A 57671-nucleotide genomic window follows, 5' to 3' on the forward strand; every position below is an offset into this window, starting at 1 on the left:
CCCGCGGGCCGGTTCGCCCGGGCCGGTCCCGATCGCACGGCATCAGTTGCTGGGGGGACCTGCCCATCCAGGTTCCCGCCCCGCTCGAGCTGTGTCATGCCATCACCGGCATTCGGCGGTGCAGGTCCTGCGACCTTCGCCGGTCTGTGCCCGCAGGTGCTGCACCATCGAATGCTCCAGGGTGTCTGTGGCCGCAGGTGCTGCACCATCGAATGCTGCAGGGTGCCTGTGCCCGCAGGTGCTGCACCATCGAATGCTGCAGGGTGTCTGTGCCCGCAGGAGCTGCACCATCGATGTGGATGTTGAATGATGGCGGAGCACCGATGGTCCCTGCCACTGCACGGTTGACCTGACTACGCTGAAATTCGCGCCGGAAGATGCCATTCATCAAATAATCTTACTGATCGTGCATATGATTTCATGATTCGAGATCGAAGTATTCTGTGGGTCAGGGTGGCTTATATAGTGGAAATCGCCGCGCAGACAGGCCCGCAACCACCGTTGGGGGATGTTGTGCATTTGCACTACAGGAATACAGCCCGTGTGTATTTGCCACCAGTGCCGCCGGGACGGGCATGCAACCCGCCGGAGCACAACCGGCATGCACCAACCAATACAGTTGCGCGGGAGATTGCCACCCGCAGACCGAGGGCCACCGCCGTCCCCATCCACCGTTCGACCAGGGGAAGGACTTCACCGTCATGACTCAGACTTCACCGCTCGCCCAGTCACCCTTCACGCGCTTTGCGCAGCTGCCCGCGCAGCAGGGGCTGTACCGGCCCGAGTCCGAAAAAGACGCCTGCGGCCTGGCCATCGTCGCCACCTTGCGCGGCGAGCCCCGGCGTGACATTGTGCAAAGCGCCCTCGTGGCACTGCGCAACCTGGAGCACCGCGGCGCAGTGGGCGCGGACGAAGGCACCGGCGACGGCGCCGGCATCCTCACACAGGTCCCCGATGCGTTTTTCCGCGCCGTGGTGGACTTTCCACTGCCCGCAGCCGGCAGCTACGCCGTCGGAACGGCCTTCCTCCCCACCGAGCCCAAGGACTTGGCAGCGACACGTGCCGGGCTGGAGGCGCTGGCCGAACGAGAAGGGCTGGATGTCCTGGGCTGGCGCGAGGTGCCCATTGTGGCCGACCTGGTGGGGGCCAGCGCCCGGGCCTGCATGCCGCACTTCAGCCAGCTCTTTCTGGCGATCCGGCCCGGCAGCGAGGACGCGTCGAGAAAAGAAGTGAATGCGCTGGACGCAAAGGCCTTCCGCCTCCGCAAGCGCGCGCAGCACAAGTTCGGCGTGTACTTCCCCTCGCTGTCCTCCAAGACCCTTGTCTACAAGGGCATGCTGACCACCGCCCAGCTTGAACCGTTCTACCCCGACCTTTCGGATGCGCGCTTTGCCACCAAGCTGGCAGTGGTGCACTCGCGCTTCTCCACCAACACCTTCCCGTCATGGCCGCTGGCGCAGCCGTTCCGCACCATCGCCCACAACGGGGAAATCAACACGGTCAAGGGCAACCGCAACTGGATGCGGGCCCGCCAATCCACCATGTCCCACTCCCTGCTGGGCGACGCCCCTGAGGAACTGTTCCCGATCTGCACACCGGGGGCCTCCGACTCGGCATCCTTTGACGAAGTCGCGGAACTGCTGTGGCTGTCCGGCCGCCCCATCACCGAGGCCGTCATGATGATGATCCCGGAGGCGTGGGAAAACCACACCACCATGGACCCGGACCGCAGGGCCTTTTACGAATACCACTCCCTGATGATGGAGCCGTGGGACGGCCCGGCGGCCGTGTCCTTCACCGACGGCACCCTGGTCGGAGCCACCCTGGACCGCAACGGCCTGCGCCCCTGCCGCTACTGGGTGACAGCGGACGGGCTGGTGGTCTTTGCCTCCGAAGTGGGCGTGCTGGACATCCCAGCGGAAAAGATCGTGGAAAAAGGCAGGGTGGCGCCGGGAAAGATGTTTGTTGTCGACACCGAGGCCGGCCGCCTGGTCCGCGACGACGAGGTCAAGGCGCAGGCCGCCGCCAGCAGGCCCTGGGCCGACTGGGCCCGGGAAAACACCATCCGCCTCGCGGACCTGCCCGAGCGCGAGCACGTGGTCCACACCAGCGCCTCCGTCATCCACCGCCAGCGCACCTTCGGCTACACCACCGAGGAACTGAAAATCCTGCTCGGCCCCATGGCCCGCACCGGCGGCGAACCCCTGGGCGCCATGGGCACCGACACGCCCGTCGCCGTGCTCTCCAAGCGCCCCCGCCTGCTCTTTGACTACTTTGTCCAGTCCTTTGCCCAGGTGACCAACCCGCCGCTGGACGCCATCCGCGAAGAACTGGTCACCTCGCTGAACACCGCCATCGGCCCGCAGGGCAACCTGCTCTCCCGCGCCAAGGTGGCCATGCCGCAGGTGGCCCTGACCTTCCCCGTCATCAACAATGACGAGCTCGCCAAGATCGCCAACATCGAAACCCCCCTGGCAGCCGACGGCACCGGCGGGGAGCGCATCGCCATGAAGGTGCGGGGCCTGTATAAGTTCGACGGCGGCGAGGCGGCCCTGCGCTCCCGGCTGACCGAAATCTGTGAGCAGGTTTCGGGGGCCATCAACAGGGGCGTGCAATATGTGGTGCTCTCGGACCGCGACTCCTCCGCTGCCTGGGCCCCGATCCCGTCCCTGCTGCTGCTCAGTGCCGTCCACCACCACCTGCTGCGCAGTGCCAACCGCACCAAGATCTCCCTGGTGGTGGAAGCCGGAGACGTCCGCGAGGTCCACCACGTTGCCGTCCTGATCGGCTTCGGCGCCGCGGCCGTCAACCCCTACCTCGCCATGGAATCCGTGGAGGAGCTGGTCCGCAGCGGCGACGTCGTGGGGGTCACCCCCGAACAATCCGTACACAACCTCATCAAGGGCCTGGGCAAGGGCGTCCTGAAGATCATGTCCAAGATGGGCATCTCCACCGTGGCCTCGTACTGCGGCGCCCAGACCTTCGAAGCGCTGGGACTGTCCCAGGAACTGGTCAACGACTACTTCACGGGCACCGTCTCCCAACTGGGAGGCGTGGGCCTGGACGTCATTGCCGCCGAGGTCACGGCCCGCCACACCCTGGCCTACCCCGTCGACGGCGTGGACGTGCCCCACCGCCCGCTGCTGGGCGGCGGCGAATACCAGTGGCGCCGCGACGGCGAACCGCACCTGTTCAACCCGGACACCGTGTTCCGACTGCAGCATGCCACCCGGGAACGCCGCTACGACATCTTCAAGAAATACACGCAGGGCATTGACGAGCAGGCCGGCAAGCTCATGACCTTCCGCGGGCTGCTGAAGTTCCGCGACGGCCAGCGGCCACCGGTGCCGCTGGAGGAAGTGGAAGCAGTCAGCAGCATCGTCAAGCGCTTTTCCACCGGCGCCATGAGCTACGGCTCCATTTCCCAGGAAGCCCACGAGAACCTGGCCATTGCCATGAACCGGCTGGGCGCCAAGTCCAACACGGGCGAGGGCGGGGAGGACGTGGCCCGGCTGCTGGACCCGGAGCGCTGCTCCGCCATCAAGCAGGTGGCCTCCGGCCGCTTCGGCGTCACCAGCCTCTACCTGGCCAGCGCACAGGACATCCAGATCAAGATGGCCCAGGGCGCCAAGCCCGGCGAGGGCGGGCAGCTCATGGCCAAAAAGGTCTACCCCTGGATCGCGGCCACCCGCCATTCGACGCCCGGCGTCGGGCTGATTTCCCCGCCGCCGCACCATGACATCTACTCCATCGAGGACCTGGCCCAGCTGATCTACGACTGCAAGCGCGCCAACCCGGCCGCCCGGGTCCACGTCAAGCTCGTCTCCGAGATGGGGATCGGCACGGTCGCGAGCGGCGTGACCAAGGCCAAGGCCGACGTCGTGCTGGTTTCCGGGCACGACGGCGGCACCGGCGCCAGCCCGCTGAACTCGCTCAAGCATGCCGGCATGCCGTGGGAACTGGGCCTCGCCGAGACCCAGCAGACGCTGCGCCTGAACGGGCTCCGCGACCGCGTGGTGGTGCAGGTGGACGGCCAGCTGAAAACCGGGCGCGACGTGGTGGTGGCTGCCCTGCTGGGTGCCGAGGAGTACGGCTTCGCCACGGCCCCGCTGGTGGTTTCCGGCTGCGTCATGATGCGTGTGTGCCACCTGGACACCTGCCCCGTTGGCGTGGCCACGCAAAACCCGGAGCTGCGCCAGCGTTTCAGCGGCAAGCCGGAGTTTGTGGTCAACTTCTTTGAGTTCCTGGCCGAGGAGGTCAGGGAAATCCTGGCCGGGCTCGGGTTCCGCACGCTGGAGGAGGCCATCGGCCACGCGGACCTGCTGGACACGCGGGAAGCCGTGGACCACTGGAAAACGGCGGGCCTGGACCTTTCGCCCATCATGTCCGACGCCGGAGTGCCGGCAGGGACGCCGGTGCGCAACCTCACCACGCAAAACCATGAGCTGGACAAGCACTTCGACCAACAGCTGCTCACCATGGCGGCCGAGGCACTCAGCGACCGCACGCCCGTCAAGATCAGCGTGCCGGTGGTCAACACCGACCGTTCCGTGGGCACGCTGCTGGGCTACCACGTCACGAAGGCGTTTGGCGTGAACGTGCTCGGGCCGGACACCATTGACGTCACCCTGACCGGCCAGGCCGGCCAGTCGCTGGGCGCGTTCATGCCGGCCGGCATCACACTGCGCCTCTTCGGCGACGCCAACGACTACGTGGGCAAGGGCCTCTCCGGCGGGCGCATCACCGCCCAGCCGGACCGCGCCAGCTCCCTCGTGGCAGCCGATAACGTGATTGCCGGCAATGTGATCGGTTACGGGGCCACCAGCGGGGAAATGTTCCTCCGCGGCCAGGTGGGCGAACGCTTCCTGGTCAGAAATTCCGGGGCCACCGCGGTCGTGGAAGGCATCGGCGACCACGGCTGCGAGTACATGACCGGCGGCCAGGCCCTCGTCATCGGGCCCACGGGACGCAACTTTGGCGCCGGCATGTCCGGCGGCACCGCCTATGTGCTGGACCTGGCCCGCAGCAACGTCAACACCACTGCCCTCGATTCGGGGGAGCTGTCCCTCATCCCGCTCGACGCCGAGGATGCAGACATTGTCCACGCGCTTTTGGCCCGGCACGTCGAGGAGACGGGCTCGGAGGTGGCCGCCGCGCTGCTGGCCGACTTCCCGGGCACGGTTGGGCGCCTGACAAAGGTCCTCCCGCGGGACTATGCAGCAGTTTTGGAAACCCGCTTGGCAGCAGCCGAGCTGGGCGAGGACCCCGACGGCGACGCCGTCTGGCACAAAATCTTGGAGGTAACCGGTGGCTGATCCCCGCGGTTTTTTGAAGAACCGGGAACGCATCACCCAGGCCAGGCGTCCCGTGCCGGTCCGCATCATGGACTGGAAGGAAGTGTACGAGAACCAGGACCACGAGGTGCTCAAGGGACAGGCCGGGCGGTGCATGGACTGCGGCGTGCCGTTCTGCCACCAGGGCTGCCCCCTGGGAAACCTGATCCCGGAGTGGAATGACCTCACCTGGCGGGACAAGGGGGAGGAGGCAATCGAACGGCTGCATTCCACCAACAACTTCCCGGAATTCACCGGACGGCTGTGCCCGGCCCCGTGCGAGACCGCGTGCGTGCTGGGGATCAACCAGCCGGCTGTCACCATCAAGCAGGTGGAAGTTTCCATCATTGACGAGGCCTTCGCCCAGGACTGGGTGCACCCGCTCCCGCCGGCCAGGCTCACCGGCAAGACTGTCGCCGTCGTCGGTTCCGGCCCGGCCGGCATGGCCGCCGCCCAGCAGCTGACCCGCACCGGCCACACGGTGGCCGTGTACGAACGTGACGACAGGATCGGCGGGCTGCTGCGCTACGGCATCCCCGATTTCAAGCTGGAAAAGGACAAGCTCGACAGGCGCCTGGAACAGATGAAGGCGGAGGGCACCCGCTTCCGCACCGGGGTGGAAGTGGGCAAGGACATCGGCTGGGACGAGCTGCGCCGCCGGTACGACGCCGTCGTGGTGTGCACCGGTGCCACGGTGCCGCGGGACCTGCCCATCCCCGGCCGCCAGCTGGGCGGCGTCCACTTTGCCATGGAATACCTGGTGCAGTCCAACAAGGTGGTGGCCGGTGACACGGTGGCCGGCCAGATTGACGCCCGCGGCAAGCACGTGGTGATACTTGGCGGCGGCGACACCGGGGCGGACTGCCTCGGCACCGCCCACCGCCAGCAGGCTGCGTCCGTGACCACGCTCGCGATAGGCAAGCAGCCCCCCGTGGAACGCACCTCTGCCCAGCCGTGGCCCATGTTCCCGAACCTGTTCGAAGTGGCCAGCGCGCACGAAGAAGGCGGGGACCGCACCTACCTTGCCTCCACCGTGGAATTCCTCGGCGAGAACGGCCGGCTCACCGGGCTCAAGATAGCCGAAACCGAGTACGTGGACGGTCGCCGTGTGCCCAAGGTGGGCACGGAACGAATCATCCCTGCGGACCTGGTGTTCCTCTCGCTTGGTTTCACGGGCCCCGAAACGGCAGAGCTCACGCACCAGCTGCCGGTGGCGCTCAGCGCCCGGTCCACGGTGGAACGCGACGGCTACTACATGACCGCCAAGCCGGGCGTTTTCGCCGCCGGGGATGCCGGACGCGGGCAGTCGCTAATAGTCTGGGCCATCGCCGAAGGCCGTGCCTGCGCGGCTGCGGTGGACAAATTCCTCATGGGCGAGACATTCCTGCCCGCCCCCGTCTCACCCAGTGACTCCGCTATCAGTGTCTAGGGCCGACCCGCTAGGCTGGACGCAGGACACTAGATTTCCACTGTCAAACACACCACTTAGGTAGGTAAATTGAGACGCGCAAAAATTGTGGCGACTTTTGGGCCGGCAATCGCCAGCTTTGAGAACACACTTGCGGTACTGGATGCAGGGGTCAACGTGGCCCGCATGAACATGAGCCACGGCGACTACGCCGTGCACCAAATCACTTACGACAACGTCCGCAAGGCTTCCGAGCAGCTGGGCAAGACCGTGGCCATCATGGCCGACCTCCAGGGTCCGAAGATCCGCCTGGGCCGCTTCGAAAACGGCACCGGTTACGAACTGGCCGTGGGCGACGTCTTCACCATCACCACCGAGGACGTGCCCGGCACCAAGGACATCTGCTCCACCACGCTCAAGTCCCTGACGGAAGACGTCAAGCCCGGCGACATCCTGCTGATCGATGACGGCAAGGTCTCCGTCCGCGCCACCGCCGTTGACGCCGTCAAGGTGGTCACAGAGGTGACGGTGCCCGGGAAGGTTTCCAACAACAAGGGCATCAACCTGCCCGGCGTGGCCGTGAACGTCCCCGCCCTGAGCGAAAAAGATGAGGCGGACCTCCGCTGGGCCCTGGCCTGCGGCGTGGACCTGGTGGCCCTCTCCTTCGTGCGAGACGCGGCCGACATCACGCGCGTGCACGAGATCATGGACGAGGAAGGCCGCCGCGTGCCGGTCATCGCCAAGATCGAGAAGCCGCAGGCCGTTGACAACCTTGAGGCCATAGTTGATGCGTTTGACGCCATCATGGTGGCCCGCGGTGACCTGGGCGTGGAACTTCCCCTTGAGGACGTCCCGCTGGTGCAGAAGCGGTGCGTGGAAATTGCCCGCCGCTGGGCCAAGCCCGTCATTGTGGCCACCCAGGTGCTTGAATCCATGATCGAGAACCCGCGCCCCACCCGTGCCGAGGCCTCCGACTGCGCCAACGCCGTCCTGGACGGTGCGGACGCCGTCATGCTGTCCGGCGAAACCAGCGTTGGCGCATTCCCGATCGAAACTGTCAAGGTCATGGCCCGCATCATTGAGGCGGCCGAAAAGGACGGGCTCAAGCGCATCCCGCCGCTGGGCACCAACCCGAAGACCCGCGGCGGCGTCATCACGGCCGCTGCCGTGCAGATCGCCACGCAGCTTGACGCGAAGTACATTGCCACGTTCACGCAGTCCGGCGACTCCGCACGCCGCCTGTCCCGCCTGCGTCCGGCACACCCGATCTTCGGGTTCACGCCCGTGGAGCAGGTCCGCAACCAGCTGGCGCTGACCTGGGGCGTGGAGCCCGTGCTGGTGCCCACCGTGCCGCACACCGACGCCATGACGGCCCAGGTGGACCGCAAGCTGCTGGAAAAGGGACTGGTGGAGGACGGCGACCTCGTCGTCATCGCCGCCGGTTCCCCTCCCGGACAGTCCGGCACCACCAACCTCGTCAAGGTCCACCGTGTCGGGGACGTCGCCGACCTGGGCCTGGCCGAGTCCGGCGCCAACAACAACCGGGAAAAAGTTGGCCCCTGGCCCACCAAGTAAGCTGAGCCAGCCATCCCCAAAGCACGACGGCGGCACCCATGGCGGGTGCCGCCGTCGCGCTTTAACCGGTGGTCGAGCAGCGAGCCCTGCGAGCGCGTCGAGACCCCGTCCGGCGGCCGAAGTTATCCACAGGCACCCCAAAATTCCGGACTTTGATCTGCCGTGATGGGCTACTGTTTCCACCATCCCCGGAAGCGGAGTGCCGGGGATCCTTAGTGGAAACTCAGGCCGGGGGCGATGGACATGCGGGTCGGAAAATTGATCGTGGGAGCGTGCCTGGCTTGTGCCGGGTTGCTGGCAGCGCTGGCGCCGGCGGCCGTTGCCGTCCCGGGTGAGCAGGGGGCCGCGGTAGAGGTGGTGGAGCCGGGCCCGGCCCCCGTAGCCTTGAAGGCGGGGCCCGACGGGAAGAGTTTTTGGGAGCTGACGGTGAAGGGCGGGGGAGCCTACATCGCTTCCTGGGAGCGCTCAACCGGGATCTGGGCTACACCTGAAGAAGCCGGGGCAGCGTTGACTGGGATGTACGACTGCCGGAACAAGGCGGTCATGAAGTTCGTCGACCAATTCCCCACTTACCAGGCGTTCAACGCTTCCCCGGGAGTCAAGGATGAGGCCGGCAAGGTGTCGTTCGTGGATCCCGCCACGGTCAAGGCGATGGAGAAGTGCCTGAAGGATTCGTCCATCAGCTCGGACCAGGTCAAATACGTGAAGGAGAAGACAACGGCGGGAAAGGCGACCGGAACGGTGGCCATCCAGATTCCGGCCGCGCTGACAGGGCCCGGCACCCACGAGCTGTTTATCGCTAAATACGCCCTGCTGGCCAGCGGCAACCCTGCTTGTCCGAGTAAAACCTGGGCGCCCGGTCCGGACACGATGGGTGGGGCGGTGGGTGGCATGTGCAACCCCTCGCTCCAGGACATCAAAAAATTCACTGTGACGATCCCGCGCGAGGCTTCGGCAACTGTGCTGGGCGGCCCGGTTGCCGCGGCGGGCACGTGGTTCGAACCCAGCGCCTACAGCAACGCGCGGCCGCTGGACGTGGGTGCAACATCAGGAACTGTCGGCGCAACTGTGGCAGGCCTGTGGCCGGCGGCCGTTCCGGCGCTGGTGCTGGGCGTGGGCCTGGCCCTGCTGCTGGCCGTTCCGACTGCCCTGCTGTCAGCCGTGGCCGGCAGGCGGACGGGCCGCCTGGCGGGCGCAGTCCGCATCGTGGTGCCCGTGGCGGGGCCGCCTGTTGGCGGAGTGTCACGGCGCCGTTGGTGGAGCACCCGCACGCTGGGCATGGTGCACGGCCCGCTCGCGTTCCTGGTCCTCGTTGCCTGTTCGGCACTGGCCGCCGTCGGGCAACCCGGATTCGGCTGGAATGGTGGATCCGCGCGCCTGGCGTTGTCCTTCCTGGCGGCGTTCCTGCTGCTGAACTATGGATCCATGGTTTTCCGGTGGGCCATTGCTCGCCGCCACCGCCGCGGCAGTTTCCCCAGGGTCGCCGCCCGGCCCATCTACGTGGTGGTGCTGCTGGCCTCCCTGGCCGCGGCACGGGTTGTTGGCCTCGAACCTGCCCTCGTCTTTGGCGCAGTCCTCGCCATCGACTACAGCCTCAACACGGAGGAAGCAGGTCCCCGCAGGCCGGCGCTGGCTGCAATTGCGGGCAACCTCTTCTTGGCCGTGATGGGCTTCGCCGCCTGGGCCGGTTACAGCTTCCTTGCCGCCAACCACGTTGAAACATTCATCCGGTGGGGCGAGATCCAGCCGGACAGGGTGGCTGCCGTCAACGATGCAGCCGGGATGGTGACGGTCGCAGCGGGGGAGTTCCTGGCCGTCATCGCCACCGTGGCCATTGCGGCCCTGCCCGTCACGTTGTTGCCGTTCGCTCCTTTTGAGGGGGCGCTACTGTGGGCATGGCGCCGGGGTGCCTGGCTACTCACGTACGCAGTTGCCGCTGCCGTCTTCAGTTTCGTGCTGGTGCCGTGGCCCGGATCCGTGGGAGCCATGGAAGGTCCCATTAATGCATGGCTTGGGCTGCATGCCGGCTACGCCGTCCTGGCCGGAGTGTTGTGGGCCATGATGGTGCTCCCGGTCCGGGGAAGGGGCGTGCCGTCCCCTGACCCCAGCTAAAGCGCGACGCCGGCACCCAAGGCGGGCGCCGGCGTCGTTGGTTAACGCTGGTCGAGCCTGGGCCCACGGCCGCGAGGGTCCCGCTGCGAGCTTGCGAGCAGTGGGAGCGGCTGGGGAGCGAGACCGGCTCAGTTGACCTGGTTGATGATGGTTTCAGCCACCTCGCGCATGCTGAGGCGGCGGTCCATGGAGGTTTTTTGGATCCAGCGGAAGGCCTCGGGTTCGGTCAGGCCCATTTTGGTGGTGAGGAGGCTCTTGGCGCGCTCCACAAGCTTGCGGGTGGCGAATTGCTCCTGGAGGTCGGTGACTTCGTTCTCCAATGCCTTGATTTCCTCGTGGCGTGAGAGGGCGATCTCAAGTGCCGGGATGAGGTCGGCGGGGGTGAACGGCTTGACCACGTAGGCCATGGCGCCGGCGTCGCGCGCGCGCTCCACCAATTCCTTTTGGCTAAAGGCAGTCAGGAGGACCACGGGGGCGATGCGGGCCTTGACAATCTGCTCGGCGGCGGTGATGCCGTCCATGACGGGCATCTTGACGTCCATGAGGACCAGGTCCGGCTTGAGTTCCTTGGCGAGTTCCACAGCCTTTTCACCGTTGTCGGCTTCGCCAACCACGTCATAGCCTTCGCCGCGCAGGATCTCCATGATGTCGAGACGGATCAGGGTCTCGTCCTCCGCGACGATGACGCGGCGGGCGGGGGTGGTGCTGGTGGATTCCGAATTTTCGGACACTAAGGGCTCCTTGGAAGCTGGTGGCAGTGATTGTCGCCGCAGGGCGGAAAATCGACGCGCATGGGTGGCACTGGTTCTACAAAACAGCCTATCTGCATGTAGAGTGGATCCGCGCACTTGTTCGGAAGTGATTCACGAACGGGCGCGTGATCTTTGTAACGGAGCCCACGTGGGCCCCTGCAGAGGCCCAAGTGGCGGAATGGCAGACGCGCTGCACTCAAAATGCAGTATCGAGAGGTGTGTGGGTTCGAGTCCCACCTTGGGCACATTTGTTCGAAGAATGACCTCCTGGAAACAGGGGGTCATTTTTCTTATCCGGACCTGTTGTTCGAGCTGGTCGAGACACTTTGTCGGGGCCCGGCCATGTCCTTGTTCGATCCAACTAGGCAGCGCACTTGGTCTCCGACGCAGATTTAGTTGATCGTCCCCGGCAGCTCCCTTTCTGAATGTTGCGAGGAGTTCGTCTCCGTCACTGTATCCATGGTCCGTCGGGGCAATTGCCACCGAACTTGGGGGTGCCTTTCTTCTCAGTAGACGGAAGCCCACCCAACACCGGTGTACGACAGATGCCAAGGTCGAGGCCTTTTGCACCAACCACCAGGACACGCCGTGGGCCATGGCGGTCCCTGTGGGCTGCTGCGTAAATTTCGGCCACGATCAAGTCGACGTCCGTCTCGTCGGCATAGCTGGCGTAGATGTCTGCGGTGGGACGGTTGCCAATGCCCTGCCGGATCAGTGCTGCTCAGCCAAGCAACTTGATGTAGCCATTTGTGCCGCGTGCCACCAGCCGTCTGGTGAGCTCATGGAGGAGAGTCGGGATTTCGGCGCCGGTGAGCTCGCCGGCGCTCATGCGGTAGCCAGGCTGCGTTCGCGGATGAAGACGTTCATTGCCGCAAGCTCGTGAGGTGTTTCAGACTTTGTGAGTTCCTTCATGGGTTCGCGGACGGTCCGGTAGGACTCGGCCGGCATCCACGCCTCGTTGAGGGGTTGGATGCGTTTGGTCCAATCTGGGGCGGGTTGGTTGAGGCGGTGTGCGGTGTAGTTGGTGATTCCGGCCAGGGCTGCGGACCATTGGGGGTCATTGAGTTGCGGGCTGCGTTGGATTAACGGCCTGCCGGCTTTCAGGGATGCGCTGGCGTAGTCGGCGAGCATCTTGGTGGCGAATTCAAAGTCCCTCTTCGCGAGAAGGTCTGTGAAGGTGGCTGCGTAGTCGCGCCGTTCCGGGTCGTGGTCCATGCCGACGGGGATGGGGGTTGTCGTGACTAGCGATAGGCCGAGCGCTGCGAACACCGCCAAAGTCTTGCCGAGTTCAGCGCGCTCGTGGCCCGATTCGAGGTCGATGAGGAATTTCCGCGAAACAGCGGCGGCGTCAGCCAAGGCTTGTTGAGTAAGGCCCTGGCCTATTCGTTGGCGGCGGATCAATGCACCGGCCGCGGCCGGTGTGTCTATGGTGTTCTCAAATGTCATGGCCAAATCCCTTCCCTCATCCATTGTGTCACCGAGCGGTGACATCCGCATCTCCATGTCTGAAGACGTAGAGAATAGTGGTTCCATTGCGGACTGTTCCCGCCGGGAACACATGTCCCTCGGGACGGGCCCGGACTGCGTCGTACTGGGCCGTACTTCCGCAGAAACTCGTGGCTTCCCAGTGTTTGCAAGGGTTGAAGTCTGGTTCGAGTCCCACCTTGGGCACATTAAACCCCCTGAACTCAGGGGGTTTTCGTGTTTAAGCGTTGACACGATGTTGACACCCGTTGACCGGTTGCTCCCCTGAGAGGCAATGTTGGGGCGCATCCTGAAAGCCCGACATCGAAGTTGCTGTTGGCTTGAGACGGCCCCGTGCTGACGAATTCGGGGAGAACTTCTCCTCCACCCCGATCATCGTGTGCCGGAGCCTCAACGCCGGTTAGCTCCATGTCGGGGCTCACCAGCGCCACTAGCCTCGGAAGTACTGGACGCCCCCAGCGTGGCCGTTTCTTGATCTGGCATGAGCAGGACCCTTCAACCATGTCCCCTTGAAACGAAATCCCGCGGAAAGTGCCTTTCGTTTCAACAATGCCTACGTTCAAGCAGCGGCCGCCCTGCTTTCAGCAATGCGCTGGCGTAGCCGCTTCGTGGTCGATGGGGAATTTCCGTGAAACCTTGGCCGCATCAGCCAAAGTTTGTCGGCTCCGATCTGCGTCCAACTGGACTGAAATCGGCTTGTTTCCGCGGGCGAGCAGCACATGTAGGCGGCCTCCCCGGATTGCGGGCGTACCCTGAGTCCAAAACGTTGACTGAAATCAGGATGGTGTGGCGAACTCAGGATCCGGTGACTCGGTGGTGGACCGGGTGGTCCGCCTCATTGCCGCATTCCCGGAGGGGGCTGGCAGCCTCCAGCTGTCGGAGCTGGCCCGCCGGGCGGGGCTGCCACTCACCACTGCGCATCGCCTGGTCCAGCAACTCGCCGGGCACGGTCTGGTGGAGGCACTGCGCGCCAGCTCGGCGAGCTCCACTCAGTGGTTTCCTCCCGGCACGCACGGGCATACCTTGCCGAGTCTTACACGGGATGGCCGGGCGAGCCATAAGGGCCCTCAACCAAGGGTCCCGAATCACCTTCTGGCGGCCCGGCCATGCTGGTGGACCCAACGACTGTCGTGGTCAACGTACTGGGCAATTGCGTTCCCACATTAGTCGTGGGCACATGAGAAAACCGCTTCCCCGCGTTTCGCCGGACTGGTCCGATCCACGCCAGATCGAATGGTTGACAGCGCCATTGAGGGCGAGCCTGCCGAACACGATACCGGTGCGTGGATCGGTCATCGCACCGTTGATGGAATTGGATGGTAGGCCGGGGAACTGGATGTGGGATGCATTGCCTCATCTGGCGGCGAGTGATCGATGGTTTTAGGGAAATTCAGCCCATGACCCGTTCACCGACGGCGTACCGCCGACAGGACTATGGCAGGCGTCACTTTCGTTGTAGTGGAATATGGCGCAGGGCATTAGTGGCAAGCGGCGCCACCCACAACCAGCCACGTCCGCCCCGGGAGGTGTGCGGTGAAAGAAAATTCGGAGATGTCCCAGCCCGGGCTTGAAACTGAGGATGTCATGGACTCATATTCCCGGTCCGTCATTGCGGTTGCCGAGGCGGTGGCGCCCCACGTGGTCGCCGTCGAGGTGTCAGGCACAGGCCGCAACGGCCGCACGCGCACGGGTGCGGGCTCCGCCGTCGTCTTTACCGAGGATGGCTACATGCTCACGAATGCCCACGTGGTGGCCGGCGCCAGCAGCGGGTGGGCAGCCTTCGCCGACGGCACGGGAACCGACATTGAAATCAGGGGAGCGGACGTACTTTCCGACCTGGCCGTGATCCGCGGCCTGTCCCACATGCATGCACCGGCCCGCCTCGGCGACGCAGAGGGGCTGCGGGTGGGCCAGCTGGTCATTGCCGTGGGCAACCCGCTGGGCCTGGCCGGTTCGGTGACGGCCGGCGTGGTCAGTGGCCTGGGACGGTCCATGCCCACGGCCCTCGGACGGAACCGGCGGGTGATTGAGGACGTCATCCAAACCGATGCGGCACTGAACCCCGGCAATTCGGGCGGGGCGCTGGCCGACGCCCAGGGGCGGGTGGTTGGCATTAATACCGCTGTCGCAGGTGCAGGGCTGGGCCTGGCTGTTCCAATCAACGCCACCACCCGCAGGATCATCTCGGCCCTCATGACGGACGGGAGGGTCCGCCGCGCCTACGTGGGCCTGGTCAGCTCGCCGGTCCGGCTCAACGAAACTCTGGCCGTCCGGACGGGGCAGCAGGAGGGCCTGCGCGTGGTGGATGTCATGGCCGGCTCCCCGGCGGACCGGGCAGGGCTGAAGTCCGGGGACCTGGTGCTCACCGTTGCCCAGCGCCCCGTTTCAAGTGCGCAGAGCCTGCAAAAGCAGTTGTTTGCCGAGGCCATCGGTGCGCCGCTGGCAGTGACGGTGCTGCGAAACGGGGCCATGGTGGATGTGATTGCGGTCCCGGTGGAGACGACCGAGTAGGCCTTGGTATTGAACGGCCATCGACGGAGGAAGCTGCCTGGCAGCCCCGCTACTTCCCGGCGGCCACGTCCGCGGAGATGAGGGCCGCCGTGCGCAGCAGTTGTTCGCGGACGGTGGCCAAGAAGCCGGGCGGATCAGCCTTTGCGTTTACCGCCTGGGCCTGCAGGGAGACATTGACGGCGGCCACGACGGTCCCGCCGGCGTCATGCACCGGTGCCGCCATCGACATCAGGCCGAGCTCCAGCTCCTGGTCCAGGAGGCACCACCCCTGAATTCGCACAGCCTGGAGAGCCTCGCGGATTCCGGCTTCGGTCCCGACAGCCGTGGGGGTCAGGGGCACCACGGCGTGGGAGGCGAAATATGCGTTGAGCGCGGCCGGCGGCAGCCCCGCCAGCAGCACCCTTCCCATGGACGTGGCGTAGGCCGGAAAACGGGTGCCCACAGTGATTCCCACGCTCATGATGCGCCGGGTGGCAACGCGGGCCACATAGCTGATGTCGCCGCCGTCGAGCACGGCCGCGGAGGTGGATTCACCCAGCTGGGTGGACAGCGCCTGCAGGTGCGGCTGGGCCAGCTGCGGAAGGGACAGCGCGGACAGGTAGGCGTACCCCAGCTGCAGCACGGACGGGGTCAGGGAAAACTGCCTCTCATCGGTGCGGACGTAGCCCAACTCCACCAATGTGTGCAGGAAGCGCCGGGCGGTGGCCCGGGTCAGCTGCGTTCTTTGGGCGACCTCGGAAAGCGTCATGGCCGGGTGGTCGGCGTCGAACGCCCGGATCACTGCCAGCCCGCGGGCCAGGGACTGCACATACTGGTCGCTGGCCACGGGCGGGGCGGTCTGCGCTTCGGTCATTTCCTTATCCTAGCGCCGCCGTCAGGGGCACCGGGACGCGGTCCTGAAGCTCAGCCAGCGTGGTGCCGAACGTTTCCCTGACCTGCACGCCGTCCGCCCCCAGGAGGAAAACAGCCTCATTGGTGTAAATCCTTGTCACGCAGCCCACGCCCGTGACCGGGTAGCTGCAGGCCTGGACCAGCTTGGCGGAGCCGTCCTTGGCGAACAGGCTCATCATGACGTAAACCTCCTTGGCCCCGGTGGCCAGGTCCATGGCACCCCCGACGGCGGGAATCGCGTCGGGTGCGCCGGTGTGCCAATTGGCCAGGTCGCCGCCTGCTGACACCTGGAACGCCCCGAGCACGCACACGTCCAAGTGGCCCCCGCGCATCATGGCGAAGGAATCGGCGTGGTGAAAGTAGGATGCCCCGGGCAGTTCGGTGACCGGAATCTTGCCGGCATTGATCAGGTCCTGGTCGATGTCGTCGCCGTGGGCCTCGGGCCCCATGCCAAGCATGCCGTTTTCGGTGTGCAGCGTGACGGCCTGCTCCGGGCGGAGGTAGTTGGAGACGAGGGTGGGCTGGCCGATTCCGAGGTTGACGAAGGAGCCGGCCTTGATGTCGGAGGCGACCAGGGCGGCCAGTTCCTCGCGTCCCAGCCGGGTGGCGCTGTGCGCAACGTCTGCTGCCTGGGTGTTCATGGCCTTGCCTCTTCCCTTTCCGGCGCCGCAGCGGGTATCCGGACGATCGTGTTGACGTAAATGCCGGGCGTGACGACGATTTCCGGGTCGAGCCCGCCGGTGTCGACAATATTGCTTACCTGGACGATGCTGGCCTTGGCCGCGGCAGCCATGATGGGACCAAAGTTCCTGGCGGTCTTGCGGTAGATGAGGTTCCCCGCCCGGTCGGCCGTCAGCGCCTTGATGAGGGCGAAATCGGCGTGGATGGGGGTCTCGTACACGTGGCCCCGGCCGTCGATCACCCGGGTTTCCTTGCCTTCGGCCAGCATGGTGCCAAAGCCGGTGGGCGTGAAGAACCCGCCTATCCCCGCCCCGGCGGCCCTGATCCGTTCGGCCAGGTTGCCCTGCGGGACCAGCTCCAACTCGATCTCTCCGGCCCTGTAGGCGGCGTCAAAGTGCCAGGAGTCGGGCTGCCGCGGGAAGGAGCAGATGATCCGGCGGACCCTGCGTTCCTTGATCAGCAGTGCCAGGCCCGCGTCGCCCTGGCCGGCGTTGTTGTTCACCACGGTCAGGCCGGTGGCGCCGCCGTCGAGCAGGGCATCGATGAGTTCCATGGGCTGGCCGGCATTGCCGAAACCGCCGATCAGCACGGTTGAATTGTCCCCGATGCCGGCCACGGACTCGGCCGCGGAGTTTGCAATTATGGGCATTGGCTTCCCCTAGTTCTTCGCCGCGTTGATGGGTGCGCTGACGTTCTCCAGCACAATGGCCAGGCCCTGGCCAACGCCGATGCAGATCGCGGCCACACCCCAACGTTCCCCCGAAGCCTGCAGGCTCCGGGCCAGTGTGCCCAGTAGGCGCGCGCCGGACGCGCCCAGCGGGTGGCCCATGGCGATGGCTCCGCCGTGACGGTTCACGAGCTCCGGGTCAATGCCCCAGGCATCGATGCAGGCCAGCGACTGTGCGGCAAAGGCCTCATTAAGTTCGACGGCGCCCACCTGCTCCCAGCCGATTCCCGCCTTTGCGAGGGCCCGGTTTGCGGCCTCGACGGGCCCATAGCCAAAGAATTGCGGGTCCACGCCGCTGGCGCCGCGCCCGGCGATCCGGGCGATCGGGTCCAGCCCCAGGATCCCGGCGGCCGCCTCCGAGCCCAGCCAGGCTGCGGAGGCGCCGTCGGACAGGGGAGAGGAGGTGGCCGCCGTGACCGTGCCGCCCAGCTCCTCTTTCCGGAAGACCGTCTTCAGCCCGGCCAGTTTCGCAGCGGTGGAGCCGGGGCGGATGCCCTCGTCCCGCAGCAGCTCCGTGCCCGGGACCGCGGTGGTGAGGTTGTCGTAGAAGCCTTCGTCCCAGGCTGCAGCCGCCAGGTTGTGGGAGCGGGCGGCAAATTCATCCTGGCGTTCGCGGGTGATGCCGTACTTTTCGCCCAGTTGCTCGGTGGCCTCGCCCAGGGACACCGTCCATTCCCCGGGCATGTCCGGGTTGACCAGCCGCCAGCCCAGGGTGGTGGAGGACAGGGACAGGTCACCGGCCGGGAAGGGGCGCTCTGTCTTGGGCAGCACCCACGGCGCCCGGCTCATCGACTCGGCGCCGCCCACCAGCACCAGCTCGGCGTCGCCGACGTTGATTTGGCGGGAGGCGATCATGGCCGCGTCCAGGGAGGAACCGCACAGGCGGTTGACTGTGGTGCCCGGAATGGAGGTGGGCAGCTCGGCCAGGAGGGTGGCCATCCGTGCCACGTTCCTGTTTTCTTCCCCGGCGCCGTTCGCGTTGCCAAACACCACCTCGTCAATCCTGGTTACGTCCAGCCGGGGCGCGCGGGCCACGGATTCCCTGACCACGTGTGCGGCCAGGTCATCCGGGCGGACCGCGGCCAGGGCGGATCCAAACTTGCCGAAGGGTGTGCGGACAGCGTCGTAAAGGTACGCGTGGTTCATGGCAGTTCGTCTTTCTGGGTGGCTGCTTCGGCTGGCTCGTTGTCGAGGCCGGCAAAGACTTCCTGGGCGGTCTTGAAGGCCGTGTTGGCGGAGGGGACCCCGCAGTAGATGGCGGTTTGGAGCAGGATTTCCTTGATCTCGTCCCGGGACAGTCCGTTGCGCAGCGCCGCCCGGAGGTGCATGGCCAGTTCTTCCCAGTGGCCGTGGGCCACCATGGAGGTAATGGTCACCGCGGAGCGCATCTGCCGGCTGAGGCCCGGCCGGGTCCAGATGCCGCCCCATGCGATGCGGGTGATCATGTCCTGGAAGTCGGCGGTGAAGCCGTCCATGGCTGCGCCGGCCTGGTCAACATGGGCGTCCCCGAGTACTTCGCGGCGGACTGCCAGCCCGGCGCGGTACACCTCCGCCGTGGTGGCCTCCGGTGTGACTGCGCCTTGGGGCGGCACGTCTTCGGATCCGGCGCTGCCGGGCTGGGGTGCTGTTGTGGCGGTCATGGCTGGTTCCCTTCGATCAGGCTGCGGAGCAGCCGGGCCACCTCGCCGGGCGCTTCGGCCGGGGCCAGGTGGGAAACATGCGGGAGGGTCACGGAAAGCGCCCCGTTTGGTGAGGGAGCGTTGGGGGTGGCGTTGACGGCGTCCACCATGGCCTGCGCCATCTCCGGCGGCGCCACGGTGTCCTCCTCTCCGGCCACGGCCTGGAACGGCACCCTGATCCGGCCCAGTTCGCCGCGGACGTCAAAGCCGGCCAGAGCGCCGCAACAGTGGGCGTAGCTGAAGCGGTCGGCGTCCCGCAGGGAATGGAGCAGCCGGCTGGCCAGGACGGGGTCGCGGTCCATGGACCCCTTGGCAAACCAGCGCTGGGCCGAGCCTTGGATCATGACGGGCGTGCCCTGGGTGCGGACGGTATTGGCCCTCTCGGCCCACGCTTCGGGTGAGCCGAGCTTGGGCCCGGAGCACTGCACGGACAGGCCCAGGAGCCGCGTTCCGTGGTCAATTCCGAGCTGCAAACCCACTGCCCCGCCCAGGGAGACGCCGGCGTAGTGGAATTGTGCGCCCGGGGCGATCGAATCAACCAGTGTGATGACGGCTTCCGCGAGCCCGGCGACGGTGAAGGGCGACTCCGAGGCGGGGGACACCCCGTGCCCCGGCAGGTCCCAGGCAACCACGTCCACAGGGGTGCCGCCGTCGTCCTGGCCGCCTGTCCCGCCGCCTGTGCCGCCGCCCAGGAGGGCCCCCACGTGCTCCCACAGCACGGAGGAAGTGCCCAGTGAACAGCCCACCACCAGCAGCGGGTGCTGCCCGAGGGGCCGCTGCGGGGACAGCAGCACCGCCTTGACGGCGGGCACGCGGGTGTCCACGACCATTTCCCTTGCCTCACTCATGGCTGGTTCCTTCCGGCGCCCACTGGGGGTGGGCGGCAAATATTCGTGTGACAATTGCACGGCTTTCACCCAGGTAGCCGGCAGGATCCAGCAAGGCGTCCAGCCCGGCATCGGACAGTGCGTGCCGCGGCACGGCGTCCCGCAGGAGCCGGGCGAATTCCGCCCCCTGGTCCCCGGCGGGTGCTGCCAGGGCCCGGTCCACCGCGGCCTGGAACAGTTCCCTGCCGCCGGCGCTGCCGCCCCCGTCGCTGAGCAGGGGCACCACGGCGGCACTGACTGCCTCGCTCAAGAGCAGCGCGCCGCTGAGTCCCAGGTTGCGGCGCATGGCGGCCGGAAAAACCTGCAGGCCGCAGGCCACTTCGCGCAGGGCGGCCAGGGCGCCGCCAGCCAGTTGTAGGAGGGACAGCAGTGCGGCCCACTCACTGTGCCAGGCGCCGCCAGGGCGTTCGTCGACGGACAGGGCGGCCGCTAGGTGCAGTTGTGCCGCATGGTGGGGGGCTGCCAGGGCCGCACTGCGCACCAGCACGGACAGGACGGGGTTTTGCTTCTGCGGCATGGCCGAGGAAACGCCGCGGCCCGCGGCCCGGGGCTCGGCCAGCTCGCCAAATTCCGGACGGCTGAGCAGCAGCACATCGTTGGCGACCTTCCCCGCCGCGTCACACAGGGAGGCAAGGGCGTCACCCAGGGCTGTCACGGCGGCCCGGTTGGTGTGCCACGGCGCCGGCGCCGCAGCCAGGCCCAGCTCACGGGCCCAGGAATCGGCCAGCGTGAAAGGATCCGTGCCCGCGCTGGCGGCCAGGACGGAGCCGGCAGCCAGCGTCCCGGACGCCCCGCCGAACTGCACCGGGAACTCGATGGCGTCCAGTCGTGCTGCAGCCGACGCGAGCCCGTGGAACCATTGCGCCGCCTTCAGCCCAAAGGTGGATGGCAGGGATTGCTGGGTCAGCGTCCTTGCCACCTGCAGCGTGTCGAGGTGGGATTTGGCCAAGCCGGCCAGTCCCGCAGCGGCGCCCGCCACGTCCTCCCGGAGGGCGGCCACGGCCCTCCGGGCCAGCCACATCAGGGCGGTGTCGAGCACGTCCTGGCTGGTCAGCGACGCATGGACGGCAGCAGCCGCCGGCGCATTGCGGCCGGCCACCAGGGTGCGCAGGCGCGCCACGATGGGGATCACGGGGTTCCCCCCTCCCTGCCCGGCCGCCGCCAGTTCCGCGGCGTCGAAGGAGCCTTCCCGCACCGCTTCCTGGACCGAGGCGGCTGAGCCGGCCGGGGCCAGGCCCGCATTTTCCAGGACCGCGACCCACGCGGATTCAACCGCGAGCACGGCCGCCACCACGGCGTCGTCGTCCGTCAGCGACCTCAGCTGCGGGTCGGCGGTGGCGGGGGAAAGCAGGCCAAAGGTGCCGGGCACGGACCTCACGCTCCCTGGGCTGGGGCGTGCCGGGCGCCGTCGAACTCCAGGAACACGGTCTCGCCGTCACCTTGGAGGCGAAGGTCCCAGCGCAGGCCGCCGTCGGGCTCGCGGCTGGCCAGCAGGGTGGACCGCCGCTCCTCCGGGAGGGAGGCAAGCAGGGGGTCGGCGGCGAGGGCCGCAGTGTCCTCGGGCAGGTAGATCCGGGTGAACAGGCGATTGGTGAGCCCTCGGGCAAACAGCACGACGGCGATGAACGGTGCCGCTCCGGGGCGGGTGGCGCCGGGGTTGACCGTGGTGAAGGTGTACCTGCCCGTGTTGCCCGTCGAGGCACGGCCCCAGCCGGTGAACGTGTAGCCGTCGCGGACCAGGGAGCCTGTTTCGGCGACAATGTTGCCGTCCGCATTGGGCTGCCAGATCTCCAGGATGGCGTCCGGAATGGGAGCTCCGGCGCCGTCGGTGACAGTGCCCTGCAGGCGGATGCTGCCGGGGCGTCCAGGGGCGGCGAGTTCGTTGTCCTTCTCAAAGGGCAGTGCGTAGCCGAAGAAGGGCCCCACCGTTTGGCCTGGGGTTGGGGTGAGTTTATCCATGGTGTTCGCCATCCTCGCCGAGTGCCTCAGTTTCCGTCCAGGTCCGCTTTGGGCCGGTCAGGACGATGTCCCAGTTGTAGCCCAGGGACCATTCGGGGGAGGTCAGCTCGTGGTTGTACGTGGCCACGAGCCTGTCCCGGGCGTCCTGGTCCACAATGGACTGGTAAATGGGATCCAGCGGAAAGAGCTGGTCCCCGGGGAAATACATTTGCGTGATGATCCGCTGTGTGAACTCGCTGCCGAAGAGTGAAAAGTGGATGTGCGCCGGGCGCCAGGCGTTGATGTGGTTCTTCCACGGGTACGCGCCCGGCTTGATGGTGGTGAACGCGTAGGATCCGTCCGCGCCAGTGATGCAGCGGCCCACGCCCGTGAAGTTCGGGTCGATGGGGGCCGGGTGCTGGTCACGCTTGTGGATGTACCGGCCCGCCGCATTGGCCTGCCAGATTTCCACCAGCTGCCCGGCCACGGGGCGGCCGTCGCCGTCGAGCACCCTGCCCGCCACCTTGATGCGTTCGCCCTGGGGTTCGCCGTTGTGGACGATGGTCAGGTCCGCCTCGAGGGGGCTGACATCCTGGTGGCCGAACGCGGGGGAGGCAAGTTCAATGGTTTCCGGGTCCGTGTGGTGCAGGTTTTTGGTGGGGTGGCGCAGGATGCTGCTCCTGTAGGGGGCGTAGTCCAAGCTGGGCTGCGTCAAGGGTGCAGCGCCTGCTGCCAGGGACTGGCGGTACGTGGAGGCAATGGCCTGGATCTCGGCGCTCATTTCCTGCTGGGTGTTCTGCCGCGGGCTGGTCATGGTGCCTTCCTTTCCTGTGTTTGCTGGGTGGTTGGGTTCAATTTCGTGTTGTAGCTTTGCCGTGCATCAGGGGCTGGAATGCCGCTGGCCATATTGGACTGCATGCCGGACGGGCGCGTTGGGCGCGCCGTAACCGTCGTAGCCGCCGCGCCTCTCGACCATTTCAAAGAACACGCTGCCCACCGTGGCGGTGTAAAAGTGCAGAAATTCGCCGTCTGCGTCCCTGTCATAGAGCAGGTTCAGCTCCCGCAGGGTGTCCAGGAAATCCGGTTCCAGGTCAAAGCGGGCCGCCAGATCCTGGTAATAGTTTTCCGGGATGTCCAGGAACTTCAGGCCGCGTTTCCTGGCGGCGCGTGCCGTGGCGACCAGGTCGTCCACGGCAAAGGCGATGTGTTCCTGGTAGCTCTTGTGGACGCCGTCGCCCTGCTGGATGAGCGGGGCCAGGTTGAGGACAAGGCGCACGCCGCGGTTGGAGGTGTCCATGACCTGGGAGCGGACCAGGCCTGTGGGGCTCGGCACTTCAGCGAAGGGCTGGGGTTCCAGCGCCAGGGCGCTGGTGTAGAACAGCACGGCTTCGTCAAAGTGCTGCCATGGCTGGGCCAGGTTCACGTGGTCGATGACAGCCCCCGGCCTTCTGCCGCCCCGTCCGGCGGCGCCGGGCCCGAATTCGCTTGTCCATGCCGCCGTGCCGTCGGCGCTGCCCTGGCACAGGAAGATTTCCGTGGAGTCGGGGGCGGCGATGCCCTGGAAGACTTCCTCGTCCGCCTGCGACTTGCGGGGGACCACCGGGGCCAGGAGCTGCTGTGCCCGGGATGACGCCAGGAGGGGATTCTCGACGTCGAAGCCAAGGGCCGAGATGGCAGGCTCCGCACCCTCCGGGGCTGCCTCGTTGATGACCACGCGCGCCTGGCCCATGGTCCACAACTGGACGTCCTTGGTGCGGTGTCGCCCCTCGGACGTGAAGCCCAGCTGTCCCAGCAGTGTCTCCACGGCAGGGGTGCTGGCGGCCTTGACCTCGGCAAAGTTGAACCCGGTGGGCTCGGGGACCCGGGGGAGCGTGGCCATGCGCAGGGGTAGCCGTTCCGTTTCGCCTGCCGACGCCAGCCAGGCGGCGCCTTGCTCCTGGAGCCAAACCAGGGAACGCATCGCGTCAACGGCGGTTCTCGTGACATCGGACTGGCGGAAGACGTCGTTGAAGATTTCCAGGGAGACGGGACCGTCGTACCCGGTGCGGGCCAGGTGCCCCATGAACTTGGCGAGGTTGAACTGGCCCTCCCCGGGAAAGACCCTGTAGTGGCGGCTGAGGGACAGCACGTCCAGGGACAGCTTGGGGGCGTCCGCAACCTGGACAAAGAAGATCTTTGCCGCTTCCAGGTTTTCAATCGGGGCGGTGTCCCAGTCGCGGGAGAGGATGTGGAAGGAATCCAGGCAGGTTCCCAGATTCGGGTGGTCCACGGCCTGGACCAGGCGGTGGGCGTGCTCAAAGTCGTTGACGTACCGGCCCCAGGCCAACGCCTCATAGGCAACCTTGACGCCGTGGTCCCCGGCCAGGCCCGCCAACTGGGCCAGCTGCGCAGCGAGGATGTCGTCCTCCCCGCGCGTGGCGGTGGCCACGTTGGAACACGCCAGGATCGTGTCGATGCCCAGCCTGCCCATGAGTGTGAATTTCGCAGCGGCCCGGCGGAGGTTGGCTGAGAGCTGTTCATCGTCCACGCCGTCGAAGTCCCGGAAGGGCTGGTAGAGGTCAAGGGACAGGCCCAAGTCCGCCGCCCGGCTCCTGACTTCCTCCGGGCTCATGGCGGAGGTGACCAGGTCCTGTTCAAAGATTTCAATTCCGTCAAAGCCGGCCCTGGCACAGGCGGCCATCTTCTCCTCGAGCGTGCCTGACAGGCAGACAGTGGCGATTCCGGTGCGCATCAGCCGGCCGCCCCGCTGAGCAGCGGCTGGGTTCCATGGCTGGTGGCCGCTGTTGCGCTGCCTTCGCGTTCAACCATGTCCAGAAAGTGGGTGCGCATGTGGTCGGCGTCGGCGTCCCTGCCGGTAAACAACCGGAAGGCGTCCGCCGCCTGGCCCACGGCCATGCGTCCGCCGTCGAGGACCAGGCAGCCCCGCTTGCGTGCATGCTGCACCAGTTCAGTCTCGATGGGCCGGTACACAATGTCGGCCACCCAGTGGTGCGGGGTCAGCAATTCCAGGTCAAAGGAGGCGCCGGGGTGCTCCTTCATGCCCATGGGGGTGCAGTTCACCAGGCCGTCGGCGCCCGGCACCAGCATATCCAGCCCGCCAATGCCGCCACCGGAGACTGTGCGGTCCGGGAACAGGCCCTGAAGTTCTTCAGCCCGGCTGACGGCCCGGCCGCCATCCATGTCCACCAGGTCCAGGTGTTGCACCCCGGCGCTGAGGAGGGCGTACGCCACAGCCGAGCCCGCCCCGCCGGCGCCGAGTTGGACCACGCGGCCCACGGGGGCGTTCGGCAGCCCGGTGGCAAAGGCCCCGCCGAAGCCCGAGAAGTCGGTGTTGTGGCCAATAAAGCCACCGTCCCGGATCAGCACGGTGTTGACGGCGCCAAGCCTGCGGGCGTCCTCGGACACCTCATCGAGGAAGGGCAGCACCAGCTGCTTGCAGGGGTGGGTGACGTTGAGGCCGTTGAAGCCCATGCGGGCGGCGGCTTCCAGCAAGTCGCCGACGGCGGTGGGGGCCAGTCCAAGTTCCAGCAGGTCGATGGGGCGGTACAGCAGGCGCAGTCCCTGGCGGTCGGCTTCGCGTTCGTGCAGGGCCGGCGACAGGGAGGGCAGGACGCCTTCCCCGATGAGCCCCAACAAATATGACTCGGCTCGAATACTCATGCGCATGGCTCCTTTGGGGTTGTCACCGCGGGCCGGGAAGGTGGGTCCGTCCGGCGGACGCTCCGGTGACATGAATGACATTACAACACTTGTTCGTATTTTGTACAGATGTTCACATCTTGAACATCGTGAAAAGTTATCTGACGGGCAATTTGACGGACAGCTCGGCGGCGGCGGATTTCAGCAGCGGAACATGGGCCACCATCTGTTCAATGGTCAGCCGGAATATCGGGGCCGCAATGGCCAATGAGGCAAACGCAACGCCCTGGGCATTGAGTACCGGCACGGACACCGCGCGCATGCCCAGTTCGTTTTCCTCGTCCATGACGGAATAGCCCTGGCTGCGCACCCGGGCAATCTCTTCACGGAAGGTGTCCCTGTCCGTAATTGACCTGGCGGTCAGGGGCTTGAGTTCCAGCTCCTCCACCAGCCGGGTCCGGTCGGCATCCGCCGCGAAGGCCACCAGCGCCTTGCCCACGGAGGTGGTGTGGAGCAAGCCCAGGTGGCCTGGATCGCTGGTAACGCGGAATGTCTGGGGTCCGTCCACCTTGCTTACGGTGAGGTGCCGTTCGCCGTCGCGCACGGAAAGTATGGTTGCCTCACCGGTCACGTCGGTGACCCGCTGCAGGATGGGCATGGCAGTGCCGGCAAAGCCGTGGTGGTTGGAGACCTGCTGGCCCAGCTGGAAGACGCGCAGGCCCAGCCGGTACAGCCGGCCGTCCGGTTCGTAGTCAACAAAGCCGTCCCGGGTCAGTGAGCCCAGCAGCCGGTAGGTGGTGCTGAACGGCAGGGCGGCCAGCTTGGAGAGTTCGGAGGCACTGGCCCCCCGCGGCTCCGAGCCCAGCAGCACCAGCAGCCCCAGCGCCTTGCCGATCATGTCAGTCTTGGTGTCCTCAGTCACAGTCATGATTCCATGTTGCCACATGGTGGGAGCTATGACTAGATGGTGAAAGTAATCCTTGACAAGTGACGCCAGTCACGGCCATGATTTCTACATAGCACAAGTCGTTGCCACAATGTGGAAACGCCGCGAAAACTTTGAACTACGCAACACGCCAGTATTTTGAGACACCGCAGTCACACAAAGGAATCCGATGAAACAAACAATGCGCCTCAGCGAGCGAGGCCTGGCCCCCACTGAAGGGACTCCCAAGAAGGCGGCCCTGGCCAGCTTCCTGGGCAGCGCGGTCGAATACTACGACTTCTTCATTTTTGGATCTGCCGCGGCATTGATCTTCCCCCACGTCTTCTTCCCCAGCGCAGATGCCAACGCCGCCATCATGTCCTTTGCCACGTTTGGCTTTGCCTACGTTGCCCGGCCTTTCGGGGCTGTCATCCTGGGCCATTTTGGCGACAAGATCGGCCGGCAAAAGGTCCTGCTTTTCACCTTGGTCCTCATGGGTGGATCCACATTCATCATTGGCTGCCTGCCGGACTTTGCCACGGTGGGTTGGCTGGCGCCGATCCTGCTGGTGCTGGCCCGCCTGTGCCAGGGACTCTCCGCAGCCGGTGAGCAGGCAGGGGCTTCGTCCCTGACGCTCGAACATGCCCAGGACCACCAGCGCTCCTTCTTTACTTCGTGGACGCTGACCGGCACGCAGGGCGGGCAAATCCTGGCGGCCCTCATTTTCATCCCCGTGGTTGCGCTCCCGGACGACATCAAGTACGGCATCGGCTGGCGCATCCCGTTCTGGGTCAGTGCCATCGTGGTGGTCATTGCCTTCTTCATCCGCAGGTCCCTGGCCGAGCCGCCCGCGTTTGCGGAGGCCAAGAAGAACGACCAGATTGCCAAGCTGCCCATTGCCGAACTGCTCAAGCACCACTGGCGCGACGTTGTCAGGGTTATCTGCTGCGCGTTCATTGCTGCCGTCAGCACGGTCTTTGGCGCCCTGGCCATCAAGTATGCCCAGGACGTGGCGCACGTGAACAACACCATCACCCTGTGGCTGGTGGTCGCCGCCAACTTTGTGGCCTTGTTTACCCAGCCGATGTTCGGCAAGCTCGCGGACCGGATCGGCCGCAAGCCTGTGTTCATTTACGGCGCCCTGGCCAGCGCGGTCATGACCCCGCTGTTCCTGCTGTCCCTGGAATCGGGCAGCGTGCCGCTGATGTTCCTTGTCTCGATTGTCTACTTTGCCTGCGGCTACGCTGCCGCCAATGCCGTCTGGCCATCCTTCTACGGCGAAATGTTCAGCACCAAGGTCCGTTTTTCCGGCCTCGCCATTGGCACCCAGATCGGCTTCCTGATGGCAGGCTTTGCACCCGCCATTGTTGCCGCCATGGGCGGAATCAAGCCCGGCGGGTGGGTCCAGATCAGCATCTTCACCGGAGTCATCTGCATCATTGCCGCCGTCTCGGCCTCAACGGCCAAGGAGACGTTCAAGGTCCCCACGGCGGAACTGGGCCGCTAGCCCCCTTGCCAAGAACGACGGCGGCACCCGGCTTGCGCTTTCAGCGCGCGGCGGGTGCCGCCGTCGTGCGGGAAGAAAAATTTCATCAAAATTGCCGATGGATTTAATGTGGGCAACAGCTTGGGTTAGACCGGGCGGCCTACTTTGAATCACATGACAAAACCGCAAAAAGTCCCTGGCAAACCGTCCGACAACAAACTCTCCCGCCCATTTGGCCTGAGCAGGATGTCAACGGCCGTCGTGAGAAACAAGCCGCTGGCGATCGTGGCCGCAAGCTGTACCTTGGCCCTCCTGGGCGGCGGGATCGCTGCCGCCTCGATCATTCCCTTCAACCAGCAACAGGTCGGCGCCCAGACCGAAAATGGGCAGCAGATCTCCTCGAACCAGGTCATCAAGCCCATCGGCGACCGGCTCATGACTCCGTTCGGCAAGATCATGGGTTCCACCGTCAGCCCCGACGGCCGCTACCTGGTGGGGACCAGCGCCGACCGTTCCGTCGACCTGCAGGTTTTCGACCTCAAGACGTACCAGCCCGTCGCCGCCGCAGGCACCCTCGCTGCGGCGTCGTTCGCGACGGCGGCGGGCAGCGCAGGCTACCCGGCCATCGCCTACCAGCACCTGACCGACGGCACGGTGGGCCAGGAAGGTCCGGTCTTCTCGCCCGACGGCAAGTTCCTCTATTCACCGGTTGCCACCGGGATCGTCCGCTACCCCTTCAATGCAGACGGATCGCTCGGCGCAGGCACGAAGATCGGCATCCCGACAGTTGGCGGCGCGAAGGCGCTGACCGCCGGCATGGCGTTCTCGCCCGACGGGGCCACGCTGTATGCCGCCGTCAATGGCCAAAACTCCGTCGTCGCCCTTGACCCGGTTGCTGGCACCATCAAAGCGACCTTCGCCACGGGGATCGCGCCCCGCCAGCTCAAGTTCGCCGGCGGCAAGCTGTACGTCTCCAACGAAGGCGGCCGCCAGGCCGTTGCCGGGGACGCGACAATGGGCTCCTATGGCTCGCAGGTTCCCGCCGACACCTACCTTGGCACCTCCACGACCGGCACACTCAGCGTCATAGACACGGTGAACGCCTCGGCTCCTGTCGCTTCCATCGACGTCCAGCTCCACCCCACTGCGCTGTACCTTGACGGCGCCGCGCTGTACGTGGCGAACACCAACAGCGACACCGTTTCCGTCGTGGACACCGCCTCCGGCAAGGTGGTCCAGACCATCGCAACCCAGCCGTGGGCTTCGTCGCAGGTGGGATATGAGCCCACATCCATCACGATGCAGGGGGACCACCTGCTGGTCTCGCTGGGACGCGCGAACGCTGTCGCCGTCTACAAGGTCAACAGGACCGAGCCGAAGGACCCTGCCAGCTACATCGGCCTGCTGCCGACGGACTACTTCCCCGGGAACGTGGCGGCCGTGAACGGCCAGATTGTGGTCACAAACATGCGCGGCATTGATGCGCGCGGCCCGGAGCTGAGCTTCAACAAGGGCCCGGGCACCACGGTTGCAACCGGCCACGGCACCCACTCCACCACGGCGTCGCTGACCAAGTTCACCCTGCCCTCGGACGGCCAAATCCAGCAGTACACCGAGACGGTGTTCAAGCAGAACGGCTGGAATGGCAGTGCCGTTAAGGAAGCGACGGCGGCAGCCGCCGCCAAGATTCCGGCCGTGGCCGTGCCGAAGCGGATTGGGGATCCGTCCACCATCAAGCACGTGTTCCTGATCGTCAAGGAAAACCGTACCTACGACCAGGTCTACGGCGACATGAAGCAGGGCAACGGCGATGCCTCGCTGGCTCAGTTTGGTGCGAAGGTCACCCCGAACCAGCATGCGCTGGCCAGCCAGTTTGGCCTCTACGACAACACCTACGACATCGGCACGAACTCGGCCGAGGGCCACAACTGGATGATGCAGGGCGACAACCCCGCGTACACAGAGACCAGTGCGGGGGAGTACACGCGCTCCTATGACACGGAGGAGGACGTGCTGGGCCACCAGCGTTCCGGATTCCTCTGGACGGCCATCCAGTCCGCGGGCAAGACTGCACGGAACTACGGCGAGTTCCTGTATGGCGAGGGCAAGCCGGCCGGCGCAACGTGGCAGCAGTATTACTGCGCGGCGTCGAGCACCATGGCGGGAGGCGACCCGGCCCAACTCTTCACCCCGGCGCTCCAGCTGCACGCCAGCTCGACCATTCCTTCGCTCAACGCGATCAGCGACCCGAACGCGGCCCCGTTCGACACCTCGGTGCCTGACATCTACCGCTACGCCACCTGGAAGCAGGACTTCGAGAAAAACGGCCCGAAGAACTTCCAGATGACATGGCTTTCCAGCGACCACACGGGCGGCACGGCGGGCCCGTCAGCCCAGGTTGCCGACAACGACCTCGCCGTGGGCAAGATCGTCGACGAAATCTCGCATTCCCCGTACTGGAAGGACTCGGCGATCTTCATTGCCGAGGACGACAGCCAGGACGGCGCCGACCACGTTGACGGCCACCGGGCACCCGTCCAGGTCATCAGCCCGTACGCGGTGCACGGCAAGACGGTCAGCACGTTCTACTCGCAGATCAACATGGTCCGGACCATCGAGCAGATCCTCGGTGCGCAGCCGCTCAACCAGAAAGTCGCTGCGGCAACCCCGATGTTTGACGCCTTCACCAACAAGGCCGAGCTGACGCCTTACACGGCGGTCCCGAACCAGGTTCCGCTGACCGAGGGCGTCAAGACGGCTCCGGCCTGCGGCAATGACACGCTGGGCCAGACGGGCGCTGCGGCCGCCGCGGTCAACGCCGCCGCGGCCGACGCGGTGGCCGTTCCCGCCTCGATGCAGGCGATTGCCGGGGAATGGGACAGCTGGTCCAAGAAGCAGCACCTGACCGGCAACGGCGCCAAAGAAGACTCCGCGAACCCGTACCTGTTCAACCGCTGGACCTGGTACCAGGCACACCGCTGGCAGAGCCCGTACCCGGGCGACACCGAAATTTATGGGCCGGACAACGTGCCGGGCGTCCCCGCAGGCTCCACCGGACACGCGGACGGCTGACCGTCCGGCGGCGGCACCTGCCAACCTGAAAACGGTGAAGGCCACCTCCCCGGAGGTGGCCTTCACCGCTTGTCCCGGCGCTGACTACATCCTCAATCGCCCTGTGGCGGGACCGGGGCGTGGTGATTGACGGTTTCTGCCGCGTTTAGTCCTCCGCCGTTCCCACCTTGGACAGGATGGCCGCCAGGGCCGCGCGCACGCCGGTGCTCAAAGTGGGTTCGATCGCCGGGGCGAACCGCGGGGAGTGATTCCCGAACACCGGTCCGCCGTCTGCCAGCTGCTCGGCGGGACAGCCGCCAAACCGCCAGTACACGGAGGGAACGGCTATGGCGTCGGCGAGGGTGCCGAAGTCCTCGCTCCCCATCGTCGGTGGCAGCTCGGTGACCGAGTCGCTGCCCAAGGCCTCCCTGAACCGGCGGATGAGCAGGGCCGTTTCTGCCGGGTCGTTGTAACAGCGCGGAAAGGCGGAAAGTTCGGTAATTTCCGGCGCCGGCGCAGCGGTGGCTGCTGCCTCGGCGAGAATGATCCGCCTGATGCCGGCCAGGACCTTCTCCCGGACGTCCGGGGTGAACGTGCGCACGTTGACTGTGAACTCGGCTGAGGCGGGGATGATGTTTTCCTTCAGGCCCGCATGGAAGGTGCCGACGGTGACGACGGCCGAATCCAGCGGGTGCGTTTCCCGCGACACCAGCGTCTGGAGCCTGACCACCATGTGGGCGCCGAGCACTATCGGGTCAACGGAATCCTGGGGCTGGGAACCGTGGGCCTGGACGCCGCGGACCACCACCTTCCAGGAGTCGGCCATTGCCATGGCATGGCCGCTGCAGACGCTGACAGTGCCGCTCGCGCCAGGCATGACATGCTGACCGAAGACAATTTCTGGCTTGGGGGCCTTCTCCCAAAGCCCGTCCTCCACCATGGCGCGGGCCCCGGCAGCTGTTTCCTCGCCCGGCTGGAAGATGAACACGACGGTGCCGGCCCAGGCATCCTTCGCCCCCGCCAGCAGCGCCGCGGCCGTCAACGCGGCCGTGATGTGTGTGTCGTGCCCGCGGCCGTGCATCACGGTGGCCGTGCTGGCGTAGGGCAGGCCTGTCTCCTCCCGGATGGGCAGGCCGTCCGTGTCGGCGCGGAATGCGACGACTGGCCCGTCCCCATTGCTCAGAATGCCAACCACTCCGGTGCCCCCGCAGCGGAAGTTTTCCAGGCCCAGCTCTGTGAGCCTGCCGGCGATCAAGTCTGCTGTTTTGTGTTCCTGCATGGAGAGTTCCGGGTTGGCATGCAACGTTCGGTAAAGCTGGTGCATCTGGTGGGACTCTTGCTCACCTAGCTCCAACCGGGTGGGCGGAATGGCGGATCGCGGGGTTGGCATGGTGTTCCCTCCTGATGTCGAGCACCAGGCTAGGTTGCCAGCGACCCCAAGTGCAAGCGGCTATGCGTGCGTGGCAGGTTCCGCTGCGCGCTCAAGCGGGAATGCCTTCTTCGCCAGTTCGACGACGGTGCGCAGCGCCAGCGAGGGATTCGTGTCCCGCCAGGCGAGCGCGATGGGCAGCACGCCAGTGGCCTCGGCAAGAGGGCGGTACGTCACGCCGTCGACCTGGATGTGGGTGGAGGAGCCCACCACGATGGAAACCCCCACATCCGCCCCCACCAAGGCCAGCATGCTGTAGGGGTCCGGGGCTTCCTGGGCAATGTGGGGCACGAAGCCCGCGGCCGTGCAGAGTGAGATCATGGCGTCGCGGATCCGCGAGCCGTGCGACGCCGGGTAGGCGATGAACCGCTGGTCCCGCAGTTCGGCAATGCTGATCGGCCCTCCGCGGGCCAGCGGGTGGTCGCTCGGAACGGCAACGATGAGTGTCTCATTTCGAACCAGGTGCGCCGATATGCCTGTGGGTGTTGGGGAGCTGACCACTCCCAGGTCTATCTCCCCGTCGCGCAGCAGCGTCAGCGCCTCGCCTGAGTAGAGCTGTGGCTGAAGTTCAAGGCTGATTCCGGGCTGCTCGCGCGAAACCTCCCTGGCCAGGATGGAAAGGATGGAATATCCGGTGGTGCCGGCAAACCCCACCTTGACGCTGCCAATCTCACCCTGCTTTGCGGCCCGGGTGATGCGCTTGACTCCGTCCACATGGATGTGGATGGCCTTCGCCGGTTCCAAGAGGGCCACGCCCGAAGGGGTCAGGCGGACCTTGCGTGTGGTCCGCTCGAACAGTTCGGTTCCCAGCTCCTTCTCCAGCATGCGGATGATCCGGCTGAGTGCCGGCTGGGCCACGTGCAGCTTTTCGGCCGCGCGCCCGAAATGAAGCTCCTCCGCGACGGCCAGGAATGCCTCAAACTGCCGAAATTCCATGTGGGCTGGGTCTCCTTGGATGGCTGCCGGCCGGTGCCGGCACGATTATTGTGAATTTTACATCAATTACTGCGCAACTATGTCTTGGACTCAAAGGATCAATTCTGAAATAGTGACATGCAGCATAGGGGTGAGTGAGGCCCCACACCTTTTGGAGGAAATGAATGAGCATCAGGAACGCATCAATAGAGCAGGTGCCCGCCGTGTCGGTCATTGGGCCGGCACAAGCCCGCCGGGCCGGAATCGCGGCCTTTGTGGGCACGACCATAGAGTGGTTTGACTTCTTCATCTACGGCACCGCTTCCGCACTGGTCCTGGGGAAGCTGTTCTTTCCGGAAACGTCTCCTGCCATCGGAACGCTGGCGGCCTTCGCGACCTTTGCCGTCGGCTTCATTGCACGCCCCTTGGGCGGCATCATTTTTGGCCACTTCGGCGACAAGTTCGGCCGCAAGAACACTGTCATCACCACGCTGTTGTTGATGGGCGGTGCCACCGTTGGCGTTGGCTTGCTGCCCACCTACGCGCAGATTGGCGTGCTGGCGCCCATTCTCCTGGTGCTGCTGCGGATCATCCAGGGTGTGGCCATGGGCGGTGAATGGGGCGGGGCGGTGCTCATCGCCACGGAGTTTGCGCCTCCCAAAAAGAAGATACTCTACGGCGCTTTTGCCCAACAGGGGTCACCTGTGGGAAACCTGCTGGCCACCGTGGCCTTTCTTGCCCTCACGTCCCTGAGCGCGGAGTCGTTTGGCTCCTGGGGCTGGCGGCTGCCCTTCCTGGCCTCGGCCATTCTCATTCTCATTGGCCTGTACGTCCGCCTGAAAATCAGTGAGGCGCCTGAAATGCTCAAGGCCATCCAGTCCAAGACCAGCAAGCGTGTTCCGCTCCTCGAAATCCTGCGCAACCATTACGGCGTGGTCCTGCTGTCCGGCGGCGCCGTGGTTGCTGGCGTGTCACTGACTTATGTGAAGACCACCTTTGCTCTGTCCTGGGCCACGCAGGATCTGGGCTACAGCCGGGCGGAGTTCCTGCAAGTCATCACGGTGGCGCTGGTGGCCCAGGTGTTTATTCAGCCGCTCGGCGCCCTCCTTGCGTCCAAAATCAATGTGCGAACGGCGATTTTGTGGATGCTGGTGCCGGAAATTGTTCTGCTGCCCTTCATGTTCACCATGATCAGCACCGGCAACATCATCCTGGCGATGCTGGGCATGGTCCTGGCAACAATCCCCACCTGCATGTACTACGCAACGCTTGCCGGAGTACTGGCCCAGCTGTTCCCGGCACATATCCGGTACACCGGAATTTCCGTCTCGTACCAGCTCGCCACCGCGATCTTCGCCGGTACGGCGCCCTTCTTGAGCCAAATGCTCCTCAACGTCAGCGGCTCCATCTGGGCTGTTGTCTGCCTGGGCATCGGCTACGTTGTTCTCTCCCTTGTCTGCATGCTGGCGCTGTTGCGTGGCAAGGCCTGGACCGGACGGGACGGCCAGGCCGAAACCGCCAGCCCCTGACCGCCAGCGCCGGACGGCCATCGCCTGACCGCCGACGGCCCGGCGCTGCACCGCCAAACATTTAATGAAGAAATCTTGAAAGGCACGTCAAACTCCATGAACTTTGCAAGCAGCGATCCAGCCCTGATGCCCCTGGTGGAGCGCTACCTCGCCCCCGAGGACCGGAACCTGCTGGTCCCGGTGCTCACCGAACTGGGCGCCGACGTCGCCAACCGCCTCTCGGCCCTGGCCGACACGGCGGACAAGAACAAGCCAACACTGGAACACTTTGACCGCGACGGCAAACGGGTGGACCGCATCAGCTACCACCCCAGCTACGTGGAGCTGTCCAAGGCGGCGTATGAGCAGTATGGCCTCTCCGCCCTGTCCCACCGCGGCCTCCATGGCTGGACGGAAACCCCGCCGCACCTGGCGAAATACGCCCTGTCCTACCTCTTCGTGCAGGCGGAATTCGGGCTTGCCTGCCCCGTCTCTATGACCGACGCCGCGGCGCGCACGCTGCGCAAGTTCGGCGATCCGGAGCTCTTTGGACCCTACATTGACGGACTGACCTCCACCGAGCCGGAAAGCCGCTTCACCGGCGCCATGTTCATGACCGAAACCCAGGCCGGAACCGACATTGCCATGACCGAAACCCAGGCCGTGCCCGACGGCGGTGCCTGGCGGCTGAGCGGGAAGAAGTGGTTCACGTCCAACCCCGACGCCGATGTGGTCCTGACGCTGGCCAAGTACCCCGGCGGCCCGGACACCACCCGCGGCGTGGGCCTGTTCATGCTGCCCAAGGTGCTGCCGGACGGCACCCGCAACAGCTACGTCATTGACCGGCTCAAGGACAAGATGGGCACCCGTTCCATGCCCAGCGGCGAAATCACCCTTGACGGGGCCTACGCGCTGCAGGTGGGCGAGCTCGACCGCGGTTTCAAGCAGATGGCGGAGATGATCAACACCTCACGGCTGTCCAACGCCATGCGCTCTGCCGCACTGATGCGCCGTGCCGTCGTCGAGTCCGTGGACCATGCACGGCGTCGGGTGGTCTTCGGGAAGCCGCTGATGCAGCAGCCCCTCATGCGCAACACCATCCTGCCTCTCGCCCTGGAAGCCGAGGCCGCACTCGGGCTGATCTTCCACTCCGGAGACACGCTGCAAAAGGCCGACGGCGGCGACGCGAACGCCAAGTCCCTGATTCGAGTGCTCACCCCAATCGCCAAGCACTACATTTGCAAGAGGGCCCGCTGGGTCACCGGTGAGGCCATGGAGATCCGGGGAGGGAACGGCTACATTGAGGACTGGCCCAACTCGCGCCTGATGCGCGACTCCCACCTCGGTTCCATCTGGGAAGGATCCTCCAACGTGATCGCCCTGGATGTGCTGCGTTGCATGAAGCAGTACGGGGCCCACCGCGTAGTCGCCGACTCAATGCTCGAAAAGCTCTCCGCCTTGCAGGCCACCGACGCAGCCCCGGGCGCGCAGCAGCTCACGGAGGCCTGGCACCTGGTCCTCACCCGCGGGGATGCCCTCCTCGCGGGTGCGAACCAGGACGCCCAGGCGCTGATCGGCCACTACACCAACACCCTGGCCCAGCTGGTCATGTCCACCCTGCTGCTCGAGCAGGCCATCCACGAGTCAGCCAACGGCTACCGAAAGCTGATGGTGGCGAACTCCTACCTGGACGTGATCGTCAATGGCCGCACCGGCGCGCTGCCGGCGGCCCTGCAGTGGCTCGATGAAATTGTTGACGGGGACTCCGTGCCCCGTGAAGCGGCACTGAGCGTTTTCAAATAGGCACCCGAAAAGACTGATACACCATGAAAACAACGAAGCACCCTACATTCACCGGGCCGCTGGCCGGCATCAAGGTCGTTGACCTCTCCAAGATCCTCGCGGGCCCCTATGCCACCATGTCACTTGCAGACCTGGGCGCGGACGTCACCAAGGTGGAACACCCTGACGGCGGGGACCCCACACGCTCCTGGGGCCCGCCCGTCGAGGGCACCGACGCCACGTATTACCTGGCCATCAACCGCGGCAAGAAATCCGTCACCATCGACCTGAAGTCCGTGGAGGGCCAGGAAATCGTGCACCGCATGCTGGAAGAGGCCGACGTGCTGGTGGAAAACTTCCGCCCTGGCTCCGGCCTGCAGCGCACCTTCGACTACAAAGTGCTCTCCGAGCGGTACCCCAAGCTGGTGATTCTTCACATCTCGGCGTTTGGGGACCACGGGCCACTGCGCGACGAGCCGGGCTACGACATGATCGCCCAGGCAGCGGGAGGGCTCATGTCCCTCACGGGGGAGCCGGGCGGCGCGCCACTCAAGGCGGGCTTCGCCATGGGCGATTTGGGCGCCTCGCTGTTTGGAATCATCGGCCTGCTCGCAGCCCTCGTGGAGCGCTCGCGCACCGGGCGTGGACAGTACGTGACCACGTCCCTGTACGAGTGCCAGCTGGCACTGCATGTCAACTGGGCTACCAACTACTTTGCCGACGGCGTGCGCCCCGGCCCCCTGGGTTCAGGCCATCCCAACCTGGTCCCGTACCAGGCGTACCAGGCCCGGGACGGCTACTTCGTCATCGCCGTCGGAAACGACGCCATGTGGCAGAAGCTCTGTGCAGCCATCGGCCGCCCGGACCTGGGCGCGGACGCGTCGCTGCTGGCCAACAACGGGCGGCTGGCCAACCGTGAACGGCTTAACGGGGAGCTTGAAAAATCCCTGAAGGCCAAGACTGTGGCGCAGTGGTGCGGACTGTTCGCCGAACGCGGCGTCCCGGCCTCCCCGATCCGGAGCCTCGACGAAGTCTATGCGCACCCCCACACCCAGGCCCTGGGAATGGTCCAGATTGCCGACCACCCCGTCATCGGGGACCTCAAGCAGGTTGCCTTCCCCGTGAACTTCCGCGGCCGCCGGCCGGAGGTCCGCACCGCCCCGCCGATGCTCGGTGCCGACAACGACACCGTGCTGCCGAATTATTCACCGCTCCCAACGGCCTAAGCGCCGCCTCAAGACTTCGCCACAGAAAAGAGACACCCCACCATGAACACTCTTGCCATCGACCCCGCCCTGGCCAACTCCGACGTGTTGAACCTCGACGCCCTCTTCAGCGCCGAAGAACTCGCCTTCCGCGACACCGTGCGCGGTTTTGTGAACGACCGCATCAAGCCGAACATCAAGGATTGGTACGAGGCAGCCCATTTCCCGGTGGAAATTGCCAGGGAAATGGGTAGCCTGGGTTTGCTGGGCATGCATTTGAAGGGCTACGGGTGCCCGGGCCGGTCCTCCGTTGAATACGGCATCGCGGCGATGGAGCTGGAAGCCGGGGATTCCGGCCTGCGCACCTTCGTCTCGGTGCAGGGTTCGCTGGCCATGACAGCCATCCACAAGTGGGGGAGCGAGGAGCAGAAGAACACCTACCTGCCCGGCATGGCCAGGGGTGAGATCATCGGGTGCTTCGGGCTGACCGAGCCGACGGCGGGATCGGACCCCTCCTCCATGCAAACGCGCGCGGTGCGCAGCGATACCGGCTGGGTGCTCAACGGGGCCAAGCGGTGGATTGGGCTGGCCACCATTGCCCAGGTGGCAGTGATCTGGGCCATGACGGACGACGGTGTGCGCGGCTTCCTCGTGCCCACGGACACCGCCGGCTTTACGGCCACCGCCATTGGGCCGAAGCTCTCGATGCGCGCCTCCATCCAATGCGACATCACCTTCGAGGACGTCCTGCTGCCGGCTGACGCCATCCTGCCCGGCGCCAAGGGCCTGCGCGGGCCCTTCTCCTGCCTCAACGAGGCCCGCTACGGCATCATCTGGGGCGCCATGGGCGCGGCCCGCGACTCCTACGAAACCGCCCTGAAGTACTCCCTGGAGCGCATGCAGTTCGATAAGCCCCTGGCCGGCTACCAGCTGACCCAGCTCAAGCTGGTAAACATGCTGCTGGAGATCCAAAAGGGCACCCTGCTGGCAATCCACACAGGCCGCATGAAGGATGCCGGAGTCCTCCAGCCCGTGCAAATCTCGGTGGGCAAGCTGAACAACTGCCGCGAGGCCATCGAGATTTGCCGCGAAGCACGCACCATCCTGGGCGGCAACGGCATCACCTTGGACTTCTCGCCACTGCGCCACGGCAACAACCTCGAATCCGTCCGCACCTACGAGGGCACCGATGAGGTCCACACACTGATCCTGGGCAACCACATCACCGGCCAGCCGGCTTTTCGGTAGCCGGGGCGGCAAGGGACGACCATGGCGTTTGAGACGATCCTCACTGACATCAACAACGGGCTCGGCACCATTACCATCAACCGGCCCGGAGCGCGCAACGCACTGAACCCCACAGTGGTGCGCGAGCTCCGCGCGGCCTTGGAGGGGTTTGCCGACAAGGACGAGCTCCGGGCCGTTGTCTTCACCGGTGCCGGCGAGGTGGCCTTCGTGGCGGGCTCAGACATCACCGCGTTGGCCGGTTACGCGGCCGGTGACGGACTAAGCGCAAAAATGCAGCGCTTTTTCGATTATCTCGAGGACTACGAACTGCCGACCATTGCCGCGATGAATGGCTTTGCGCTCGGCGGAGGTATCGAGTTGGCCATGGCCTGCGACATCCGCATCGCTGCCGAATCGGCCCGCTTCGGCCTGCCGGAGACGAACTTGGGGATCATCCCCGGGGCAGGCGGCACCCAGCGCCTGTCCCGGCTGGTCGGCAAGGGCCGCGCTGTCGAGCTCATCCTCACGGGACGCATCTTCGACTCCGAAGAGGCGCTTCGGATGGGGCTCGTCACCGAGGTGGTGCCTCCACCGGAATTGATGGACGCGGCCCGCAGGACGGCCGGGCAGATCATGGCCAAGGGGCCCCTGGCCGTCCGGCTGGCCAAGCTCGTCATCAAAAACGGGGCAGAAACTGACCAGCGCACGGGCCTGCTCCTCGAACGGCTGGCCCAGTCCCTGCTGTATACCAGCAGCGACAAGTCCGAGGGCTTGAACGCCTTTCTGGAAAAGCGCCCGGCTGCGTTCACCGGGTTCTGAACCGCACGCCCACGCACAACCTTCAAGGACAACACTTATGCACATCAACAACATCCTGGTCGTCGGCTCCGGCGCCATGGGCTCCCAAATCGGCTTGGCCGCCTCCCTGGCCGGATACGCCACCACCATCCACGACATCGCCGCGGAACCGCTGGCCGCGGCCAGGGAGCAGATTGCCTCCCGCCTGGACAGCTCGGTGGCAAAGGGCAGGCTGTCCCGCCCCGACGCCGACGCGGCACTGGCACGGCTGTCCTTCACGACATCGCTGGAAGAGGGGGCTGCCGGCGCCGACCTCGTCATCGAGGCGGCCACGGAACGGCTGGATGTCAAGCGGGCCATCTTCGCTGCCCTCGATGCAGCAGCGCCGCCACATGCGATCCTGGCCACCAACTCCTCCACCCTGGGCTCCTCCAAGGTGGCGGGGTCCACCTCCCGTCCGGGGAAAGTCTGCAATATGCACTTCTTCAACCCGGCCCTGGTCATGAAGTGCGTGGAGGTGGTCCGCCACCCGGGCACCTCCCAGGAAACCGTTGACACCGTCATGGAGCTGGCCCGGCGGCTGGGGAAGGCACCCGTGCTCATCAACCACGAGATCCCCGGCTTCGTGGCCAACCGCCTGATGGGTGCCATCCGGGACGAAGCACTCCGCCTTTACGCGGAAGGCATCGCCACCTTTGAAGACATCGACACGGCCGCGAAGACTGCACTGGGGCACCCCATGGGCCCGTTTGAACTCATGGACCTGGTGGGCCTGGACGTCAGTTACCTGATCCGTCATGCCACATTCGCCGAAACCGGTGACCCGGCGGACCTGCCCCACCCGGCCCTGACCGAGATGTATGAACGCGGCGACTACGGCCGGAAAACCGGAAAGGGCTGGTACCGATACGGCGAGGCCGCAACGGCGGTCAAGTAGCAGCCCCTCCTTGCAAGTCCCTGGAACCAAACACGATCCGACTGAAGGAGTTTTTCAATGGCCGAGGCATTCCTCGTTGGCGGCACCCGAACCCCGGTGGGGCGCTACGGCGGCGCGCTGTCCGCCGTGCGTTCCGACGACCTCGCTGCACTGGTGGTCCAGGATGCGGTGCGCCGGGCCGGCGTCGATCCCGACACCGTGGATGAGGTGATACTCGGCAACGCGAACGGCGCCGGGGAGGAAAACCGCAACGTTGCCCGGATGGCCTGGCTGCTGGCAGGCTTTGGCGACCACGTGCCCGGGCTGACCGTGAACCGGCTGTGCGCCTCCGGACTGAGCGCCATCATCCTGGCCGCGCAAATGGTCAAGGCGGGCGCGGCGGACATTGTGGTGGCCGGCGGCGTGGAATCCATGAGCCGTGCACCGTGGGTTCAGGAAAAGCCCGGGAAGGCGTTTGCCGAGCCGGGGGCCGTCTTTGACACCTCGATTGGCTGGCGGTTCACCAACCCGCGCCTCACCTCCGGGGACCTGACCCGGGGCGGGGAGATGACGTTCTCCATGCCGGAAACGGCGGAAAAGGTGGCCCAGGTCCATGGGATCTCGCGCGAGGACTCCGATGCCTTCGCCGTCCAGTCCCACGAACGGGCGCTGGCCGCCATCGCGGCGGGACGGTTCCGGGAAGAAATCGTGCCCGTCGTCATTCCGGGACGAAAGGGCAGCACGGTTGTCGACACCGATGAGGGCCCCCGGCCGGGAACCACCACGGAGGTGCTGGCCGGGCTTCGTCCCGTGGTGAAGGGCGGTGCGGTGGTCACGGCGGGAAACGCAAGCACCCTCAACGATGGTGCCTCGGCCATTGTTGTCGCTTCGGAGGCTGCCGTGGCCAAATACGGGCTGGCCCCGCGCGGGCGCATCGTCGACGGCGCCTCGGCGGGCGTGGCGCCGGAAGTCATGGGGATCGGCCCGGTTCCGGCCACGGAAAAGGTCCTGGCCCGTGCGGGGTGGCACATTGGTGAACTGGGCGCCGTCGAACTTAATGAGGCCTTTGCCACCCAGTCGCTGGCCGTGATGCGTGCCCTTTGCCTGGACAATGGCATCACCAACAACGACGGCGGCGCAATTGCCCTGGGGCACCCGCTCGGTTCCAGCGGCTCCCGGCTGGTGGTCACGCTGCTGCGTCGGATGGAGCAGGACAATGTCCGGCGCGGACTGGCCACCCTGTGCGTGGGCGTCGGCCAAGGCACCTCGCTCCTCGTCGAACGGCCGTGACATACATGGTCGCCATTCTTGCCGCCGATGCCATCCACGTCTCCTTTGTTCCGCACCGGCAGGTCCAGGCCCTTGTCATTGACGGCGAAAAGGTCGTGTTCGCCGGCACCTCCGAGGAGGCCCACCGACGCTACCCGCAGGCGGACCAGTCCCTTGAACTCAACGGAACGATCATCCCCGGACTGGTCGACAGCCACGTCCACACCGTTTTCACCGGGATGACCGGGCAATGGGCGAACCTTCGGCCCGAAGCCGTCGGCTCCATGGACGCGCTGATCGCCGCCCTGGTCCGTTGCGGGGCCAGCCAGGGCTGGTACCGGGGATGGGGGTATGACGACACCCTGCTGCTTGAGGGCCGCCACCCCAGCAGGCATGACCTGGACCGCGTCTCGGTGGGAGACCCGGTGCTGGTGACCCACCTCTCCGGCCACTTCGCTGTCGCCAACACCCGGGCGCTTGAACTGGCCGGAGTCTGGGACGGGACCCCGGACCCGGTGGGCGGGAGCTTCGTCCGGGATGAAGCCGGCCGGGCATCGGGGCTGTTGTGGGGGATCGGCGCTGTCCGGGCAGTGCGCGAGCAGTGCCCCCAACCCGAACGCGGGGACGGTCTGCGTGCGGCACGCGAGGCGATGGACCAGGCCGTTTCCCAGGGAATCACCCAGATTCACGACATGGCCATCGGCTCGCAGTTCGCAGCCCGGGAGCTGGACATGCTCAGGGAGATCGCGGACGCCGGGGCGATGCCGGTGCGCCTGTTCGGATATTTGATTGGCGACCTTGTGCCTGAAATCGTTGCCCGGGATCCTGAACTTTTCCGGCACTCGACGGCGTCCCGCCTTCAGATTCGCGGGGCGAAGCTGTGGGCGGACGGCTCCATCCAAGGACTCTCGGCAGCCGTCGTTGACGGATATGAATGCTGCCCTGAGTCGCACGGCAACCTGCTGCTGTCCTCGGCCCAAATCGTGGCTAAGGCCCAATCTTTGCTGGCAGCCGGGGCCCAGCTGGCAGTTCATGCCAACGGGGATGGGGCAATAGGGGAAGTCATCGAGGCCTTCCGCGAGTTGCGCGGCCTGGCGGCAGGGGAGGGGTGGGCCAAACACCGAATTGAGCACTTCCAAATGGCCCACCCCGAACACATCAAGGCGGCGGCGGAAGTGGGCCTGGGCGCCTCACTGTTTACCAACCATGTCCACTATTGGGGGGACCGCCACCGGGACCGCTTTGTGGGACCGGCCCGGGCCGAACGCATGAACCCGCTGCGTGAATGCCTGGACCATGGACTCACGGTTGGCATGCACTCGGATTCACCCGTTACGCCCATGAACATTTTGGCCACGATCGAGACCGCGGTGACCCGTTCCACCCTCGGGGGCTCAATACTCGGGGCCGCACAGGGGGTGTCGGCGGCGGAGGCGTTCCACGTTGCCACGGCCCTGAGCGCTGACCTTGTTGGTATGGGAGGGGCAGTCGGCACCTTGGAGCCGGGAATGCTTGCCGACCTCGTCCTGCTCGACCGTGACCCCCTGCTGGCCGGGGATGCCCCCGGCCATATTTCCGCCAGCGTGGTCAAGGCAACCATGGTGGGCGGTGAATGGGTTTATGGCGCTTAGCTTGGCCGTGCCGCTGCGCCGGGTACGGCGCTATGGGGCAATCTCGTTCATAACCGGCGTCTACTTTGCCTTCCACACTATGGCTATTACGGCAATAGCCGTTAGTGCGCCTGGACTGGCAGACGCCTCGATCGCCGTAACGATCTACATGGGCCTTGGCCTGCTGCTCGATTCGCCCGCAGCGCAGTTGGGGGCCCGGTATGGATTGAAGCCGCTGGTCGCTGCCAGCGGGGGCCTCATAGTGTTGACGGCCAGCGCCGCCGTGCTGCTGGGGACAGGCTGGTGGATCATGGTGTTCGCCGCGGTCTTCGCCGCGTGTTCCAGCCTGATCTATATCCCTACACTGGCACGGTACTCCGAACTCCTGGGGCCGGCGCAGGCAGCAGGCCAAAGGATGTCGGTGTTGGTGCAGCGGGGAGGGGCCCTCATCGCTTCGGGAGCCATCACCGTGGCCTTGGGCCGGGAAGCCCCTGCGGAACTGTTATTCGGCCTCCTCATCTCCGGCGCCCTGCTCCTGGGCGCCGCGTTTACACTGCCGCGGGGCACAAATCCGGGGCAGTCGTCCCGGCCGCCGGCGCCAGCCAACACCGGCGCAGTGGCGGCCATTCGGTTTTCCGTGGCCGAAATGGCGCGGTCTTCCGTCATGGTCAAGGGGGCCGTTGCCGCTGCAACCATGCCCATCGTGTTTACGGCTGCCGGTTCCGCCCTGCCCGTTGCGCTCCCGGGTCTGGGCGGCGCCATTGGGCTGGGACTGGTCCTGCGGGAGCTGTTGGCGATGGCGACCGCCGGATTCATGGGGCGTGGTTCGCTGGCACGGACCAACATCGAGTTCGCCGCGGCAGTGGTTGGGGCCGGCGCAGGATTCTGGTATGGCGCCGTGGCGGGCAGCCCGGTTGCCGTCGCCGTCGGGCTTGGACTCAGCGGACCCCTCATCGGGGCTGCCATCATGGCCTCCACGCTCAACACCCGGCAGGCAGCATTGGCCAGCACCCGCCCATGGGCCTGTTTTGCCGGCATGGGCATGGCAGCGCGGGCCGGCGGCCTGGCCGGCCCGCTGCTGCTGGGGTGGATGCTGACGTTTGGGCGAACCGGGCTGGCCGCCGGATTTGTGGTGCTTCTCGCGGCAGCTGGGCTTGCCGTCGCCCGGCGGAGTGCTGGTGCCCTTATTTCGCCCCGAGGAAAATCGGGTTCGTGAGGGCCGCCATGGGACCGAGCTGCAGGGCGGTCCCCATCGCGGTCCCGTTGCTGGGCGTTCCGTCCGCCATCGGGTGCCGGACCTCAAGGCGCACGTACGCCGCGAGCTGCGGCGTCGTCACCCAGGTGATGGTGCCCCGGCCGGCGGCGGGCAGGTTCTGCTGGAGGGTCTGGCCCTCGTCGGTGATGAAGCGGACCACGCCGTTGGGCACGCCGGAAACCGCCGCCGTCACCGTGACGGGGGAATTCGCTGCAACGTCAAGCCGCTCCCCGATGCCGGCGCTCCGTCCGCCGGAGGACACCGTGAAATCGACCGATACATCGGCAGATTCGGCGATCCAGCTTCTGCCGTTGCGGATGCCCTCCAACAGGGCATCACGGGAGAGGGCTGCGGCATGGACAACGTTGTGCGGGAAGCCGATCACCTGGGGTGCGCTGTGGGCGTCGCTGTTGCCCATGGCCGGGAGCCAGCGGCCGCCGGAACGCACCGACTGGGCCAGCATGGAATCCCAGCTGTTGATGGCGTATTCGTCATCGGCGGTCCACGGGCCGGTCCACACTTCGACGGCGTCGGCGTCGTCGTAGCCGAACTTCCAGCGGCAGGCAACGTAGGGGCAGAAGGGGTGGGCCGGTACCACGATCCCGCCCGAGGAACGGATGTGCTGCGCCTCCTGTTTGAAGCCCTTGTCCCGCGCCCGGTAACGCCAGTCGATCCAGTCGCCCGGCTCCAGCCCCAAGGCGAGGTAGTGTCCATTGCGCGTGGTGACTTCCTCGCCCGTGAGGATGAGCAGGTCATCCCCGGCAAGCGGTCCCCACGCCCCATGCGAGGCGGGCGTGTTGTGGTCGGTGCTGACCATGAAGTCCAGGCGGGCGGCCCGGGCCCCCGCCGCCACTTCATCGGGGGTGCGCTTGCCGTCGGAATAGACCGTGTGGAGGTGGGCGTCGCCGCGGTACCAGCCGGCTCCGCGCCCGGTAATCGCCTGGGCGGGGTACAGCGGGCGGTGGGGAGCGCCGTCGGGCCCGTAGTCCAGGGTGATGTTGACGGTGTAGTCCATGCCCTCCGCGGCGACCTGGTAGGGGCCCAGCACGATGTTCCAGGTGCCCCTGCCGACCGGGCCGGGGAGGTAGCCCGGCGTCGCTTCGGCGGCGCTGATGAAGAATTCACTGCGGAATCCCCCGGACCAGCCCCGGAAGCCCTTGCCGGCAAGTTTTGTGCCGTTTTCGTCGAAGATGCCGATGTCGCAGGCGTTGTTCAGCAGGCCCGAGGCAACGTGGGGCCTGCTGTACGTGTACTGCACACTGATCTTGTTGACACCGGCGGGCACGTCGAAGGGAAGGTAGACGAAGTCGGCGGCGCCGGTGTCCAAGTGCCCCGTGATCGTCTTGTTTTTGCTGGTTCCGGAGTCGGCGGCAGCGAACTGTACCGGAGCCAGCGTCAGGGCGGCGCCTGTCAGGGCTGCGGCCAGGAAACCGCGGCGGGAAGTTGAGTGGATGACATTGTCGGCCTCGTGGGCCTTGCATGGTGAATTCAGGGGCTTCACGGTAGTGGGCGGGGGTTAAGGGAACTTGAAATCCGCCAAAACCGGAAATGAAATCAACGCCCCCCGGCCGCGCGGCCGGGAGGCGTTGACAAAGCGGGTGCCGGGCTCAGCTGCCGGAGTCGGGACGCCCGTTGCCCCGGCCATTGCCGGTGTGCGTGATGGCCGCGACGGTGCCGTTCTGTTCGTTGAGCAGGACCAAGTCGCTGCGCTGGTGGTGGAAGTTGAACATGTTGGCCAGGGAGCCTGCGGTGGCGTCGGCTGACGCGTCGCCGATCTGCCCGGTGTGCCAGTTGTCCTCGATGAAGCGCAGGATCGAGGACTGGTTGCTCTCTGTGTGGTCCACGAAGTTCTTCTTCGCATAGGGGGAGATCACCAGCAGGGGCTGGCGCGGGCCCGGGCCGCAGCGGTCGGCATAGCCTCCGCCCATCGGGACGCCGGCGGCTGCTGCGTTTTGGCACCAGGCGGCGTCGTCGGCGGTGTTGGAGGAATTCTTCACGGTCGCGGCGACGTGGTCGTACCAGCCGTCCGAGTCGTCATAGGCAATGACCACGGCCGTGCTGTCCCAGTTCTTCGACTTTTGGATATTGTTCACGGTGGCGGTGATGAAGTTCTGCTCATCGAGCGGGTCCGAGTACGCGGCGTGCCCGTCCTGGGACATCCCGGCCTTCAGGAAGGACACGGCGGGCATGTTGTCCGTGTTGACCACATGGTTGAAGGCGGTGAGGTCGTACTGGTGGTTTGCCTGGCCGTTGTGCCCGATCTCCGCCGGCGAGGCAGGTGCCAGGTGGTGCGGGTTGGCGGTGGAGGCGTAGTACTGGAAGGGCTCGTGGTGAGGGGAGTAGTCGGTCACTTTAGCGCCGGCTGCGTTGCCGTGGGAGGACAGGCACGACGCCGGGCTGCCCGCGGTTGAGGGGGTGGTTGGGGCAAACCCGCCCTGGAACCAGCCCCACGAGACGCCCTTGGCGTTGAGGAGGTCGCCAACGTTTTTCCCGGTCATGGCGGCCAGGTTGTTGGCACTGGCGTGGCTGTTGTTGGAGCAGTCGTCGTAGACGGGATCCGGGTCGTTGGTGACCGTTCCGATCCCGTTCGCGTCGGGCTGGCGGACCGTGTAGCTTCCTGCCGCCGGGGTGGCCACGGGGGCGCCGGCGGCGGAGAACTCCTTGACGCCGTGGGTCTGGCCCGCGACCAGGTTCAATGCACCCGGTGTGGAGGGGCCAAGGGTGGTGCTGAAGTGGTTGTCGCTCATGGCGTAGTTCTGGGCGTAGTTCCAGATGCCGGTGACGGTGTTGCCGTCGTAATAGTCCATGGTCAGGCCGGGGCGGCCGAACTGGTTCGCCCCGCAGCTGTCGCGGCTGGTGAATTGGACGAACTTGTCCATCAGCCCGGCGTTGTACGCCTTCTGTTCCGAGGTGTAGCCGTGGTCCTGGTCGCAGGTGACGGCCTGCATGGGGGAGAGCCGGGCCGGCTGGATGGAATTCGGGTTGTTGGGGGCCAGCAGCCCCGCATTCGCCAGCGTGTTGATGCCCTTCGGCGTGTTCTTCGCCGCCGTGAACGCCGGTGCTGCGATTCCGCTGCCCTGCTGTGTTTCGCCCGGCGTGTTTGCGGCCTGCGGGTACGTCGCGAAGTAGTGGTCAAAGGAAACGTTCTCCTGGAAGATCACCACCACGTGCTTGATGGGCGTGGCGGTGCCGTGCGGGCTTTCGCCGGCAGTCCCCGGCGCGGCGCCTAGGCCCAGCAGGCTGGCTGCCAGCAGGGAAACCCCGGCCACGGCGGCCGTTGACGCCGCGGCCGCCCGTTTGCGGCTGGAAGGTTGTTTGAATTCAGGCATGGAATGGTCCAATCGTTGCCGATCTGGTGCCGGTAAGGAATGCCGGCCTTTGACTGCACGGGAGCCCAAAACACTCCAATATCCCGTGCACGGCAACACTAGGTCCCCACCATGAATTCGGGGTGAACCCGGGGTTTCAGGGAGCGGAACCTTCACTGCGGTTCGGCCGCGCAGGGCGGCACGCAGCCTGCCCCGGGCCGCCGAAGTCCGCCGTGGCTAGGGTTCCTTGGTCAGGACTTCGAACTCTTCGACCCCCAGGACCTCCATGTGCTGCCCCGCCGTGGTCTCCGTGCGAATCTTCTCCACGGCCTGCTCGCTGCCGGCGAGTGCGGCCTCGTCATCCCAGAGGGTCACGGACAGGGACTTGCCGTCCTTGCCCAGCAGGTAGTAAATCCCCTTGCAGCCGGCCAGGCCAAGCACCTGGCTGACGGTGGCAGCTGACGGTGCTCCGGTGCTTCCGGGGCCTGGACGGTAGGTGCTGACTCTTGCGAACATCGATTCCTCCACTGTTGCGGCGACGTGTTCCCAGCCTCCCGTGCCCGAAACGCCGTCGGGCCGCAGGGCTGCTCCCACGGGGCGTGTGCCCCTCCAACAAGTTAGGGTCCAAACGCGTCCGGGCGGGCCATCGCCGAGATGGAGCCCCTGTACCAGCGCTACGATGCCTTTGTCACCATTTGTTCGGGAGAGGCCCCGACATTCCGCGCACACGACTCCCGCGCATTCTGGCGGCGGGCCAACCACTTCACGGCGGCGAACGTCACGGGCCAGCCTGTGCTGGCCCTGCCCAGCGGCTTTGGCCCGTCCGGATTGCCGCTGGGCATGCAGCTGCTGGGGCGGCCGTTTGGGGAAGCCGTGATTTTGCGGATCGGCCACGCATACCAAAGGGCCACGGAGTGGCACCTGCGGCACCCCGCACTGGTTCCCCATGCATCGGCCCCACCCGTCGAAGAACCGGAAACCCTCACGGAACCGCACGGGGAGGCGGTGACGGCCCTGCGTGCCGAATGCCTGGCGGCGGCCGGACGGGCGGGCCTGGACTTGGACAGGCGGATGCTTGCCCAATTGCTCGACGGGGCGCCGTACGCCCTCGCCATGGCCGATCGCATGCCACGGGACCACGGCTACGCCGAAGCGCCGGCCAATGTTCTCACCCTGCAGTCCCCATGACTGCCACCCTGTACAGCGTCAACTCCCCGGACCTGCCGCAGCCACCGGCGTGGCAGTCCGCCGGCCCCAAATTCTTCACTCCCAGCGAAAGGCAGTCCATGTCAGTCACCCTCGCCCAGGCCAACCAGGCCAACCAGGCCATTGCAGCCGCCATTGGGAAGGCGCACGTCCTGGGCATCAACATCAGCGTCTCCGTATGTGACCCAGGGGGCAGGCTGGTGGCCTTCGCCCGGATGGACGGCAGCCATTGGGGCGCCGGCTACGGCTCACAGGGCAAGGCAGTCGCCTCCGCCGGGTTCGCCAGGCCCAGCGGTCTGTTGGCTGAGCGGGCGGCGGCGCCCATCATGAGGGGCATCGCCCAGGCCGAGGGCGGGCACATGTTTTATGCCAAGGGAGCGGTGCCAATCTTCATCGATGGCGCACTGGCAGGGGCATGCGGCGTGGGCGGCGGCACCGGCGAGCAGGACGAGGAATGTGCCGTTGCCGGGTCAACTGCCGTGCTGGGGTGAAGCACCCGGTCCAGCCATCCAGAAGAAGGATTAGCCCATGATTTACGAATTCCGCTCCTACCAGGTGGAGCCGGAAAATGTCCCTGAGTTTGAGCGGCGGTTCGGGCAGGCCTACCCCGACAGGGATGCCTTCTCGCCCCTGGCCGGATTTTGGCACACCACGGACGGGCCGTGCAGCGAAGTGGTTCACGTGTGGCCGTACCGAGACCTGGCGGAACGCACCCGCCTTCGGGCCCTCGCGGCCCAGCACCCCAACTGGCCGCCGGCCACCGGCAGCTTCGTCAACCGGATGATGGTTGAACTGGTCCTTCCGTTCGATTTTGTCCAGGGTCCGCAGCCTGGCAGCCCAGGGCCGTTCTATGAGATCAGGTACGACTACTTCAAGGTCTGCGAGCTGCGTGCCGCAGGGGAGGCCTGGTCCCGTGCGATCCAGGAGCGCAGCCTGACGGAGCCCCTGGTGGTTGCCGGCCGCCTGGAGTTCGGCCAGAGCAACGGGATTGTCCAAATATGGGCACGTCCGCAAGCTGGCGCGGGCCCCATGGAAGGGTCCAACCCCACCGGCGCCCATGATGGTCCGGCGCCGACGTCCACCGTGACCAAGCAGCTGGCCCCTGCGGCCTTCTCACCCCTGCAATAGCACGCCGCGCCGGGCTACGGGGCAAGGCCCCACAGCTCAGGACGACGGCGGCGTGCCCGGGGCCTCATACAACCGGGAGACCACCTCGGCAACACAGCCGGGCTTCTTCGCCTCCCCGTTGAATTCCTGTTCGACGGTGACCTGGACGGTTGACTGTGCCCAGTTTTCCTGGCGGTCAAGGTCCACCAGTTTGATCCGGCCGCGCACCCGCGAACCGGCCAGGACCGGAGCCGGGTAGCGGACCTTGTTGGAGCCGTAGTTCACGCCCATGGACAACCCGTCCACCCGGTAGGTGTCGAACATGAACCCGGACACCAGGGAAAGGGTCAGGTAGCCGTGCACCAGCGTGGTGCCGAACGGCCCCGCTGCCGCCCTTTCCGTGTCGACATGGATCCACTGGTGGTCGTTGGTTACGTCAGCGAAGGCATTGATGTCCGCCTGGGTGATGGTGCGCCATTCCGTGACGCCAATTTCCTCACCCACGTGCCTGGCGAAGTCGTCTATGCCGTTGAAGGTCCTCATGCCTTGGGCCCGCCAGCCACATACAGCACTTGGCCGGAGACAAAACCGGCATTCTCGGACGCGAAGAAGGACACGGCGTTGGCAATGTCCGCGGGCTTGCCAGTGCGGCGCACCGGGATGGCTGCGGCGGCCTTGGCCGTGAATTCCTCGAAGGTGATTCCCATCCGCTGCGCCGTGGAGGCCGTCATCTCGGTTTCGATGAAGCCCGGGGCGATCGCGTTGGCAGTCACACCGAAGGGCCCAAGTTCCAGGGCCAGGGTCTTGGTGAACCCCTGGAGGCCTGCCTTCGCCGCGGAGTAGTTGGCCTGGCCGCGGTTGCCCAGCGCCGAGGTGCTTGAGAGGTTGATGATGCGGCCCCATTTTGCCTCGACCATGTGCTTTTGGGCCGCGCGGGAAACCAGGAAGGAGCCGCGCAGGTGCACGTTCATGACCAGGTCCCAGTCGGTGACGGACATCTTGAAGAGCAGGTTGTCGCGGATGATGCCGGCGTTGTTGACCACCACCACCGGCGCACCCAGCTCGCTGGCGGTCCGGGCGACGGCGGCGTCCACGGCGGCTTCGTCGGAGATGTCTGCCACGATCCCGATGGCCCGGTGCCCGGCCGCCGTCAACTCGGTGGTGAGGGCGTCCAGTCCCTTTTGGTCGAGGTCGATTGCGGCAACCTGGAAACCGTCGGAGGCCAGGCGCCGGGCAATGTCGGCGCCGATCCCGCGTCCTGCACCCGTGATGATGGCCGTGCGCTGCTGTTCAGTCATGTAGAAACCCGATTCCCTTGTCTGCTGTGACGCTGTTTTAACGGTAGGTGATCCACGAATGTGGAAGGTGGGCGTGGTCGTTGAATGTCACCATTGTCTGCCCCGATGAACCGGAGACAATCTTGGTAACGCCGGAATTGACCGTGACCCGGTTGAGCGCCAGCCATTGCGGGAATCCGCCGTCGAGGAGCCGGGCGGCTGCCCAGGCGATGGCGCCGGAGCTGGAGACAACCAGCGCGCTCTGCCCCGATGCGAGCCCGTCAAGTGCGCTGATGAGTGCCGCGTCGACGCGGCTGGTGAAGGCGGAGTACGTCTCACGGTAGTCGCCGTCGTGCTCACCGGAGGCCCAGCGGGCGGAAGCCTTCTCGAGCAGCCGTTGGAAGGCGCGCGAGTCAGTCCGGGCCTGCGGATCGTCCGCGGGGCAGGCACCGATCAGCTCGGTGGCGTTGAATTCGTCCCAGCGCGGGTCAACGCAGGCCGGGGTGGTCCAGCCGGCTGCTTCGAGGATCCCTTGTGCCGTTTGGCGCTGCCGCAGCATGGCGCCGGTGACAATGCGCACCGGGGAGGCGCCTGCCTGCATGAGAGCGCTTCCGAGGGCCTGGCTCTGTTCCCTGCCGCGCGGCGACAGGCGGTCATAGTCTTCGGTGCCGAAGGAAGCCTGTCCGTGCCGGACCAAGTAGAGAACGCTCACATGCATGACCCTAACCAACAGCGGGTCCCGGAGATACCCTCTCGCCCCTATCGGGGTGAAACGGAGGGGCAATCCCTGTTGCCCAATCCGGCAGCCGAACTATTCCCCGGCAGCCTCGGCCGAAACCAGGGGGTCGGGCCCGCGAGGGGGCAAGGGGCCGGCAGCTTCCACCGGGAATTGGTTCCGCACCCAGTATTCGTAACCGCCGATCATTTCGCGGACGTCCAGGCCCGCGGCGATCAGCCGGCGTGCCGTGTGGGTTGCCCCGTTGCAGCCGGGGCCCCAACCGTAGACAATGTAGCGCCGCTCCCGGGGCAGCAAGGCAAGTGCCTCCTCGAGACCCGCCACGGGCAGGTGCAGAGCACCTGCCACGTGGCCGTGGTCCCAGGAAAGCTGTTTGCGGGTGTCGACGATGACGGCGGCCCCGCCGGCCTGTGCTGCGGCGGCGGCGACCACGTCAATTTCGTAGGCCAGCCTTGCATCGACGAAGGCGAGCAGCTCACTTTGGGTCACCATGGGGCGCCTGCCCGCCGCAGGCCCATGCCTGGTTTTCCGGAGGCAACGGAGCCGCCGCGCAACACTGCCTGCCCTGCCACCAGGACGTCGTCAATTCCCACCGACTCGCCCAGCGGATCGTCATAGGTGGCTTGATCGGCCACGGCGAGCGGGTCGACAACCATGAGGTCGGCCACCCAGCCGGGGGAGACCCTGCCGCGCCGGCCGAGGCCGAAGCGGGCTGCGGGCGCCGTTGAAAGGTGGGCTGCTGCCTGCGGCCATGACCAGGTGCCGGTTTCACGCACGTATTGGCGCAGGTACCGGGCGAAGGTGCCCCGGGCCCGCGGATGCGGGTGTGCGCCAATGAAGATGCCGTCGGAACCGCCCATGTGGCCCTCCTGGGAGAAGATGGCAGCCAATTCGGCGACGGGGCGCCGGTGCCGCACGGCCATGACGGCGTTGACCTCCAGACGTGACGCGGCCAGCACATCCAGGCTGAAGTCGATGGGGTCGGTGCCGGCGCGTGCGGCGGCTGCCTCGAGTGTCAGCCCGTGCGCCCAGGCATAGCCGGCGGCGCCGATGTGGGCGAGGGTGATCATGGACAGCCAGTCCGGCCCCAGGCTGGCATTGCGCTTAATGGAGGGGAACCAGTCGCGGCGCAGGCGGGCCCGTTCGGCGGGGTCGTTCAGTGCCTTGACCACCGTTTCGGCAGGCTGCACGGAGAGTTCGTGGGGCAGCAGCGGCATGGCCAGCAGGGTGCAGCCGCGGGTGTAGGGGTACGCGTCAAAGGTGGCATCCACGCCCGCGTCCCGGAGGTACCGCAGCTGGGCATCGATGATGTGCGCCTGTGCGTGGAAGTGCGATATGTGGATGCGGGCGCCAGATACGGACGCGATGTGGGCGATCTCGGAAATGCCCGCGGCCGAATTGGCCTCGTAGCCGCCCCTCATGTGCGTGACATACACGGCCCCGGCATCAGCCACCGGGGCACAGAGTGCGGCGATCTCATCCGCCGTGGCAAAGATTCCGGGCACGTAGTCCAGCCCCGTGGACAGGCCGACGGCGCCCTCCTGGAGCCCCTGCGTGACCAGGGCGGCCATGGCGGCCGTTTGGGAGGGGGTTGCAGGCCCGCTCGACCGCCCGCACACTTCCGCCCGGACGGTGCCCGCGGGAACAAGGTAGGCATAATTCAGCCGCGACCGTCCGTCAACGGCGCCGAGGAATGCAGCCACACCGCCGCCGCGGTAGTGCGGGTGCGCTCCGTTGATGGCCGCAAAATACCCGCCGGCGTAGCTGCCGTCGCCGGGTGCGTAGGAGACCCCGTCCTGCCCGGCAACCACCGTCGTCACCCCCTGTTTCAGGAGGGCCCGCTGGACTGCCTCGTCCTCGATGAAGCCGTCGGCGTGTGAGTGCACGTCAACAAATCCCGGCAGCACGTACCGTCCGCGGCAGTCGATGGTGTCATCGCCTGCCTGCGGGGGCAGGTCCCCGACCTCTGTGATGGTCCCGCCGGCAATGCCGACGTCGGCCGTTCGCATTCCCTGGTCGTCTACGACGGTTCCGCCGCGCAACACCAAACGCATGGTGGGTTCCTTTCGGGGGTCGACTCTTAGAAAAAGGTGCGGACCAGTTCGACGACGAGGTCGCTGTCCTGTGAGGCGGTCATGGGCAGGTAGTGCCACTTGTCGAATGTCGTGCAGGGATGCGAAAGCCCCAGGGAGACCACCGAACCAAGCCCCAGGTCCCGGCCGCTGTGCACCAGATAACTGTGCTGGTCGTTCATGGCGGGAATGCTTGAGCCGGCCAGCGGCGTCCAGGGGCCTTGCAGGTCCGGCGCCTGCCGGCGGGGGATGGGCAGCCCCTCGTCGAAGGGGAAGTCGCGCTTGCCGCCGTCGAGCAGGGAAAGGCCGGGCTCCGGGTGGGACACCACGCGGGCCATGCCGCGCATGGCCGGAAGCAGGCGGCCTGCCCCGGTCTGGCCCGCCCCGGCCTGGCCCGCCGGGCGTCCCTCGTCGAGCGGGGAAATCCGGCGGTAGAAGCCGTCGTCGTGCGTGATGTAGGCGCCGCTGCGCAACGTCCAGCGGGTGTGCGGGTCCGCAGCTACGGCGTCCGCGTACACCTCGGCGACAACGTCGAAGTAGGCGCTGCCGCCGGCTGTGACGAAAATGTCGCCGTCGTCGTACAGCCCGCCCAGCGCCTGGTGCAGTTCGAGTTGTTGCCGCAGGTAGCGCCGGACGTTCGCAAGTGTCTCCTCCGAGCGGTCGTGCCCGAGGGAACCTTCGTAACCGCCGACGCCGGCCAGGCGGAGCACGTCCGAGGCGGCGGCGAGCCGGGCCACCTCAAGGGCTTCGGCGACAGACCGTGCACCGGTGCGCCCGCCTTCCGCACCCAGTTCGACGCACACATCCACCGGCCGGGGCAGCTCAACGCTGCGCAGGCCGTGTTCCATGGCCGCGATGGTGGCCACGGAATCTGCCCAGCAGACAAACCGGAACTGCGGATCGGCCAGTTCACCGGCAAGGTAGCGCAGGGAGCGGCCGTCGACGACGGCGTTGGCCAGCATGATGGAGTCCAGCCCGAAACTGCGTGCGGTGCGCACCTGCCCCATGGTGGCCAGCGTGATGCCGGTGCTGTCCGCGTCGAGCTGCCGCTGCCACAGCTGCGGGGCCATGGTGGTCTTGCCGTGCGGCATGAGTTGCAGCCCCCGGGACGAACACCACCTGGACATGACGTCAACATTGTTGTCAATGGCTGACTGGTCCAAGGCAACCAGCGGCGTCCAGAATTCGGGGAGACGGGGCCGGGTGGCCAAAAATTCCGTCACGGTCATGCCAAACGCGCGTTCAGGGATCCCCTTGTCGCGCGGGGAAAGGCGTTCTTCCCCGAGTTCCTCCAGCCGCAGCTTCCTGGTTGCCATCCCTGCCCTGTCCCTACTTGCTTTCCGGAACGGCGGCGACCACGTCGATTTCCACCAGAATGCCTGCCAACTGCGACCCCACCGTGGTGCGCACGGGATAGGGCTCGGAGAAGAATTCCTGGTAGGCGTCGTTGAACTCGGCAAAGTCGGCCAGGTCGGCGAGGTGCACCGTGGTCTTGACGCAGTGGTCCATGGTCAGCCCCCGTTCCTTGAGGATGGCCTGCACATTGCGCAACACCTGCCGCGTCTGCTCGCCCACGGAATCGGGGACGGCTCCGGTGGCGGGGTCCTGCGGCCCGAAGCCTGCCGTGTAGAAGAACCCGTTTGCCTCAATGCCCTGGCTGTAGGGGCCGGCGGGCTGCGGGGCGTTGGTGGTGCGGAACGCGGTCTTCGGGGTGAAGTTCATGGATGGTCCATTTCTGTAGGTGGTGCGCGGTGGTGCGGCTGTGCGGATGGCGTTCCTTGCAGGCAAGGCTACGCGTGCAGCCGGCCTGCGTTCTCGACGTCGGGCCGGAACGAAGCATAGGCGGTTGCAACAATGCCGATGACACAGATGACGGCGGCGTAGACGATGACCGGCCACACGCTCCCGAACGCCGCGGCGAGGGCTGTTGCGATCAGGGGCGCAAAGCCGCCGCCGATGGTGTTGGAAATCTGGTAGCCGATGTTGACGCCGGTGGTGCGTGCCTCGACGTCGAACATTTCAACGAGCATCGTCTGAAGGGTGCCCTGCATGGCCACGCCGGGAATGACGAAGCCGATGATCATGCCCAGCCAGATGAGTATGGCCACCTCGGTTCCGTAGAGCACGAAGGCGGGGTAGATAAGCAGGGCAAAGCCTATGCAGCCGCCAATGTAGGTCTTGCGGCGCCCGATTTTGTCCGACAGGGCTCCCCACAACGGGGCCGCGAAGATTTGGAGCACTCCCACGATCATGGTTCCGATGAATCCAACCTGGGCGTGGGTGCCCTTGGACACCATGTAGGCCAGACCGAAGGTCAGGATGATGTAGCCGGCGATGCTCTGCGGCAGTCCAATGAGGATGCCCAGTATGGCGTTCTTTGGGTGGCGGAAAACCTCCTTGAGGGGGGACTTGCGTTCCTGTGGCTTGTTGGCCCGGGCGGCGGCGAGTTCCTTGAACTCGTCCGATTCCTCCAGCTTGGAGCGCAGCACGATGGCCACGACGGCCAGGACCAGTGCGAACACGAACGGTATCCGCCAGCCCCAGGCGATGAAGAACGAATGCGATCCGGCCCCGACCAGCGTCATGAGTCCGGCAGAGGCGACATTGGCGATTCCCGCGCCGCTGATCAGCAGCGCCCCAAACAGTCCGCGGCGGCCGGCGGGTGCGTGTTCGACAACCAGGGTCGCGGCACCGCCCATCTCGCCGCCCACGAAGAGGCCCTGGCACATGCGGAAGACCAGCAGCAGGATCGGGGCGGCAATGCCAATGGCATTGGTCGAAGGAATCAGGCCGATGGCTGCCGTGGAGAGGCCCATGCCGATGACGGTGATCATGAGTGCCGTCTTGCGGCCCAGCCGGTCGCCGATGTGGCCAAAAATGAGGCCGCCAACCGGGCGCAGCAGGAAGCCGAACGCGAAACTGGCGAAGGATGACAGTGTTCCCACGACAGCGTTGTCATTGGGGAAGAACA

At 66.1% G+C, this 57671-nt stretch carries 46 protein-coding genes, 1 tRNA gene and 1 pseudogene (1 of these 48 running past the window's edge); 21 read left to right on the forward strand and 27 right to left on the reverse strand.

What is annotated here, in order from left to right; all coding sequences use genetic code 11:
- The first annotated feature begins 701 nt into the window (after positions 1 to 701).
- The 4 genes from gltB (at position 702) to G6N77_RS11950 (ending at position 10428) form a co-directional block, all read left to right on the forward strand.
- Positions 702 to 5315 carry a glutamate synthase large subunit gene (gene gltB, locus G6N77_RS11935; protein WP_165182395.1) on the forward strand — a complete coding sequence of 1538 codons (4614 nt, stop codon included), beginning with the start codon at positions 702 to 704 and terminating at the stop codon, positions 5313 to 5315.
- Positions 5308 to 6762: a glutamate synthase subunit beta gene (locus tag G6N77_RS11940; RefSeq protein ID WP_165182396.1), complete on the forward strand. Its 1455-nt coding sequence runs from the start codon at positions 5308 to 5310 to the stop codon at positions 6760 to 6762. The genes gltB and G6N77_RS11940 overlap by 8 nt, the downstream gene beginning before the upstream one ends.
- A 69-nt stretch (positions 6763 to 6831) precedes the next feature.
- Positions 6832 to 8316 carry a pyruvate kinase gene (gene pyk / locus G6N77_RS11945; RefSeq protein ID WP_165182397.1) on the forward strand — a complete coding sequence of 495 codons (1485 nt, stop codon included), beginning with the start codon at positions 6832 to 6834 and terminating at the stop codon, positions 8314 to 8316.
- A gap of 243 nt (positions 8317 to 8559) precedes the next feature.
- Positions 8560 to 10428 (forward strand): hypothetical protein, encoded by a 1869-nt coding sequence (locus tag G6N77_RS11950; protein WP_165182398.1) that lies wholly within the window; start codon positions 8560 to 8562, stop codon positions 10426 to 10428.
- 128 nt (positions 10429 to 10556) lie between these two features.
- On the opposite strand, the gene G6N77_RS11955 is transcribed toward G6N77_RS11950, so the two are convergent.
- Positions 10557 to 11159: an ANTAR domain-containing response regulator gene (locus tag G6N77_RS11955; protein WP_165182399.1), complete on the reverse strand. Its 603-nt coding sequence runs from the start codon at positions 11157 to 11159 to the stop codon at positions 10557 to 10559.
- A gap of 185 nt (positions 11160 to 11344) precedes the next feature.
- Between G6N77_RS11955 and G6N77_RS11960 the strand changes: the two genes are divergently transcribed.
- Positions 11345 to 11425, forward strand: a tRNA-Leu gene (locus tag G6N77_RS11960).
- A gap of 580 nt (positions 11426 to 12005) precedes the next feature.
- Here G6N77_RS11960 and G6N77_RS19650 read toward each other — a convergent pair.
- Positions 12006 to 12626 carry a helix-turn-helix domain-containing protein gene (locus G6N77_RS19650; protein ID WP_205678245.1) on the reverse strand — a complete coding sequence of 207 codons (621 nt, stop codon included), beginning with the start codon at positions 12624 to 12626 and terminating at the stop codon, positions 12006 to 12008.
- Positions 12627 to 13451: 825 nt separating this feature from the next.
- Between G6N77_RS19650 and G6N77_RS11970 the strand changes: the two are divergent.
- A pseudogene (locus G6N77_RS11970) lies at positions 13452 to 13625 on the forward strand (helix-turn-helix domain-containing protein); the annotation flags it as partial.
- Positions 13626 to 14249: 624 nt separating this feature from the next.
- Positions 14250 to 15176 carry a S1C family serine protease gene (locus G6N77_RS11975; protein ID WP_240902058.1) on the forward strand — a complete coding sequence of 309 codons (927 nt, stop codon included), beginning with the start codon at positions 14250 to 14252 and terminating at the stop codon, positions 15174 to 15176.
- A gap of 49 nt (positions 15177 to 15225) precedes the next feature.
- Here the strand turns inward: G6N77_RS11975 and G6N77_RS11980 are convergent, their stop codons facing one another.
- The 12 genes from G6N77_RS11980 to G6N77_RS12035 all read right to left on the reverse strand — a co-directional run bounded on the left by G6N77_RS11980 (position 15226) and on the right by G6N77_RS12035 (position 26546).
- Positions 15226 to 16029, reverse strand: coding sequence for an IclR family transcriptional regulator domain-containing protein (locus tag G6N77_RS11980; protein ID WP_165182401.1), 804 nt, complete (start codon positions 16027 to 16029; stop codon positions 15226 to 15228).
- A 4-nt stretch (positions 16030 to 16033) separates the two neighbouring features.
- Positions 16034 to 16708, reverse strand: a complete 675-nt coding sequence (locus G6N77_RS11985; protein ID WP_165182402.1) for a 3-oxoacid CoA-transferase subunit B — start codon at positions 16706 to 16708, stop codon at positions 16034 to 16036.
- A complete protein-coding gene (locus G6N77_RS11990; RefSeq protein WP_165182403.1) occupies positions 16705 to 17397 on the reverse strand; it encodes a 3-oxoacid CoA-transferase subunit A in 693 nt (230 codons plus the stop codon). The genes G6N77_RS11985 and G6N77_RS11990 overlap by 4 nt, the downstream gene beginning before the upstream one ends.
- Positions 17398 to 17406: 9 nt before the next feature.
- Entirely contained in the window at positions 17407 to 18621 is a 1215-nt protein-coding gene (locus G6N77_RS11995; protein ID WP_165182404.1) for a thiolase family protein, read from the reverse strand.
- On the reverse strand, positions 18618 to 19115 hold the full coding sequence (pcaC, locus tag G6N77_RS12000; protein WP_165182405.1) for a 4-carboxymuconolactone decarboxylase: 498 nt from the start codon (positions 19113 to 19115) through the stop codon (positions 18618 to 18620). The genes G6N77_RS11995 and pcaC overlap by 4 nt, the downstream gene beginning before the upstream one ends.
- Entirely contained in the window at positions 19112 to 20002 is an 891-nt protein-coding gene (locus G6N77_RS12005) for an alpha/beta fold hydrolase (protein WP_240902060.1), read from the reverse strand. The genes pcaC and G6N77_RS12005 overlap by 4 nt, the downstream gene beginning before the upstream one ends.
- Positions 19995 to 21410, reverse strand: a complete 1416-nt coding sequence (locus G6N77_RS12010) for a lyase family protein (protein ID WP_165182406.1) — start codon at positions 21408 to 21410, stop codon at positions 19995 to 19997. Before G6N77_RS12010 ends, G6N77_RS12005 begins: the two co-directional genes overlap by 8 nt.
- A gap of 5 nt (positions 21411 to 21415) precedes the next feature.
- A complete protein-coding gene (gene pcaG / locus G6N77_RS12015; RefSeq protein ID WP_165182407.1) occupies positions 21416 to 22000 on the reverse strand; it encodes a protocatechuate 3,4-dioxygenase subunit alpha in 585 nt (194 codons plus the stop codon).
- Positions 21993 to 22793, reverse strand: coding sequence for a protocatechuate 3,4-dioxygenase subunit beta (gene pcaH, locus G6N77_RS12020; protein ID WP_165182408.1), 801 nt, complete (start codon positions 22791 to 22793; stop codon positions 21993 to 21995). The genes pcaG and pcaH overlap by 8 nt, the downstream gene beginning before the upstream one ends.
- A gap of 66 nt (positions 22794 to 22859) precedes the next feature.
- Complete coding sequence (locus tag G6N77_RS12025; protein ID WP_165182409.1) at positions 22860 to 24710, reverse strand: bifunctional sugar phosphate isomerase/epimerase/4-hydroxyphenylpyruvate dioxygenase family protein; 1851 nt, start codon at positions 24708 to 24710, stop codon at positions 22860 to 22862.
- A complete protein-coding gene (locus G6N77_RS12030; RefSeq protein ID WP_165182410.1) occupies positions 24710 to 25639 on the reverse strand; it encodes a shikimate dehydrogenase in 930 nt (309 codons plus the stop codon). Before G6N77_RS12030 ends, G6N77_RS12025 begins: the two co-directional genes overlap by 1 nt.
- Positions 25640 to 25775: 136 nt before the next feature.
- Entirely contained in the window at positions 25776 to 26546 is a 771-nt protein-coding gene (locus G6N77_RS12035) for an IclR family transcriptional regulator (protein WP_165182411.1), read from the reverse strand.
- Positions 26547 to 26733: 187 nt separating this feature from the next.
- On the opposite strand from G6N77_RS12035, the gene G6N77_RS12040 reads away from it, so the two are divergent.
- Together G6N77_RS12040 and G6N77_RS12045 are read left to right on the forward strand one after the other, a co-directional pair.
- A complete protein-coding gene (locus G6N77_RS12040) occupies positions 26734 to 28050 on the forward strand; it encodes an MFS transporter (protein ID WP_165182412.1) in 1317 nt (438 codons plus the stop codon).
- Between the two features lie 240 nt (positions 28051 to 28290).
- The gene (locus G6N77_RS12045; RefSeq protein ID WP_306986510.1) at positions 28291 to 31101 is read left to right on the forward strand and encodes an alkaline phosphatase family protein; all 2811 of its coding nucleotides are present in this window, start codon (positions 28291 to 28293) and stop codon (positions 31099 to 31101) included.
- A 145-nt stretch (positions 31102 to 31246) separates the two neighbouring features.
- Here G6N77_RS12045 and G6N77_RS12050 read toward each other — a convergent pair whose 3' ends face one another.
- The gene (locus G6N77_RS12050) at positions 31247 to 32470 is read right to left on the reverse strand and encodes an amidohydrolase (protein WP_165182414.1); all 1224 of its coding nucleotides are present in this window, start codon (positions 32468 to 32470) and stop codon (positions 31247 to 31249) included.
- A gap of 60 nt (positions 32471 to 32530) precedes the next feature.
- Positions 32531 to 33445, reverse strand: a complete 915-nt coding sequence (locus G6N77_RS12055; RefSeq protein ID WP_165182415.1) for a LysR family transcriptional regulator — start codon at positions 33443 to 33445, stop codon at positions 32531 to 32533.
- Between the two features lie 164 nt (positions 33446 to 33609).
- Here G6N77_RS12055 and G6N77_RS12060 point away from each other — a divergent pair, with 164 nt between their 5' ends.
- The 9 genes from G6N77_RS12060 (at position 33610) to G6N77_RS12100 (ending at position 44955) form a co-directional block, all read left to right on the forward strand.
- Positions 33610 to 34953, forward strand: a complete 1344-nt coding sequence (locus G6N77_RS12060) for an MFS transporter (protein ID WP_165182416.1) — start codon at positions 33610 to 33612, stop codon at positions 34951 to 34953.
- Between the two features lie 96 nt (positions 34954 to 35049).
- Positions 35050 to 36735 (forward strand): acyl-CoA dehydrogenase family protein, encoded by a 1686-nt coding sequence (locus tag G6N77_RS12065; protein ID WP_165182417.1) that lies wholly within the window; start codon positions 35050 to 35052, stop codon positions 36733 to 36735.
- A 23-nt stretch (positions 36736 to 36758) separates the two neighbouring features.
- Complete coding sequence (locus G6N77_RS12070) at positions 36759 to 37940, forward strand: CaiB/BaiF CoA transferase family protein (protein ID WP_165182418.1); 1182 nt, start codon at positions 36759 to 36761, stop codon at positions 37938 to 37940.
- A gap of 42 nt (positions 37941 to 37982) precedes the next feature.
- The gene (locus tag G6N77_RS12075; protein ID WP_165182419.1) at positions 37983 to 39167 is read left to right on the forward strand and encodes an acyl-CoA dehydrogenase family protein; all 1185 of its coding nucleotides are present in this window, start codon (positions 37983 to 37985) and stop codon (positions 39165 to 39167) included.
- A gap of 21 nt (positions 39168 to 39188) precedes the next feature.
- Positions 39189 to 39965, forward strand: a complete 777-nt coding sequence (locus G6N77_RS12080) for an enoyl-CoA hydratase/isomerase family protein (RefSeq protein WP_165182420.1) — start codon at positions 39189 to 39191, stop codon at positions 39963 to 39965.
- A gap of 37 nt (positions 39966 to 40002) precedes the next feature.
- The gene (locus G6N77_RS12085; RefSeq protein ID WP_165182421.1) at positions 40003 to 40881 is read left to right on the forward strand and encodes a 3-hydroxyacyl-CoA dehydrogenase family protein; all 879 of its coding nucleotides are present in this window, start codon (positions 40003 to 40005) and stop codon (positions 40879 to 40881) included.
- A gap of 57 nt (positions 40882 to 40938) precedes the next feature.
- Entirely contained in the window at positions 40939 to 42150 is a 1212-nt protein-coding gene (locus tag G6N77_RS12090; protein WP_165182422.1) for a thiolase family protein, read from the forward strand.
- 5 nt (positions 42151 to 42155) lie between these two features.
- Entirely contained in the window at positions 42156 to 43760 is a 1605-nt protein-coding gene (locus tag G6N77_RS12095) for an amidohydrolase (RefSeq protein WP_240902072.1), read from the forward strand.
- A gap of 79 nt (positions 43761 to 43839) precedes the next feature.
- Complete coding sequence (locus tag G6N77_RS12100) at positions 43840 to 44955, forward strand: hypothetical protein (RefSeq protein WP_165182424.1); 1116 nt, start codon at positions 43840 to 43842, stop codon at positions 44953 to 44955.
- Here the strand turns inward: G6N77_RS12100 and G6N77_RS12105 are convergent.
- The 3 genes from G6N77_RS12105 to G6N77_RS12115 form a co-directional block, all read right to left on the reverse strand.
- Positions 44924 to 46495 (reverse strand): CehA/McbA family metallohydrolase, encoded by a 1572-nt coding sequence (locus tag G6N77_RS12105; RefSeq protein ID WP_205678246.1) that lies wholly within the window; start codon positions 46493 to 46495, stop codon positions 44924 to 44926. The two genes, G6N77_RS12100 and G6N77_RS12105, sit on opposite strands and share 32 nt — an antisense overlap.
- Positions 46496 to 46601: 106 nt before the next feature.
- Positions 46602 to 48323 carry a phospholipase C gene (locus G6N77_RS12110; protein ID WP_165182425.1) on the reverse strand — a complete coding sequence of 574 codons (1722 nt, stop codon included), beginning with the start codon at positions 48321 to 48323 and terminating at the stop codon, positions 46602 to 46604.
- Between the two features lie 216 nt (positions 48324 to 48539).
- Positions 48540 to 48896 (reverse strand): hypothetical protein, encoded by a 357-nt coding sequence (locus tag G6N77_RS12115; protein ID WP_262454452.1) that lies wholly within the window; start codon positions 48894 to 48896, stop codon positions 48540 to 48542.
- Between the two features lie 60 nt (positions 48897 to 48956).
- Here G6N77_RS12115 and G6N77_RS12120 point away from each other — a divergent pair, with 60 nt between their 5' ends.
- From G6N77_RS12120 to G6N77_RS12130, 3 genes are read left to right on the forward strand one after another with little or no spacing between them, the layout of a single operon-like run.
- Positions 48957 to 49490, forward strand: a complete 534-nt coding sequence (locus G6N77_RS12120) for an amidase family protein (protein ID WP_165182426.1) — start codon at positions 48957 to 48959, stop codon at positions 49488 to 49490.
- Entirely contained in the window at positions 49487 to 49999 is a 513-nt protein-coding gene (locus G6N77_RS12125; RefSeq protein WP_205678247.1) for a GlcG/HbpS family heme-binding protein, read from the forward strand. The genes G6N77_RS12120 and G6N77_RS12125 overlap by 4 nt, the downstream gene beginning before the upstream one ends.
- Before the next feature lie 37 nt (positions 50000 to 50036).
- Positions 50037 to 50636 carry an NIPSNAP family protein gene (locus G6N77_RS12130; RefSeq protein ID WP_165182427.1) on the forward strand — a complete coding sequence of 200 codons (600 nt, stop codon included), beginning with the start codon at positions 50037 to 50039 and terminating at the stop codon, positions 50634 to 50636.
- Positions 50637 to 50672: 36 nt separating this feature from the next.
- Here the strand turns inward: G6N77_RS12130 and G6N77_RS12135 are convergent, their stop codons facing one another.
- The 8 genes from G6N77_RS12135 to G6N77_RS12170 form a co-directional block, all read right to left on the reverse strand.
- Positions 50673 to 51158 (reverse strand): MaoC family dehydratase, encoded by a 486-nt coding sequence (locus tag G6N77_RS12135; RefSeq protein WP_165182428.1) that lies wholly within the window; start codon positions 51156 to 51158, stop codon positions 50673 to 50675.
- On the reverse strand, positions 51155 to 51913 hold the full coding sequence (locus G6N77_RS12140; RefSeq protein WP_165182429.1) for an SDR family oxidoreductase: 759 nt from the start codon (positions 51911 to 51913) through the stop codon (positions 51155 to 51157). The genes G6N77_RS12135 and G6N77_RS12140 overlap by 4 nt, the downstream gene beginning before the upstream one ends.
- Positions 51914 to 51950: 37 nt before the next feature.
- Positions 51951 to 52604 (reverse strand): histidine phosphatase family protein, encoded by a 654-nt coding sequence (locus G6N77_RS12145; RefSeq protein ID WP_165182430.1) that lies wholly within the window; start codon positions 52602 to 52604, stop codon positions 51951 to 51953.
- Positions 52605 to 52703: 99 nt separating this feature from the next.
- Positions 52704 to 53120, reverse strand: coding sequence for a rhodanese-like domain-containing protein (locus tag G6N77_RS12150; protein ID WP_165182431.1), 417 nt, complete (start codon positions 53118 to 53120; stop codon positions 52704 to 52706).
- Complete coding sequence (locus tag G6N77_RS12155; protein ID WP_165182432.1) at positions 53114 to 54682, reverse strand: N-acyl-D-amino-acid deacylase family protein; 1569 nt, start codon at positions 54680 to 54682, stop codon at positions 53114 to 53116. The genes G6N77_RS12150 and G6N77_RS12155 overlap by 7 nt, the downstream gene beginning before the upstream one ends.
- A gap of 26 nt (positions 54683 to 54708) precedes the next feature.
- The gene (locus G6N77_RS12160; RefSeq protein ID WP_165182433.1) at positions 54709 to 56016 is read right to left on the reverse strand and encodes an alanine racemase; all 1308 of its coding nucleotides are present in this window, start codon (positions 56014 to 56016) and stop codon (positions 54709 to 54711) included.
- Between the two features lie 13 nt (positions 56017 to 56029).
- Positions 56030 to 56422 carry a RidA family protein gene (locus tag G6N77_RS12165; RefSeq protein ID WP_165182434.1) on the reverse strand — a complete coding sequence of 131 codons (393 nt, stop codon included), beginning with the start codon at positions 56420 to 56422 and terminating at the stop codon, positions 56030 to 56032.
- A 68-nt stretch (positions 56423 to 56490) separates the two neighbouring features.
- Positions 56491 to 57671: the 3' portion of an MFS transporter gene (locus tag G6N77_RS12170; RefSeq protein WP_165182435.1), read on the reverse strand. Its footprint extends 154 nt past the window's final position; 1181 of the gene's 1335 nt are visible here — the last part of the coding sequence; its start codon lies off the right edge, out of view; the stop codon is at positions 56491 to 56493.

The organism is Arthrobacter silviterrae (assembly GCF_011045165.1).
Classification (GTDB): Bacteria; Actinomycetota; Actinomycetes; order Actinomycetales; family Micrococcaceae; genus Specibacter; species Specibacter silviterrae.

What these genes read in the sequence shown, in the direction of transcription:
- G6N77_RS12060 (WP_165182416.1), top strand. Translation starts at nt 33,610, where the DNA reads ATGAGCATCAGGAACGCATCAATAGAGCAGGTGCCCGCCGTGTCGGTC.
- pcaC (WP_165182405.1), bottom strand. Translation starts at nt 19,115, where the DNA reads ATGACCGCCACAACAGCACCCCAGCCCGGCAGCGCCGGATCCGAAGAC.
- pcaG (WP_165182407.1), bottom strand. Translation starts at nt 22,000, where the DNA reads ATGGATAAACTCACCCCAACCCCAGGCCAAACGGTGGGGCCCTTCTTC.
- G6N77_RS12135 (WP_165182428.1), bottom strand. Translation starts at nt 51,158, where the DNA reads ATGAGGACCTTCAACGGCATAGACGACTTCGCCAGGCACGTGGGTGAG.
- G6N77_RS12160 (WP_165182433.1), bottom strand. Translation starts at nt 56,016, where the DNA reads ATGGCAACCAGGAAGCTGCGGCTGGAGGAACTCGGGGAAGAACGCCTT.
- G6N77_RS11995 (WP_165182404.1), bottom strand. Translation starts at nt 18,621, where the DNA reads ATGAACCACGCGTACCTTTACGACGCTGTCCGCACACCCTTCGGCAAG.
- G6N77_RS12100 (WP_165182424.1), top strand. Translation starts at nt 43,840, where the DNA reads ATGGCTATTACGGCAATAGCCGTTAGTGCGCCTGGACTGGCAGACGCC.
- G6N77_RS12065 (WP_165182417.1), top strand. Translation starts at nt 35,050, where the DNA reads ATGAACTTTGCAAGCAGCGATCCAGCCCTGATGCCCCTGGTGGAGCGC.
- G6N77_RS12155 (WP_165182432.1), bottom strand. Translation starts at nt 54,682, where the DNA reads ATGCGTTTGGTGTTGCGCGGCGGAACCGTCGTAGACGACCAGGGAATG.
- G6N77_RS12005 (WP_240902060.1), bottom strand. Translation starts at nt 20,002, where the DNA reads ATGAGTGAGGCAAGGGAAATGGTCGTGGACACCCGCGTGCCCGCCGTC.
- G6N77_RS12050 (WP_165182414.1), bottom strand. Translation starts at nt 32,470, where the DNA reads ATGCCAACCCCGCGATCCGCCATTCCGCCCACCCGGTTGGAGCTAGGT.
- G6N77_RS12110 (WP_165182425.1), bottom strand. Translation starts at nt 48,323, where the DNA reads ATGCCTGAATTCAAACAACCTTCCAGCCGCAAACGGGCGGCCGCGGCG.
- G6N77_RS12070 (WP_165182418.1), top strand. Translation starts at nt 36,759, where the DNA reads ATGAAAACAACGAAGCACCCTACATTCACCGGGCCGCTGGCCGGCATC.
- G6N77_RS12085 (WP_165182421.1), top strand. Translation starts at nt 40,003, where the DNA reads ATGCACATCAACAACATCCTGGTCGTCGGCTCCGGCGCCATGGGCTCC.
- G6N77_RS12165 (WP_165182434.1), bottom strand. Translation starts at nt 56,422, where the DNA reads ATGAACTTCACCCCGAAGACCGCGTTCCGCACCACCAACGCCCCGCAG.
- pcaH (WP_165182408.1), bottom strand. Translation starts at nt 22,793, where the DNA reads ATGACCAGCCCGCGGCAGAACACCCAGCAGGAAATGAGCGCCGAGATC.
- G6N77_RS12095 (WP_240902072.1), top strand. Translation starts at nt 42,156, where the DNA reads ATGGTCGCCATTCTTGCCGCCGATGCCATCCACGTCTCCTTTGTTCCG.
- G6N77_RS12130 (WP_165182427.1), top strand. Translation starts at nt 50,037, where the DNA reads ATGATTTACGAATTCCGCTCCTACCAGGTGGAGCCGGAAAATGTCCCT.
- G6N77_RS11990 (WP_165182403.1), bottom strand. Translation starts at nt 17,397, where the DNA reads ATGCCCATAATTGCAAACTCCGCGGCCGAGTCCGTGGCCGGCATCGGG.
- G6N77_RS11985 (WP_165182402.1), bottom strand. Translation starts at nt 16,708, where the DNA reads ATGAACACCCAGGCAGCAGACGTTGCGCACAGCGCCACCCGGCTGGGA.
- G6N77_RS12025 (WP_165182409.1), bottom strand. Translation starts at nt 24,710, where the DNA reads ATGCGCACCGGAATCGCCACTGTCTGCCTGTCAGGCACGCTCGAGGAG.
- gltB (WP_165182395.1), top strand. Translation starts at nt 702, where the DNA reads ATGACTCAGACTTCACCGCTCGCCCAGTCACCCTTCACGCGCTTTGCG.
- G6N77_RS12140 (WP_165182429.1), bottom strand. Translation starts at nt 51,913, where the DNA reads ATGACTGAACAGCAGCGCACGGCCATCATCACGGGTGCAGGACGCGGG.
- G6N77_RS12090 (WP_165182422.1), top strand. Translation starts at nt 40,939, where the DNA reads ATGGCCGAGGCATTCCTCGTTGGCGGCACCCGAACCCCGGTGGGGCGC.
- G6N77_RS12075 (WP_165182419.1), top strand. Translation starts at nt 37,983, where the DNA reads ATGAACACTCTTGCCATCGACCCCGCCCTGGCCAACTCCGACGTGTTG.
- G6N77_RS12120 (WP_165182426.1), top strand. Translation starts at nt 48,957, where the DNA reads ATGGAGCCCCTGTACCAGCGCTACGATGCCTTTGTCACCATTTGTTCG.
- G6N77_RS11950 (WP_165182398.1), top strand. Translation starts at nt 8,560, where the DNA reads ATGCGGGTCGGAAAATTGATCGTGGGAGCGTGCCTGGCTTGTGCCGGG.
- G6N77_RS11975 (WP_240902058.1), top strand. Translation starts at nt 14,250, where the DNA reads ATGGACTCATATTCCCGGTCCGTCATTGCGGTTGCCGAGGCGGTGGCG.
- G6N77_RS12030 (WP_165182410.1), bottom strand. Translation starts at nt 25,639, where the DNA reads ATGAGTATTCGAGCCGAGTCATATTTGTTGGGGCTCATCGGGGAAGGC.
- G6N77_RS12125 (WP_205678247.1), top strand. Translation starts at nt 49,487, where the DNA reads ATGACTGCCACCCTGTACAGCGTCAACTCCCCGGACCTGCCGCAGCCA.
- G6N77_RS12080 (WP_165182420.1), top strand. Translation starts at nt 39,189, where the DNA reads ATGGCGTTTGAGACGATCCTCACTGACATCAACAACGGGCTCGGCACC.
- G6N77_RS11980 (WP_165182401.1), bottom strand. Translation starts at nt 16,029, where the DNA reads ATGACCGAAGCGCAGACCGCCCCGCCCGTGGCCAGCGACCAGTATGTG.
- G6N77_RS12035 (WP_165182411.1), bottom strand. Translation starts at nt 26,546, where the DNA reads ATGACTGTGACTGAGGACACCAAGACTGACATGATCGGCAAGGCGCTG.
- G6N77_RS12040 (WP_165182412.1), top strand. Translation starts at nt 26,734, where the DNA reads ATGAAACAAACAATGCGCCTCAGCGAGCGAGGCCTGGCCCCCACTGAA.
- G6N77_RS19650 (WP_205678245.1), bottom strand. Translation starts at nt 12,626, where the DNA reads ATGACATTTGAGAACACCATAGACACACCGGCCGCGGCCGGTGCATTG.
- G6N77_RS12055 (WP_165182415.1), bottom strand. Translation starts at nt 33,445, where the DNA reads ATGGAATTTCGGCAGTTTGAGGCATTCCTGGCCGTCGCGGAGGAGCTT.
- G6N77_RS12150 (WP_165182431.1), bottom strand. Translation starts at nt 53,120, where the DNA reads ATGGTGACCCAAAGTGAGCTGCTCGCCTTCGTCGATGCAAGGCTGGCC.